Here is a 56,920-nt window from a genome sequence, read left to right on the forward strand (position 1 = left end):
CGAGCGAAGTCGAGACACGCTAGCGCTGCGTTGGCGTGTCTCGACTTCGCTCGACACGAACGGAGGTTTGATCACGGGTCTTTCCCCCTCACTCGCTCTGCTCTAAGGCTCCCCGATGGCTCTCCCTCCCCCCAAGAACAAGCAAGAACGTCCGCCCTGGGCCAAGCCCGCACCGATGCTCAAGGGCCGCGCCGAAAGCACGCCCGATGGCGATCGCATCGCCAAGTTGCTGGCGCGCGCGGGGGTTGCCTCGCGCCGCGAGGTCGAGCGGATGATTGCCGATGGCCGGATCAAGCTCAACGACGTGGTGGTGACCACGCCTGCCACGATCCTGAAAACACTGGCCGGGGTGTCGGTCGACGGCAAGCTGGTCGCGGCGCCCGCACCTGCGATGCTGTTCCGCTTCCACAAGCCTGAGGGCCTGCTGACGGCCGAGCGTGATCCGGCCGGGCGACCGACGATCTACGATGCGCTCAAGAATGCGCTGCCCAAGGGCACGCCGCGATTGATGCCGGTGGGGCGGCTCGATCTCAACACCGAAGGGCTGCTGCTTCTCACCAACGATGGTGCGTTGAAGCGCGCGATGGAACTGCCCGCCATGGGCGTGCCGCGCACCTATCGCGCGCGGACGTTCGGCGATATTTCGCAAGCCACGCTCGAAGGTCTGGCCGAAGGCGTGACCATCGAAGGCATGCGCTATGGCTCGATCGACGCCAATATGGAGCGCAAGACCGGGCGCAACCAGTGGATCGAACTGACGCTGAGCGAGGGCAAGAACCGCGAAGTGCGGCGCGTGCTCGAATTCCTGGGGCTCCAGGTCAGCCGGTTGATCCGCACTGCTTACGGTCCGTTCCTGCTGGGCGATCTGCCGCGCGGTGCCGCCGATCCGATCCGCCAGGTTGATGTGGAACGCTTTGCCAAGACCTTGAAACCAGCCCCGGAAAAGACCGCGCCGGGCAAGCCGATATCGGGCGAGTCCGAATGAGAATTGTTGCAGGCGAATGGCGCGGACGGCCGCTGCGCGCACCCGATGGCGAGAACACGCGGCCAACTGCCGATCGCACGCGCGAAACGCTGTTTTCGATGTTGCACAGCCGGCTCGGCAGTTTCGAGGACTTGAAAGTGGCCGATCTGTTCGCAGGTTCGGGCGCATTGGGGCTTGAAGCGCTGTCGCGCGGGGCCGCGTCGTGCCTGTTTGTCGAGCAGGACGCCAGTGCGGTGCGGGCGATCAAGGACAACGTGGCATCGTTGAAGGCCACCACGCGCGCCGATATTCGCGCGGCTTCGGTGATGACGCTGGGCGCGGTGAAGGAACCGGTGGACCTGCTGCTGCTCGATCCGCCCTATGGCTCGGGCGCGGGTGCGGTCGCGCTCGATCGGCTCGCGCGGCTGGGGTGGATCGATGGCGCGACCTGGATCAGCCTCGAAACCCACGTCGACGAGGAACCCGAATTGCGCAGCTACCAGATCGACGCCACGCGCAAGGTCGGCAAGGCGCGGCTGACACTGCTGCGGCTCAAGACCGAGGGCTAATCAGCACGGCCCAGCCGTGCGCCAAGGAAGGTGCACAGCCCCGCCACGCTCATCAGCAGGCCCACCGTCTGCACGCCATAATGCGTCGTCATGATCTGCGCGGCGTAAGGTGTCAGCGCGCCCCCGATAATCCCGCCCAGCGCGAACGCCACCGATGATCCGGTGTAGCGCACCTCGACCGGGAACTGCGCCGATAGCCAGGCCGAAAGCGGCCCGTAAACGAACCCCATCGTGAACAATGCCAGCGCAATCGTCGCGGTGATCGTGGTGACCGTGCCGAAGTGCAACCCGGTTCCGAAGCCGAGCCCCACCACCACCGTCGCCAACCCGCCCATGCGGATCACCGCCGCCGGGCTGGTCGCGTCGGCGCGGACCGCGGCGGTCACGATGCCGATGGCAAAGGCCAGATAAGCGAACATCTGCGCACCGAGCACAGCTTCCCGTCGCAAGCCCAAGCTGCCGGTGGCGTAAGACAGCGCAAACGCGGTGCAGAGGTAGAAGATCGCAAAGGCACTGACCGAACCCATCACGCCGATCAGCAGCGGGCGTTTGTGGTGGCTCAGCAGCGAACCGATCGGCACCATCGGCGGCGGACCATGATTGCGCGCGGCGCTGAACGCCGCGGTTTCGCTTATCCGCAACCTTATCCACAGACCTATCCCGACCAAGGCCGCGCTGGAAACGAAGGGGATCCGCCAACCCCAGCTCAGGAATTGGGTGTCGGTCAGCGCCAGGCCCAGCAGCACGAACAGCCCGTTGGCCGCGACCAGCCCGATCGGCGATCCCAATTGCGGCGCCGCGCCGAACCGCGCGGTCCACCCACGCGGTGCGTTCTCCACCGCGAGCAGCGCCGCGCCGCCCCACTCACCCCCCAGCCCGAAGCCCTGCCCGAAGCGCAGGATGCACAGCAGCAGCGGCGCGACCCAGCCGATCATCTGGTAGGTCGGCAGGAAGGCGATCGCCATGGTCGAGCCACCCATCAGCAGCAACGACGCGACCAGCGTGGCCTTGCGCCCGACGCGATCGCCGAAATGGCCGAATGCGATCGCCCCCAGCGGCCGCGCGACGAAGGCGAGGCCGAAGCTGAGATAGGCCGAAAGCAGTTGCGCCTCGCGGCTGGCGGCGGGGAAGAACAGCGGCCCGAAAACCAAAGCGGCAGCGGTGACGTAGAGGTAGAAATCATAGAATTCGACCGATGTACCGACCAGCGCGGCCGTCAGCACGCGGGCATTGGCGCGCAACGGGTTTCGGCTGCGTTCCGATGTATCTGCCAGTACGCTTGATTCGCTCGTCATCGACCCCGCTCTCCCTCCGGCGATCTAGCAGCCCCTGCACCGGGCGAACAGCACGGTCACAGCATGGTCTCCGGCCTTGCGGAAATCCGACCAGGGCAACGCAGTCTAAACCCGTCGCGTGCCATTCCCATCGGGCAAGCGGGGATGGCTGGCAGGGATGGCTGGCGGGAATGGGGGAATTCCAATCATGAAAGCTTTCAAGACGGTTCTGATGGTCCTGGGCGGACTCTATCTGTTCGGACTGGCCTCATGCGTGATGCTGGGAGCAGGAACCGTTGCCGTTCTGCAGTCGGCGGGAACGTCCAACACGATCCACAAGTACGCCAGCGAAAGCCGCGAACAGGAATCGGTCGCCGAACACAACGAACGACTCAACCGCGAAGCAGCCTATCGCGATCCGCCATCGCACATCGATCCGGACAACTGAGGCTGGTTCCGAACACTCGGGCAAAACCCTCGGAAATGCCGCCAGCATGGTGAAGGATCGCCGATTGGGGCTTGTCGGAGGCCGGTCAAACCGGCACCCTTGGCGACGCGACGGGCACAATGCCCCGCGCAATCGAGAAGGGTCGAGGTCATGAAAGCCAGGATTGTCATCGCTGCTGTCGCCGTCATGTGCTTCGGCGCGTCGGCCCTTGCGGCCGAACCGGCGCCCGCGACCAAGGCCGCATCGGCACCTGCACCCGCAGCGCCCAAACCGATTGCCGCACCCGCCGTCAAACCGGCTTCGGCCAAAGTCCTGCCCAGGCGCGCTGTCGGCGACAATGCGGCTACCAAATCAGGCCAGAAGCCGCGCACTGCAATCTCGCTTGATTGCTCGAAGCAGGCCGATGCCAAAGGGCTTCACGGCAAGCCGCGCGAAAAATTCCGCAACGAATGCAAGAAGGCCGGCAAGTAAATCCAGCTATCGGCGTGCGTGAAACGGCAGGCGGAGCGATCCGCCGGCCTTGTCACGTCAAGCGAGGGACCAGCGGGAGTCTGTGTCGGGATTTTGGCGGCAAACAGGTAAAAAATGAAACCACTTTCCCGCGTTCTGCTGTATAGGCGCGGCACGCTATTGTTCGCCAAGACTCTGTATCAAGGACACCACCATGCGCGTCGGCACCGTCAAGGAAATCAAGAACCACGAATATCGCGTGGGCCTGACCCCCGAAAGCGCGGGCGAACTGGTTGCACACGGCCACGAAGTCTGGGTCGAAGCGGGCGCGGGGCTGGGCATCGGCGCGATGGACTCTGACTATGCAGCGGCGGGCGCCAGGCTCCAGCCCGATGCGAAAACGGTGTTCGATGGCTGCGAAATGGTGGTCAAGGTCAAGGAACCGCAGGCTGTCGAGCGCGCGATGCTGCGTGAAGGGCAAGTGCTGTTCACGTACCTTCATCTTGCGCCCGATCCCGAACAGACCCGCGAACTGGTCGCTTCGGGCGTTACCGCGATTGCTTATGAAACCGTGACCGGCGCGGGCGGGCAATTGCCGCTTCTCAAGCCGATGAGCCAGGTTGCCGGCCGCATGAGCATCCAGGCGGGCGCCACCGCGCTCGAAAAGGCCAATGGCGGGCGCGGCGTGTTGCTGGGCGGCGTGCCGGGCGTACTGCCGGCGCGCGTGCTGGTGATCGGCGGCGGCGTGGTCGGTTTCAACGCGGCGCAGATGGCGGTCGGCCTCGGCGCCGACGTGACCATCCTCGATCGCGATCCCGAACAGCTCGAACGGCTGGGCATGCACTTCGAAAGCCGCGCCAAGACGCGCTTTTCCAACCGCGCGAACATCCAGCAGATGATCTGCGAGGCCGAACTGGTGATCGGCGCCGTGCTGGTGCCCGGTGCGGCGGCTCCCAAGCTGGTGACGCGCGACATGCTCAAGTGCATGAAGCCGGGTGCGGTGCTGGTCGACGTGGCGATCGACCAGGGCGGGTGCTTTGAAACCAGCCACGCCACCACGCACGCCGATCCGACGTACCTGGTCGACGGGATCGTGCACTATTGCGTAGCCAACATGCCCGGTGCAGTCGCACGGACGAGCACGTACGCGCTCAACAACGTGACGCTGCCGCATGCGCTGCGCATCGCGGATCTGGGCTGGAAGGGTGCGCTCAAGGCCGATGCCCATCTGGGCGCGGGCCTGAATGTGCATGCCGGCAAAGTGACTTACGAAGCCGTGGCGCGCGAATTGGGGTACGATTACACGCCGGTGGCCGACTTGCTCGGTTGACGCTTCGGCGTCAGTCGGGCGTCATCCGCGCGGCCAGGTCCATGAAATTGCGCGCGGCCTCGCGCTCGACCGGGTCCTTGAACGCCACGTCGAGATCGGGGCCGTGGCCCAGCATGTACATCAGCGTCCACAACGCAAACCGCCGGCCGGGATCGCGCTCGAGCCCGAAATCGACGCGCGCTCGATCCATCCCGCCTTCGATCGCTGCCGGAGACAGCGTCTCGATATCGGTCTGGCCGAAGTAGCGGTGCAGCAGGTCGTGGAAATCCATGGCCGAAGTGTAAGCCTGCTTACTTGGTCGCGTATTGGCCGGGCATCGCGCGGAAGTTGTCGCGCGCGAAAACCTTGGCTGCAGCGGCGGTCTTGAACCGTTCGTCCTGCAGGCTCGATGTGACAATCGGGAACCCTTGCGAATTGTAGCGGGTATCGCGAACGGTCAACCGGAAATCGCCGGCTTCATCCTTCTTGATCAGGAAAGGGGCGTTCGAAGTGCGGGTTGTCATGGGTTATGCTCCTTGGGAAATCGATTGAATTACAAACGCCTAAGCGGGGGATTTGGCAAACCATATGACATGCATCGGGCCCTTGCCGTTGCTGCGGGCGCGCACGCCCACTTCATCCACTTCGAAGCCGGCGCGCAACAGCCGCCCGGTGAAAGGCGGGTCCTTGGTGGCCGACCACACCGCCAGGATTCCACCCGGCTTGAGCGCAGCCCGCGCCGCGCGCAGGCCCTGCTTGGTGTAAAGCTGGGCGTTGTCTTCGCAAGTCAGGCCGTCCGGCCCGTTGTCGACGTCTAGCAGGATAGCGTCGTAAGTGCCTGTGCACGAAGCAATCAGCGCACCGACATCGCCCATCACAAGATCGACCCGCGGGTCTTCGAGGCACCCGGCGGCCACATCGACCATCGGCCCGCGCGCCCATGCGATGACTTCGGGCACTAGTTCCGCGACGGTGATCCGCGCGTCCTTGTCCAGCTTTTCAAGCGCAGCCCGCAACGTGAAGCCCATGCCATAGCCACCGATCAACAGGTACGGCTTCTTGCGTCCGGCGATCCGGTCACAGGTCATCGTGGCGAGCGCCATTTCCGACCCACTCATCCGGCTGCTCATCAGTTCGTTGCGATCGAGCGCGATGATGAAATCGCGATCGTGCCGGTAAAGACGCAGTTCTTCAGCCCCGCCCGGCACTTGTGCAGTGCCCAGGAGTTCGCGTGGAATCAACGCTTGCGGTTCTTGCGAGCGGCGTAGCGGGCGTCGCGCGCCGCCTTCTTTTCTTCTTCGGTCAATTCCTTGGGCTTGGCGGCGGCGGCAGCTTCGGCAGCCAGGCGCGTGGCCTCGATCTTGGCGAGTTTCGCTTCCTCGCGTTCGCGGAGCAGTCGCTCACGCTTTTCGGCAGCAGCGGCCTCCTTGGCCTGCTGAGCGGCAACCTTGCGGGCCACTTCGGCTTCGTCGAGCGGCTTCTTGCTCCGCAGCTTATCCAGCGCCGATTCGCGTGCGCGCTGTGCTGTGGCGACCCGATCCTGAAATCCGGGTTCCTTGTATCCTGCCATTGATCCTGCTCTGTCCTGCTATGGTGTTGATGAAGTGGCCGGGCCCGCCGCAAAGGCGGGCCCGGCCGATCATTCAGGCAGCCTGAAGGTTCACTGCCGAAGTCTTGCCACGCTTGTCGGTTTCGAGTTCATACGAAACGCGCTGGTCCTTTTCGAGCGTCGACATGCCGGCGCGTTCCACGGCCGAGATGTGAACGAACGCGTCATCGCCGCCGGTTTCGGGAGCGATAAAACCAAAGCCCTTGGTTTCGTTGAAAAACTTGACCGTTCCGGTAATCATAAGCTTGTCCTTGATCATGTAGTATCGTCGGGCAACCGCGTCATTTGCGGAACCCGGCATTGTGGAGCTGATTGATTGAAGCGAATTGGGGACAACTGGTGATGCCGTAGCGGCCGAATTATCCGTCGAAATGCGACGTCAGCGAGGGTCCCCTAGCACAGCTTGTGCGAAAACCGAAACACCGCTGTTGCCGAACGCTTTTTGCTGCTGCGCAGATGATCGGAATGCGGCTTGAGTGCTGACATTCGCGTTGACGGCGGCGTGGCTGCGTGGTGATCGCGAAGGCATGGACCATGGTCGTTTTCGTATCGTTTTGCTCGCTGGTTGCATGCTTCCGGGAGCCGCAATGGCGCAATCGGCCGACTCGGCGCCAGACCATCCCCAAGAGCCGATCGTCGTCACAGGGCGCGGGCTCGATCAGACACCCGCCGTGGTTGCCTACGATATCCGCACGCTCGACCGCACGGCGCTGCTGTCGGCCGTGTCGGGGCGGATCGAGGATGCCTTGTCGGGCGTGGCCGGTTTCCAGCAGTTTCGCCGCTCGGACAGTCGCTCGGCCAACCCTTCGGCGCAAGGCGTGACGCTGCGCGCGCTGGGCGGCAATGCCACCAGCCGCACGGCGGTTTTGCTCGACGGCGTGCCGATGGCCGATCCGTTCTTCGGGTTCGTGCCGCTATCGGCAATCGCGCCCGAACGGCTGGCATCGGCGCGGGTGACGCGCGGCGGTGGCGCGGGCGCGTTTGCGGCGGGCGCGGTAGCCGGCACGATCGACCTTACGAGCGCCAGCGCCGCCGATCTCGGCCTGCTCAGCGGCGAGGCTTCGGTGAACGATCGCGGCGAGACCACGCTGTCGGGAACGATCGCGTCGAAACTCGGCGAGGGTTTCGCCGAGGCGAGTGGCCGCTGGGATCGCGGGCGCGGCTTTCAGACGAACCCGCTGGCGCAGCGTATACCGGCGAGCGTGCCGGCGGCTTACCAAAGCTGGTCTGCCGGATTGCGCGGGGTGGCACCGATCGCGCCCGGTATCGAACTCCAGGCGCGCGGACTGGCCTTCCAGGATGACCGCACCTTGCGCTTCGCCGGCGCCGACGCGCATTCGCAAGGCGAGGACGCGAGTTTGCGCGTGGTCGGCCGGGGACCGTGGCAATTCGACGCGCTCGGCTATGTTCAGGCACGCGACTTCGCAGCCGTGACGATCAGCTCAACCACCTTTCGCAAAACCCTCGACGAATATCGCACGCCTTCGACCGGGGTCGGCGGCAAACTCGAACTGCGACCGCCGGTGGGTGGCGGGCACGTGCTGCGAGTGGGTGCCGATGTCCGCGTCGGGATCGGACAAACCGCCGAGACCGGGTTCAGCGCCACCACTGGCGCGGCCACGTTCCTGCGCAAATCGGGTGGCCGCAACAGCGATGCCGGGGTGTTCGTCGATGACGACTGGACATTGGGCGCGCTGACGCTGACCGCAGGCGTCCGCGCCGATCGCTGGTCGATCGCGGACGGGTTTTTCGAGCAGGCCACGCCTGCTGGCACCATCACCACGTCGAACCGCTTCGCGAGCCGCAACGGTTGGGAAACGACCTTGCGCGGCGGCGCGGCCTGGCAGCCGCTGCCCGTGCTGACAGTCCGCGCCGCTGGCTATTCGGGTTTCCGTCTGCCCACGCTTAACGAACTTTACCGGCCGTTCACCGTGCCTCCGGTGACCACCCAGGCCAATGCCGCACTGATCAACGAAAGGCTCGAAGGCTTCGAGGTCGGGCTCGATTTCGCACCCGACTCAAATGTGCGGCTGAGCGCGACCGCGTTTGCAGACCGCATCGCACATGCCATCGCCAACGTCACGATTGCCACCAATTTGCGCCAGCGGTTCAACGTCGATGCAATCCGCGCGCGCGGGCTCGAATTCGATGCGCACGTCCAGCGCGGGCCGTTTCGGTTCGAAGGCTCGCTGGCGCTGACCGACGCACGGGTTCGGGCCAGCGGCAGTGCAACGCCGCTGAACGGGCTCCGACCGGCACAAACGCCGAAGATTTCCGCCAGCGGCACATTGGGCTGGAGCCCCTCGCCCGGCTTCGATCTCGCGGTCACGCTGCGGCACACCGGGGCGCAGTTCGAGGACGACTTGCAAACCGACATGCTGGCGCCCGCAACCACGCTGGGTGCCTTCGTCAGCGTCCCGATCGGCCGGGTGTTTTCGCTGGTCCTGCGCGGCGAAAACCTGACCGATACCGCCATCGTTACGCGCAACGTGGCTGGGTCGATCGACCTGGGCACGCCCCGCACCTTATGGGTGGGGGTGCGGGTAAAGATCCGCTGAAACCAGGCAGGCGCACCATCGAAGCTGCAGAGCCTCTTAACCAAGCCATAGGTATTTCCCGGTAGTTCCGACGCTGGTTCAAACGACATAAGGCGTTAACGCGGGCATGAAGCTCGGTTTTTTCAACAAACTGGCACAGCGCCTGGCTCAGCGAATTGGACGGCGATGCGCACAGCGCCTGGCGCGATGCGTTCTGGCGATCATGGGCACAGCGCTGTCCGCGGCGCCCGCGCTTGCAGCCAATTGCAACGTGGCGACGTCGCAAGGCTCGACCGGGCCGAGCGACTGGCAATCGTATTGCTGGATCGATTTTTCGACTTACAACGACGCCACTGCGCGTTCTGTGGGCGGGCAGTCGATCAGTTTGACGTTGCAGGATGGGACGATCATCCGCTTCACGCTGAACGTCAGCGGCGCCGCGCAGACCGCGGTCGCCTCACCATCGTGGACCGGAGCGGCGGTCGGCAACACCGCCTTTCTCGGCATCACTGGCAAGCCGGTATTCTACCAGACCGCCGCGGGCACGACCACCGTAACCTTTTCGAACATCGTGCTGACCCCACCGACCGGGGGCACGACCACCGCCTACATGTTCGTGGCAGCCGACGCCGAATCGAGCAACCAGGGCGAAACGCTCAGCTTCCAGACCAACGGGCAGCCGTGGTTGCTGCTCGACCAGGTCGGCCCGATCAGCGGCTCGATCTATCCCACCACCTCGGGCACCGGCACCACGACCTTTACCGAGACGGGCGTTGCGGGCACCGTCGGTGCCTATATCGTCGGTTCGAGCACGCCGACCACGCTGACCACCACGCTGGTCGGCGGTGGCCTCCAGGGCGCAATGTTCGCGGTGCGCTTCGCCACGATCCGGCTGACGTCGCAGATCACCGGCGCGCGCGCGCAAGCGGCCGACCAGTTCACTTTCAACATCAACGCGACCGCAACCGGAACGAACCTCGCCACCGGTACGTCGAGCGGCACCGGGCTCGGCCCGTTCACCGCCGCCTCGCTGTCGAGCGCGGCGGCCTTGCCGCTGACGCTCACCCAGCAGATGGCCAGCGGCAGCACGGACACGATCGCGCATTACCGATCCTCGCTGAGTTGCACCAACAGCAGCTCGGGATCGAGCACGCCTTTGCCCACCAACGTGCTCACCACGTCGTACAGCTTCGGTAGCCTGGCGTTCGGCGATTCGGTCAACTGCACCTTTACCGAAACCCCCTTCCCGCACCTGACGCTGCAAAAGGCGCTTGCCGGCACTGGCCGGCAATTCGCCACCGACCAATTCGTGATGAATATCGACCAGGGCGCGACCAATGTTGCCACCACCACCACCACCGGAACGGGCGCAATCGTATCGACCGGCGTGACCCCGCAATACCAGGCCACCGCCGCGACCGCTTACAAGCTGTACGAAGCCGGCGCGGGCACCACGATCCTGGCGCAATACAGCGCGGCAATGGCCTGCACCAACGCCTACACAGGGTCCAGTACCACGCTGCCGACCACGCCGGGGGGCACGATCACCCCGCAACTGGGTGATGTGGTCACTTGCACGATCACCAATACCAGGCTCGCTGCAAACGCATTGCTGAGCGTGAGCAAGCTGGCCACCCCGCTGTCCGATCCGGTCAACGGTTCGAGCAATCCCAAGCTGATCCCCGGTGCGCTCATCAACTACAGCTTCGTGGTGGCCAACACCGGCGCCACCCCGGTCGACAGCAACACCGTCTGGCTGATCGACGCGCTGCCGGCGCAGTTGCGCGTCGGCACTGCCGCCACGCCGGTGTTCACGCAAGGTTCGCCGAGCAGCGGGCTGACCTTCACCGCCGGCACCGACATCAAGTACTCCAACTCCGCCACCGCACCGACCAGCTTCGCCGCCTGCACGTATTCGCCGGTCGCGGCCTACGACGCTGCGGTCAAGTTCGTGTGCCTCAACCCCAAGGGCGCGATGGCCGGATCGACCGGCGCCCCGCCCTCGTTCACGCTCAGTATCCAGGCCCAGTTGAACTGAGGTTCCGATCGCCGGTCAGTTTGCGCGGACATCGTACCAAAGTCATGCGGCGGACAGCCACGCGTTGATGGACTGAAATTCCTATCCGTCACTCCCCGTCGCCCCGCACTTGATGCGAGGCTTGGCTTTACTTCGGAGTGCTGGCCAATAAGGATTCGATGAGAAGCGGGCCGGGCCTGTCGCATGACAATCCGCAACGGCGCGGCTTGTGCGTCGGGAGGTGTCGCAGAAGCTTAGCCAAGCCCCGTGTCGAGCTCAGCGCGACGAGGGGGCCGGGTAGCTGATGTGCAGATTACGCCCCAGCCCCTCCGCCGATCCGTTCCAGCGTGGCAATCGCCTCCTCGGGCAATTCCAGCGACGCCGCCGCCAGGTTCTCGGCCAGATGGCCCCGCGAAGACGTGCCCGGGATCAGCAATATGTTGGGCGAGCGCCGCAGCAGCCAGGCCAGCGCCACTTGCATCGGCGTGGCGCCAAGATCACGCGCGACCGCCGACAATGCGTCCGACTGCAAAGGCGAGAAGCCACCCAGCGGGAAGAACGGCGTATAGGCGATGCCCTGCGCCGCCAGGTCATCGATCATGGCATCGTCAACGCGGTGGACCAGGTTGTAGTGGTTCTGCACGCAGGCGATCGGCGCGATCTTCTGCCCGTCGGCGAGTTGCGTGGCCGTTACGTTGCTCAGCCCGATATGGCCGATCAGCCCGCGTTGCTGTAAACTTGCGAGCGCCTCCAACTGCTGGTCGAGCGATCCTTCGGCCGGGCCGTGCGCGCTGAACATCGAGCGCAAGTTGACCACCTCGATGCGATCCAGCCCGAGCCGGCGCAAATTGTCCTCGACCCCCGCCACCAGATCGGCCGGCGCGTGCCACGGCAGCCAGCCACCCTTGTCATCGCGGCGCGCACCCAGTTTGGTCACGATCACCAACCCGTCGGGATAGGGGTGCAGCGCCTCGCGGATCAGCTCGTTGGTGACGTGGGGGCCGTAGTAATCGCTGGTGTCGATATGGTCGACGCCTTGCGCAACCGCCTCGCGCAGCACTGCGATAGCCTCGGCACGATCGCGCGGCGGTCCGAACACGCCCGGTCCGGCCAGTTGCATGGCGCCATAGCCCATGCGGTGGACGTTGCGTTCACCCAGCCGGTAGCGGCCGGCAGCAGCGACTGTGGGGGCGATGGTGGGGACGGTTTCGGCCATTGCGACAACTCCATGCGCGGTCAGCGCACGGGCTTACTTCGCGAGGCCGAGGAAGCCCAGCGTCGAGGTGTCGAACTTGATCTTCAGCGTGGCGAACACACCCTTCAGCGTGTTGCGCGCCGCGGCGAAATCGCGGTCGCGGAAGCCGCTGAAATTGTAGCCCAGCGTCAGGATCACGTCGCGCGCGGGCACCACGCCGATCGTGGGGCCGAATGCGAACTGCGTGACATGATCCGAAAGCGTGGTGCGGACGGTGGCGGTGCCGCCGATTTCCATGCGCTCACCAATGCCGATATGCGCGTCGATCCCGCCGAGCAGCGCAGTCGCGGCCAGGTCATAGCCCTGATAACGATCGAGATTGTAGCGCACCGCGCCGAACAGTCCGATCTCGCTGCGCTGGACGAATTCGTCGCCATTGTCGCCGTGAATGCTGCCGCGCGGTGACCAGTTGGTCGAAACGCTGCCGATCACCCGGCTGGCGCGCGCGGTGCCGTCGACATTGAGCGCGGTCACGCCCGATGCGCCCGCATCACCGTTCACGGCGTTCTGCACCCAGTCGCTGCGGAATTCGACTTTGGCCAGCGTGGCCACCGAGCCATCGGCCGGGCGGTGCGCGAAGGCCAGCGCGGCGTTGAAGATCTCGCTGGCGGTGCCATCGATGCCGCGCGCCTTGGTCCAGGTGAAGCCCGTGCCGGCAATCGTGCCCTCGCCCAGTTGGCGGATCGCGCCGAAGGTGACGCCCTTGCGCTTGGCCAGTTCGCCGTCACGGTATTCGCCGCGCAAGGACGTGGTCCAGCGGTTGGCGCGCCAGGTTGCGCCAAGCGTGAGCGCGGTGAAATCTTCGGCGATCTGGCCGCTATCGCCCAGATGCCCGCCGCTCGCCACCGGGTGTTGCAGGTTGATGACGCTGGCGGCGCTGATGCCAGAGATCACGTGGTTGCTGTCCACCGTAGCGTCGATCGACAGCTTTTTGGAAACGTTGAACGATTGCGCCAGCCCGAACGCGGCGAAGCTGCGCTTGCCGTATTCGGCGATATCCTGCGTACCCAGCGACGAGGCAATCCGCGCGCCCGACCAAGGCGTCACTTCGAAGCCGAACCGCCCGGTGCGCGCATTGACCGCGCTGCCCTTGGCAATTTCATAGCTGCCGATCAGCTTGATCCGCGACGACAGCGTATAGCGCGCCGCAAGCTGATGGCGCGACGGCAGGTCGATCGAGTCGGTCTTGCCCAGGCCGATGCTGGTCGAGGCATCGAGTTCGAGCTTGCCATCGAGCAAGCGCTGCGTGACGCCGCCATCGATCACCGCCGAATTGGCGGTGCTGCCATCGATCAGGTGATCACGCAAAGTCGCAAGACCCAGCCGCAAGCTGTTGCGACCCGTACGATATTCGCCGTGGATCTGCAGCGCTTCGCGGCGCGTGGCGTCGGTCAGGCTCTGGTCGAGCCAGCCGCTGGCGGTGAGTGAGAGCGATTCGGTCAGGTTGTAGCGGGTATCCACGCCATACCTGCGGCGCCCGGCTTCGGCGCCAGTGGTCTGCCCGACGCCATAGCCCTGGTCCATCGACCGCGCGTAAGCCAGCACGTCGAGCTTGCCGTCATGGTGCTCGGCTTCGACCAGCCAGGCCGATTGCGTGCTGCCGTTGCTGCGGCTGGCGGCCACTTCGGCGCGCACTTCGGTGCCGCGCGCGATCCGTGCCTTGAGGTCCAGCCCGCCCAGCCCGGTGCGCGGGCCATTGCCGGTATCGGTGAGCAAGGTGCCGCCGACGCGGATCTTGCCATTGGCTGAAGTCCAATCGACGCGGCCGCCGGCATTCATCTGCCCGCCGGCGACGCCCTGGTCGATTTCATAGTCGGCGACGATGAACTGCGGGTTTAGCGAGGAATCGCGGCTGAGGATCGGCTGCTTGAAGGTGATCGTGCCGGCCAGCAGATCGATGTCGTAATCGATGAAGCGGCTGAGCGTGCGGCTGTCGACGATGACCTCGGAGCGCAGGCGGTCGCGAACTTCGATCACCACGGTGTCGCTGTTGGCGATGATTGCGCGGCTCGACAGGCGGTAAGGGCCGGAGATGCCCCCGCCCTGGATCTCGTCGCGGTGGTGCGCCGATGCAACGCGGGTGGCGTAAGCGGCGGCATGGACCCCGCCCAACCGGCCTTCGGCTTTCACGCCGGTCGCGGTGCGCTGGTAGCGCGCGAGTTGGGTCTGGTTGAAGCCGGTCTCGAAATCGCCGAACAGCGCGGTGAACTTGGCGCTTTCGATCCGCACGTAAAGCTTGTTGCGGCTGGCGGCATCGAGCCGGCGGTCAGACCCATCAGCGAACACGGTATAATAGGCGCGCGGATCGATCGCGCCGAGCAGGCGTTGCTGGTCACGCTGCTTGGCGCTGTCATAAGCGACCGTAAGCAAGGTCGAACCGAGCACGCGGCCCTTGGCATAGAATGCCACGCGGCCATGGTCGCCCAGGTCGCTGTCGAACCGACCGGTGCGTTCCATCACGTCGGCGATCGTGCGTTTGCCCGCGGCGCCCTCGGCCAGGCCCACGAGAGTCCACTTCTGGTCGCCCGGCACCACCCAGGCTTCAAGCGACTGCAGGCGCTGCTGCTGGCTGGCTTGGGTTCCGTTTTGCTTGTTGTCGGTAAACTTGAAATCGAGCTGCAACGGCCCGCTGACCAGAGTCGGCGCCAGTTCGATCAGCGCAACGCCATCATCGCCCTTGACCGTCCAGCGCGGCGCGAACCGGCCGAGGCCCGACAATGCCCGCGACTGCATGGCGTCGAGCGCCTCGGCGCTTTCGTAAGGCGCGCTCATCGTGAAATCGCCCGAGACGCCGGCGTGGACCGGGCGGCCGTTGCGATCGGTGAGGCGAATTGCAAGGACCGGGCGGGTGCGTCCATCGGCGATCAGATGCGATTGTTCGGCAACAATTCTGGCTTCGGCGGCGGAAGTGGCGAAATGCACATCGCGCGTCAGCCGTTCGGCCTCGCTGCCATCGGCGTTGCGGATCACGGCAGTCAGGTGGACAACGTCGCCCTCGATGGGGATGCCGCGCCACATGCTGACCGCCCAGCCACCGGTGGCGGAACGCTTGACCGCATCGAACGCCACTTTGGGAACGGCCTTGCCGTCGGCCAGCAATTCGACCTTCTGCGCGGGCCGGTGCCGGATCACGACCCGAACGGCGGGCGCGCGCGGGTTGTGATCGATGGTCGGGAACAGGAAACCGTTGGAGCCATCGCCCATTGCCAGCCAGTCGGTTTCCGAGCCCGCTGCCGAACGATCCGAACGCGCTGCATCATCGAGATTTGCGGGCAACCGGTCACCATTTGCCGCCGATTCCGCAGGTTTGGCGACCTGTGTTGAAGCCGGTGACGCTAACGCTATATTTTTATGTTCAAAATCAAAGTTATATTCGAGCTTCTTCGCAAACGCTCTCGTTACCTTATCCATCGCAACAGCGGGAACGTCGGCATAGAAATCGGCTACCGCCAGGCTGCCGCCCTGCCCGCTTATAAACCGCGAAGTCGCGCTTCCGGCATTGCGGGTCGAGCGAGCGCAATTGGTGAATTTGCCGCCCTCTGGCAAAGTCGCCTCCAGCGCAGCCGCCACGTGGTCGCCAGGAACCAGGCCGTCGAAGTGATAGCGCCCTTCGGCATCGGTCACGGCAAAGCTGCCGTCCTCGAGCATGACCCGCACACCGGGGATGCCACGGTGCTCGCCCCGGTAGCTGCAATCGCCGTCGGTGATCCGCCCGATCAGCGTTATCCGACCGGCTAGCCCGTCGTCTTCGATATTGACTACCGCGCTGGCAACGCTCGTCAGCCCGCGCGCGTCGGTTGCAATGGCCTTGTTAAGCGCTTGCCCCGCCGTTGCGTCGGGACGAACCGACATTGCATATGTCACCGTTTTGGAGCCACCGGCCGCAATCGTGCCGAGTGCGATCGCCAGCGACCGGCCATCGGGGGCAATCGTTACCGCAGCCGGATTGGCCACGCCGTCGATGCGGATCGAATCCTTGCGCAGCCGCAACAGCGCCGAAGGCTGGTCGGTCAGCACCACGCCGCGCTTGGCGTGGCCCGCTTCGAGGTTCTTCGCGGTCAGGGTGTAAAACACCACATCGCCAGGCTGGGCCCGGTCACGCGAGGCAGTCTTGACCAGCCCGACCGCAACCGGCGGGCGATCGGCGGGCACGTCGATCCGCACCGGTCCGAACGCGGTCAACGTGAGGGGTTTGCCGAACGAAGCATCGATAATGGTGACCGGAAGACCGTCGGGCCGCGTGACTGTCGCAAGCTGCGCAGCGCTGGCGGTCGACGGCACAGTGTACGGCGTCACGGGCTGGACCACCACGCGGTACTGGCCGGGCGCGACCAGCGGAAAGCGGTATTCGCCGGACAGCATCGGATACGTCGCGCCGGCGGCGTCGGTGACGGTCTGTCCGGTAGTGACGATCGAGGGCCACACCGTGACACCATCGGGCGCGAACACCCGCACCGGAGCGCCCGTGACGGCATCGACCAGCGACACCCTGGCGCCATTTACCGCAGCGCCATCTTCGCTGTCGAACACCATTCCGAACGGATCGACCAGCACGTTGAGCGTGGCGCTGGCGATCGGGCTGACGGTGTCGCTGCCCTGAACCGCGATCGCGATCGTGTCGTTGACGGCCACGCTGAGGCGGCAATCGCCCTGCGAGGGGCTGGGAGGGATCGCGCTGGTGGGCACGGCACCGACGAACACGCCGGTATTGGGTCCGGTTTCGAAGATCGTCACGGTCTCGCGATCGCCCGAACTGGTGACCAGCGTGGCCTCGATCGAATCGACGGAATTGACGTTCTTGTTGCCGGCGGTGTCGACCACGCGGAAGAAGAAGCTGTCTCCGATGTGCAGCGAATTGGCCTTCACCGCCGAAGCGCTGGCAATCGTGGCATTGGCCGCATTGCCGATCGGCAGCATTGCCCCGCCGCACATCGATGGCACGAAGCTTAGTGGCTGGCCGCCAGCGGGTGTGTTGACGAACGTGTCTATCGTCACCGGCTTCTGCACCACATCGAACGCAACCTGGTTCGAGACGGTGGCATAAGCCTTGCCCGCCTGAGTCCAGTAAGCCTGAGCGATGTTGGTGATCGCCCGAACGTTTGCGGATTGGGCGCTTGCCCCTTGCCCCAGGATCAGGAGCGCTACGCTCAGCAGGGTCAGAAGGACCGCTCGGAAGGGGTTGAAGCGGTTCATGAATTTTTGTGGTGCTGACCGAATGATTGGGGTGGCGGTAACCATACCTGCCACCCCCTAACGATCAGTTGATGGTCGTCCGGAAACGCAACGTTTCGGTCGAACCGGCGGTCAAGTTGTTGAGCGTTCCTGCAACCGTGGTAGTACCCGCGGTGTACGTACCGCCGGCAGTGCCATCGGTGTTGCAGGTCGCGCCCGTCACGGTGCCATTCAGGAAAATCCCGTAGCCCGAACTGTACGTCACCGTTGTCGGCAGCGGATCGGACAGTGTCAGGCTGGTTGCGGTTGCCGCACCGGCGGCGTTGGCGACCGCGATGCAGTATTCCATGACCGCACCCGGGATTGCCTTGGGGTTGGTGGTGCCATTGACCGGATCGCTGATGAGCACGCTGGTCTTGGTGACGGTGAGCACCGGCGCCGAGACGGTATAGTCGCCCTTGGCCGAATACTTGCCGTCGTTGGCGGCATCGCTCGAACCCGCGCCATCGGCGAAGACCGTATCGACGCCAGCCGTGTTGGCGCCGCTGGTGGCCGTCAGCACCGTGCCTTGCGAGCCGGTGCCACCGCCCGCGGCAGCCGTGCCGGTGAGGATGTCGCCCGCAATCTGGCCATTGGTGACCGAGATCGCCACGTCGGCCGAAACGTAGACCGTCCGCGTGGTATCGGGCGCCATTTCGTCGAGATACGTGATCAGCGTGGTTAGCGCGGCGTCCGAATAGATCTTGTAGTTGCTGACGTCGATCGTATCGGTGCCGCCATGCTGGGCGGTGCCGCCCGACTGGTTGACCACGCCCAGAACGATATCGATTGTATCGTTCGACGAGTTGGTAACCGTGAAGGCGGTCGATGCCGAGGTCTGGCCCGGCGAAACCGTGGTTGTCGATGCGGCCGACGCGATCGTCAGGTTGACCTTGCGGTCGACCGTGATCGAATTGGACGCGGACTGGGCCGTCTGCGAAATGCCGCCGACCTGGTAATTGACCGAAACGGTGTTGGTGATCGTGCTGCCGGCTTGCGTGCCTGCAGCTTGTGCCGGCGTTGCCACCAGCGCGACGCCCGCGCTGGCCATGGCAACACCAAACGCTTTGGTAAAGTTCCTCATTTAATGTTCCCCTTGCGAACCCGTGTTGTTTTAATCAGCGGACCACGGCGTGGTACGAAACAGCGCCGGTGGCCCCCGGCGCGATTACGGCGACGGTCCAGCGTACGTGCGTGACATCGTTGGCTTGTGCGGCGCGCTGGCCGCCCTTGTCGTCGGCAACGGTCAGCTTTGCGAGCTGGCCCCAGCTCTTGCCGCCATCGACCGAAACTTCGGAAGCCTCAGTACCATCGGCAGCATATGCGACGCCCTTGGGCAGCGGGTTGGTGACCACGAAGTGATCGACCGCGCTGGCGCCGTTGTTGTGGTAGGCGGTCGAAAACACCAGGCGATCGCCCGGCACAACCTTCTGCGGCGTAACCAGCACGTGGGTTGACGCGCCATTGGTGACGACGGTCTTTTCGACCTTGACGTCGCCCTTCAGCGATATCTGCCCAGCCGCGGGTGCGGCAAAGGCTGGTGCAGAGATCAACGCAAGCCCGCTGGCAGCGATGGCGATGCGGATGGTTTTGAATGCGAACATGGTTGCGACCCTTTGTCGAATTTGCGCGATCAGTTGATCTTGACCTTGAAGGTAACGGTCTTGTCCGAGGCGCCGCCGGTCACGTTGCCGAGAGCGACATCGATTCCCGAAGCACCGGCCGTGCCCGAGTCACCATCTGTTGCGTCGGTCAGCGCTGTGCCGTTGAGCGTGAGCGTGCCGGCCTGGTAAGTCGTGCTGGCGGGGATGATGTCGGCCACGTGCACGCCTTCGGCAGTGCCCGACCCGGTTACATGCGCGACAATCGTGTAAGTGACGGTGGCGCCCGGAACCGGCGACGTGCCAGCGAACTGGTCGACGATGGCAGCCGACTTGGTGAGAGACACAGTGGCGAGGCTGGCGATCAGGCTGTCGAGTGCGCTTTGCGTGGCGTGTGAACTGCCGACAACCGCATCGCTGCCGCCTTGGCCCTTGCCGGCAAAGACCGTGCCCGGGGTGCCTGAACCGATCGCGGAAGTCGCGGTCAGCTTGACCTGGCTGGCCTGCGCGTCGGTTGCACCTGCAGGCAGCGACACGATCACGAAAACCTTGATCGATCCGTCTTCGGCGATCGGCGAACTGGCCGCGCCGGATGCCACCAGCGTATCGGTGCCGGGGGTGTAAACGCCGTTGCCGTCGGTATCGAGGTAGACGCCCTGGATCACGCCGTTGAAGCTGTTGCCCGAAACGGCGGGATCGGCGGTCAGGTTGAAGCTGTCGGTGCCGTTGCCGGTGTTGGTGATCGAGTAAGTCAGGACCGCGGCGGTCGACGTCGCGGTGACAGGAGAGCTGTTCAAACCGGCAACGGCGACATCGAGCAACTGATCGACTTTGACGCTGACGGTGTTCGATGAGACATTCCCGGTAGACGTACCGGTGTTGTAAGTCGCGGTCGCGGTGTTCTGGATCAGCGTGCCGGCGGCGACGCCGGCGGCATGCGCAGAACCGGCCATGCCGGTGATTGACAGGGCCAGCGAGCTGGCGGCGAGCAGGGTTTTGGCGTTCCTCATGACGCCCTTTGTATGACAAGGCCGGTTACTAAACCGTTCACGCACCCGTAGTTTCCCTTATTGGGCGCAGGGAATCAGCCAATCCGTTGCCGAAAAAAGGTGAATCACCCATTGGAGTCGCAAACCATTGCAGATCAAAGATTATGCAGTGATATTTTAGCACTGCGCGTGCAATCAAGAGATTCAGAAGCCTGAATCTCTCGCTGTGGGGGCAAAATTCACCCTGCTACAATGCAAGCAGTCGATGCTGGGATGGCGGGCAAATTGCTCGCGCGCGCAAGCGTGGGTGACCAGATCACGGCAAAATGGCCTGGTGATTTTGCGAGGGCGGCAGGCCGTACGGGGAGTCTTTTGAAAGCCCCGTCCAAAGCGACTGCGCAATGGCAGGCGCTTCACCACCTTGTGTCGGCATTTTCGGCGCCTGGCAAAACGCAGGCGGCTGCACGACACATTCGCGCGCAGGTTTATCTGCTGAACAATATCAATTACGACGTTTAATATCTTGAATTATAACGCTAATTGCCAATCTTGCATGTCGAGTCCGGTGTTGCCGAATGCCCGATTGTCATACTTCGCTTCAAACGAAAACGCCGGGGCTTTGGGCCCCGGCGTCCGTAGTTTTCAAACATCACCCGCCACGTGCGGGCGCCGGCATCAGAACCTGAAGCCGGCCGCAATGCCGTAGCGGCGCGGTTCGAGGGTGAAGACGTTGGTGTAGTTGCCCGACGATTGGTCGGTCACGTATTGACCGGTGATGCCGGCATCGTTTGTAATGTTCTGGATATAACCGCGCACGAAGAAGCGCTTGTCGGGCGCGTCGAACTGGATCTGCGCGTTGAGCTGCGTGTAGCTCGGGATGCGGTTCACGTTGCCGTTGAAAATGCTGCCATATGACGATCCTGTCAGGATTACGTCGAAGCGCGGCGTGACCGAGTAACCGCCGCCGAGCGCAAATTCATACTGTGCGCCAGCCGAAGCCTTGTAGTTTGGTGCACCTGGCAACTGATTGCCCTTGATGTTGACCGGGATACCCGACGAAAACACCGTCACGCCACCGAAGCCTGCACCAACCGTCGGCGCAAGTGCAGTCAACACGCTGCAAACGCTGAATGCGCCCGTCGAGTTGATGCCGCCGTCTGCCGGGAACGCTGTGGTGCCCTGAAGCCCTGCACCAGGCTTGAGACCAGGGATCGACCCAGCGTTGATCAAGGCATTTGCGGTGTTCACGAAGCCATTGACACCCGCGACATTGCCCGCGGTGTTCGCTGCGACCGCGCAGTTCGCACCGTTGGTGATGTCCTTGATGATCACCGCGTCCGACTTGCCAGCGCCGAAGTCGCGCGGGTTGGCCAGGAACTTGTCCTGCGACACCGAGGTGTGCAGATAGCTTGCCCCGATGTTGACGGTCATTTCGCGGACGGGATGCATGACCACTTCGAGTTCAGCGCCGTAGATATTGGCGCCAACGTTATCGTTGACCGACGTCCGTGCAACGATCCGCGAGAGCTGCAGATTGCTGTATTTGTAGTAGAATGCCGTCAGGTTCAGTTGCAACTGCCCATGACCGAAGCTGTTTTTCGATCCGATTTCAACCGCGTCGACCGCTTCTGGGGCAAACGAATCCGATACTGCGAAGATCGGCGACAGCGGCGGATTGATGCCGCCCGACTTGTAGCCGCGCGAGTACGAGATGTAGACCAGGTGATCACGCGACAACTGGAAATCGAGCACTGCCCGACCGGTTACGCGACCCGTGCTGACCGTCCTGATCTGGAAGGCGTCGCAGCCCGGAACCGATCCGACTGCACCGACCGGAGAGCCGGGAGCGCAAGCCGTTGCCGCATCCGCATCGAACTGCGCGCCAAACGGCGATGCGAACGTGTTTGCCGCACCGTTGGGGACCAGGAAGCTGGCCAGGGTTGTTCGTGCAGTGACCGCTTTCTTGTCGTGATTGTACCGCACGCCAAGGGTCAGCTTCAACTTGTCGCTGAACTTGTAGTTGCCTTCGGCGAAAATACCGTACGAATTCAAGGAGAAATCAGTGGTATTGTTGCGATAGGTCGGCGTGCCCAGGTAGGATGGCGGAAGGCCCGCGCCCAGTGCGCTGAGCGCACCAACCACGCTGGTGAAATAATCGATGCCGAAGCCATCGACGTAGTAGCTGTTTTCGCTGTTTTTCAGGTGGGCGTAGATGCCGCCCAGCAAGAAGTTGAACGGGCCGTCCCACTTCGAAGACAGGATGCCTTCTGCCGAATAGCTGGTGTCGTAATTGACCGAGCGGTCAAATCCGAGAATGTTCTGCGAGCAGACCGAATTCCCGCCGTGGATGCCGGTCCCGGTCGGTTCAGCAGCGGACGTGCAAAGCACGCCGGCCGGGCCATTGGGAATGAGTGCGGCTGCAGCCGGTGCAAGATAGCTCCCGAGCGCCGCACCGCCGCCGCCTCCAGCGAGGAATGCGAGCGTATTGAGCGCTGGCTGAATCAACGCACGGTTCTGAAGCGAGCCATTATAATCCTGCGAAGAATCAACGGCTACGTTCTGATAGTTGCCTTGAACTTTGAGGGACAGGCCACCTCCGAAGCGCTGCTCGATCGAACCCTGGATGATCGTTTCACGTGTGAAATAACGGGGATCGTAAGGTGTGTTGACCGAACGCGGGTCGCTCGAATTGAGGGCGCCGGCGAAGGTATTCGTTCCGTAGACGCTGCCCAATGCCAGCGATGTTGGCAGGCCTTGCGTTGCGAAGAATTCCTTCGACGTGAGCACTCCCACGAATGTCGAGTTGAAGTTGGTTACGCCGTTCGGGGTTGTCGCGGCCAGGCAACCAAGGATACCCGTCGGATCGGGTTGGCACGCCTGCTTCTGGCTGCGGAGGCGGCTGTCGCGTTCATGAAAATACTGGCCCATCAGATCGATGGTGGTATCCGACGTCGGTTCCCACCGCAGCGAACCACGGAAGCCGTATTCATTGCGATTGTCGATCTTGGTATTCAGCAAGGTGTTGGTCGTGTAGCCATCACGCTTCAGGTAGAAACCTGCGACACGCACCGCCAGGGTGTTGGTCAACGGGATGTTGATGACACCCTTGACCTTCTTCGAGTTGTAATTGCCGTACTCACCTTCAGCCGAGACGCTGATCTTGCTCATGTCCGGCTTGGCGGTGATGAAATCGACCACGCCCGAAGTTGCGTTGCGGCCAAACAGCGTTCCCTGCGGTCCGCGCAAAACTTCGATCTGGCTGATATCGTAGAATTCGGTTTCAAACAGGCGCGTTGCAAAAAGCGGCGCATCGTTGAGGTGGATGGCGGTTGCGCTGTCGCATGTCACGCCGACGCAAAGATCGCCGATCCCGCGGATGGTGAAGCTGGAGCCGGTGAAGTTGCCCTTGGTGAAAGTCACGTTGGGCAGCGTCAGCTGGAGATCGCTGGTGTTCTTGATCTGCTGCTTTTCGATCGCTTCACTGCTGAAGGCGCTGATCGCGATCGGCACATCCTGCAGCCGTTCGTTCGAACGCTGCGCAGTCACGATGATCGGAGCTTCTTCGCTCGTCGCCGGCACCGCATCGGCGGGCGCATTCTGTGCGAACGCAGGAAACGAAATGGCGCCAGCGAAAACGCTAGCGAGCAAAATGAGCTTGCCCCTCATATCAAAAAACCTCTCTCTCAGCGGGGCCAATCATTCGCGGGCCTCCGAGACGACAAGACATATCTCTGGCAAGGCCTTGTCAATGCCCAATTCGCGAACTTCGTGTTCCGTAGCGGAAAGAGATGCCAGGGCGTTGCATGCAGACAACAGGCAAAGCCGAATCGCCGCTTGCTGAAAATACTTTCCGTTTGATTCTCGGAACATGTTCACATTTTAATGTGAATTGCCGGTGGTGCGCGGCAGAATTTTGCGAATCCGGTAGTCGCGCGATTGGCTTGGCATCTGCCGGCCGATGCAGATTCGGCGCTTGCCAAAGGACGCGTTCAGGGATTGCGGGCCTTGTGCTTCAGCAACCCCAGGCTGTCGTGATCAAGAGCCAGTTCGCACGCACCCCGCGCCATCGACAGGAAGTTCTCATCGCCACGATCGGTTCGGACCACATTGGCCGAACTGAATACGGCGGTCGATACCCCGTGCAGTGCGCCAATGCGGTATTGGTCCATGAGGTCACGCGGAGCCAGCCGAACGTTGCGCAGCGCCATTGCTTCGGCGTACAACGCCAGCAATTCTTCCTCGTGTGGACGGCGAAGCGCGCTGCCAACGCCGCACCCGAGGAAATAGCCTATATCGGTAGGACCATCGCCGATCGCCACGGTTTGCCAATCGAGCACGGCGATCGGTTCGGCGCCGCCCTTGATGTCGAAAAGCATATTATCGAGCCGAAAGTCACCGTGAACAAGGCACGGCGCCTCGGGTTGACGCGCGAACCAAAGCTCTGCGTGATTCGCCAGACCTTCGCAGATTTCCATCAACTCCGGCGCGAGCAGATCGCTGTATCGTTCGCGGAACACGGCTTGTGCCTGGGGGTAAAGCGCCATCAGTTGCGCGCCGAGATCCGCGCGCGGTTGCAGCCACTGAGCGGAGAGAAGGTCAGAATTGCCGCGGCTTGGAGCGTGAAACGCTGCTGCCTCGACAATCGCAGCGCGTGCATCTTCGAGTGTACAACCTGCCAATTGATTGCCGCCGCGCGCCGGCCCCAGATCTTCGAACAAAATCAGGAATTCATCACCTTGCGCGGAGATCGCGGTGCCGATTGGAGTTGGAACACGCACCTCAAGATGACGAGCAAGTTCTTGATAAAATCCGACTTCCTTCCGGTAAAGCTGAAAGCTGGCCGCAGTCGCGCGGCTGGTCGGGTCGGGCGATGGCAACTTGATGACCAGCGTTGCCGGACCGGCATGACCCGCCCGATAGGACAGCGTCAGCCGAACGCTGTCACCCACCTGCCCTGTACCGAACCGCTGCCATCCAAAGCTTTCGACGGCGTCTGCAGCAGCAATGCCCTGGCCGCAAAGCTGCGCGTTCAACCACCCGATCGAGATCGCTTCGGGCGTAGTCGGAAATTCAGCCATCGTGTCTCTCACCATTCGCCCCGCTTTTATTGTGGCTGCGGAGTTGGGGGAACCTTATCCACCTGCACGCGGTTGTCATGTCATTAGGACAACGGTTGCCCACCCTGGAAAGCCACCGTCGGAAAGAATTCGATGAACGGACCGATCGAGTGGTTTGCACCGTTTGGTGCGATCATTGCGGCCGGCCTCCTGGCAGCAGACCTGGGGCGCCGCTGGACCGGCATCGGATTTCGGGTGTTCGTGGTGGTGTCGGTAGCCTGGATTTTATCGGGAACGATCAACCACACCATGCCGATTGTCGTTCAAAACGGCATTCTTCTGCTGATCAACGCCTGGGGGGTCTGGCAATTCCTGATCAATCCAAAGAAGAAAAAAGAGATCGAGCAGGCGGAGCAGATCGAGCAGCAAGCCCGGCAAGAGGTTTCATGATGGCTCCGGATTCGCTCCGAACCCGACCCGAAACCCGGCGAATGACGCTGAAATAGGTAGTGATCCGAGTGTGCACCGAACGAGAGCCATCAGATGATCACATTAAGCTCCACGCATACGAAACATATGCCCGCGCGAGGATGACCCTCATGATCAATGCCCAAAACCCGATCAACGGCCTGATAGCAGATCTTGAAGAGTGCCTGAGTCGCATCGACGGAACGGGCCAGGCGCTTGCCGGCGCGCATCTTTCATCGGCGATCGACAGCCTCAAGGCGGCGATGATCAATGGCCCACCTGTGGCAACTGCCTCCAGCGATCGCTGCAAGGCGAAACCGCTCACCTTTCACTAGGCCGCGCTTGATCGACGGTGATTCGGACCCGGCTGCCCTCCCGTCAGCGCATCCGGCTGTACACGCTGCTGCCCGGGTATACCGCTGCACCGCCCAGTTCTTCCTCGATACGGATCAACTGGTTGTACTTAGCCAACCGGTCCGACCGTGCCAGGCTGCCGGTCTTGATCTGGCCGCAGTTGGTTGCAACCGCCAGATCGGCGATGGTAGAATCCTCGGTTTCGCCCGAACGGTGGCTCATTACAGCAGTGTAACCCGCACGTTGCGCGATAGAAACTGCATCAAGAGTCTCACTCAACGTACCGATTTGATTGACTTTTACCAGCAACGAATTGGCAAGTCCCTTGCCGATGCCCATCGTCAATCGCTTGGGGTTGGTGACGAACAGATCGTCGCCGACGAGTTGGACCTTTTGTCCGATCTGGTCGGTCAGCGCTTTCCAGCCTTCAAAATCGTCCTCGCCCATGCCGTCTTCGACCGAGACGATCGGGTAGCTGTCGCACAACGCGGCCAGGTAATCGGCCATCGCCACCGGCGACAGGCTCAACCCCTCGCCGCTGATTTCGTATTTGCCGTTCCTGAAAAATTCGGTTGCCGCACAATCGAGTGCGATCGCCACTTCACTGCCCGGCTTGAACCCGGCCTTTTCGATCGAGGCCATGACGAAATCGAGCGCAGCGCGCGTGCTGGCAAGGTTGGGTGCGAACCCGCCTTCGTCGCCAACCGCCGTCGCCAGGCCCTGTTCGTGAAGCCCCTTCTTGAGCGTATGGAACACTTCAGCGCCCCACCGCACGGCTTCGGCCAGCGACGAAGCGCCGACGGGCACGATCATGAATTCCTGAAAATCGATCGGATTATCAGCATGTTCACCGCCATTGATGATATTCATCATCGGGACCGGCAGGACATGGGCGGAAACACCGCCGATGTAGCTGTAGAGCGGCAATCCGCGCGCCGCAGCAGCCGCTTTTGATACGGCAAGGCTGACACCCAGAATGGCATTGGCACCAAGCCGTGCCTTGTTTTCGGTACCATCCAGTTCGATCATCAGGTGATCGACATCGCGCTGGTCTTCAGCATCGACTCCGAGCAAGGCTTGCGCGATTTCGCCGTTCACGCCATCGATGGCCTTGAGCACGCCCTTGCCCAGGTACCGCGATTTGTCACCATCGCGCAATTCGACCGCTTCGTGCGCGCCCGTCGACGCGCCCGACGGAACCGCCGCGCGGCCCATGCTTCCGTCATCCAGCAGCACATCGACTTCAACCGTCGGGTTGCCGCGGCTGTCGAGTATCTGGCGGGCGTGGATATCGATGATCGCGGTCATATCTGTTCCCCCGGCAGCGCACGAGCATCGGCCCGCGCGCATGAGTTTCGGCGCGGCTCCTAAAGACTGGAACCGCGCCAGACAAGCAGCGTTCCTTGTTCTGCAACGGACAATGCCTATTTTGGTCTGGAGGCGCTATGGTTGGCGCCGCGCATCACAAATGGGGCCATCTCGACGGGACCGATTTTTGCCTTCTGCCGCGTGCCTGATCTTTGGACGCGCGGTGCTGCAACGTTCCAGTCGTTTATTGAAGGAAGGAATTCTAGCATGTCGGATTCAGAAGGCACCAAGGACGAGACTGTATCGACCAACACCGGCGATTCGGGGGCCGCAGAGGCCAAGAGCCGCTTCAATAAGGCGATCGAGGAAGCCAAGGCCGGCGTGGCCGCGCTCAAGGACGAAGCGCTCGAGCGTGGTGATGCCTACAAGACGCAGGCAACGGCCAAGGCCCAGGATTGGCAGGGCGAAGCCAAGACTTACGTCGACCAAGCGAAGGTCAAGGCAACTGCACTCGCCGTCGACGGCAAGGCGCGCGCGAGCGGTGCGCTCGGGACGGTAGGCAAGACGATCAACGAAACCGCCGGAACTATCGATGAAAAGCTCGGCGTCCAATACGGCGACTATGCCCGTACAGCCGCCAAATCGTTGCAGGACGTGGCAACGAAGCTGGACGAAAAAGACCTCGGTGAACTGGGCGAAGACGTGCGGACGTTCGTTCGCAAGAGCCCTGGCACCGCGATCGGCATCGCGGCCGTGGCCGGTTTTTTCATCGCGCGGCTGTTGCGTAGCGCCGATTGAGCAGATCGTGTGTGTGGTTCCCGGCGCGAGCAAGCCTTGCGCCGGGAACCTTGCGATCCAAACGTGCGCCTAGCGTGATCAAGTCAAACCCAGGCGTGATCAAGTCAAACATTGACAGCCTGCCGTTCCAGCAACCACGACCAGACCATGCGAAAGCCTGATCCCCTGCCCCAATCACAATCCCCGGCCGAAGATTCGGACCAGACGCTGTTTGGTTCGATCGGCAATCTGATCGAAGACGGGCATACGCTGCTCGAAACCGAATTGGATTATCAGCGCAAGCGCCTGAATTACGGGCTTGCGCGAAGCAAGGGTATCATCGGGCTGGTCCTGCTGGGGCTGGCCTTGCTGTTTTTCGCACTGATGGCGCTGATTGTCGGGCTGCTGCTTGCTCTGGCGCCGTTGCTGACGGCCTGGGGGGCGCTTGCGGCAGTGTTCGGCGGCATCGTGGTTGCGGCCGGTTCGAGCTTCGCTGTCGCTGCGATCAAGTTCCGCAAGACCAAGGCCGTGATATTAGGGACGGATAAGTCATGAGCGTCAAGCCTGGCGATATCGCGGCTGCGCGCGACTTGCGAGACGAAGCTCGTGCCATCGTCACCAAAAATTTCAGCGAAGCTCGATCTGATCTCTCTCCACAGACAATCACCAAGACAATCAAGAACAAGGCATCGAACGAAGCGATGCATCTGCTCGATGAAACCCGTGCCGTCGTCGCCGAGAACAAGTTTGTGATCGGCGGAACCATCGTGGCGCTTACGGCCTGGTTCGCGAAAAAACCGCTGATCGTGGCATTGCGCCGCGTTCCCCTGCCAAGGAAACTGGTGCCAAAGAAGCTGGAACGGCTTTGGCCTTAGCTCGTTAGGTAATCCTATGACCCAATCCACCAAAACAGAACTCGCCACTGACCGTTTGACCGAGCGCGTTGCACTCGCAAAATCCCGCGCGACGGCTCGTGCCGAACGCGCTGCGGAATCGGCAGCAAACGCCGGCAACGGTGCGATCGGCCTGATCAAAAAGCACCCGATCGTCACGGTTGGCGGCGCGCTCGTCGTCGGTGTCGTTGCGGCGCAATTGCTGCCCGGCAAGATCGGCACTGGCTCGCGCAAGAACTCGCGTCGCGCGTTCGAACTCGCGGCGGCGGCGGCTGAAATTGCCCTGGCTTACGGCAAGCGCGCGAGCGACTCTGCGGCTGAAACCGGCCGCGACAGCGCAATCAGGCTTGGCCATGCCGGACACGAATTCAGCGCCAAGACCACCGATCGTTTGAACGATCTCGCCAGCGAACTCGGCAACCGTTTGAGTGACACCGGCGATGTTGCGCGCAAGCGAGGCACCGAGCTGGCGGGCTCGGCCGCAGGCATGGCACGCGACGCCAGCGTAGTGGTTGCCCGCAAATTGCGTGATCTGGCGTCTAAACTCGATTCCTGAACGGTTGTCGGGCGCAGATCGCTTGCGCACTTGACCCAGTTTTGCCACTGGCCCGGGCACTTTCCTCTCCCGAAAGAAGGCCAGGCCATGCAGAAACTTCACCTCGTGATGGGTGGTCGCGTCAGCGATCCTCGCACGCTCGAATTCACGGACTTGCAGAAGATCGATTTCGTCGGGATTTTTCCCGATTACGCCAGCGCCGAAGACGCCTGGCGGGGCAAAGCTCAAAAGACCGTCGATGACGCAGAAATGCGCTACGTGATCGTCCATCTCCACCGGCTGCTCGAACCCGAAATGCCGGTAAAATAACAAAAAAGGGGAGCCGCAAGGCTCCCCTTTCCGATTCCGGCCGGATGGCGCCCGCTTAGATGAATTCGATCTTCTGGACCGAGTAAAAACGGTCACCAGACGGGACAGTCACTTCGATATCCTCATCAACCCGGCGCCCGATCAGCGCTCTGCCCAGCGGTGAATTGTAGCTGATCCGTCCAAGTTTGGCGTCGGCCTCGGCTTGCCCCACGATCTGGTAACGCACCGGCTTCTCGTCGTCATCAAGCAGCGTCACCGTGGCGCCAAACACGATCCGGTCGCCCGAAAGTGTGGTCGGGTCGATGATCTGCGCGCGGCTGATGCGGTCTTCGAGGTCGGAGATCGTGGCTTCGACCTGGCCCTGCCGTTCTTTCGCGGCATGATATTCGGCATTTTCCGACAGATCGCCGTGAGCACGTGCTTCTTCGATCGATTCTACGATTCTAGGCCGCTCTTCGCGGAGCGCCTTGAGCTCGCCGGTCAGCTTTTCGTAGCCTTCCGCCAGCATCGGCAGCTTTTCAGCAGTCGCCATTGCAATCCTTTCGCATTCCGTAAATCAGAACGACACCGCAAGGCACGGACATCGATGGTAGCAAACGAACCATCGCACCGCCGCCGCCGTCACGCGTCGGATCGGCTCCCGCCCCACAGCCATGTCGTGAACATGTTTGAGATCAGCTATAATAGGCCTGCAAAGACTTCACTTCAAGTTCAGCCGTCCGCATGGCCTCGATTGCTTCCGATGCGGCGACGCTGGCCGCAGCGGTCGTGAAGTACGGCACTTTGCCATGCAACGCCGAACCGCGGATCGATTGCGAATCCTTGTGGCTTTGCCAGCCTTCGGTCGTGTTGAAGATCAGCGCGATGTTGCCGTCGATAATGCGGTCGACAATGTGCGGCCGCCCTTCGGCCACCTTGTTCACCCGCTCGACCACAACCCCGGCATCAGCCAGGAAGCGTTGCGTGCCGCTGGTCGCCACAATGGTGAATCCCAGCGCGGACAAACGCTGCACCGCAGGCAGGATCTGCTGCTTGTCTCCATCCTTGACCGATACGAACACTGCCCCGGCCTGCGGCAGGATCATACCTGCGCCAAGCTGAGCCTTGGCAAAGGCCACCGCGAAATTCGCATCGATTCCCATAACTTCGCCGGTGGACTTCATCTCGGGTGATAACACCGGATCGACGCCCGCAAAGCGCGCAAACGGGAAGACCGCTTCCTTCACCGCCATATAATCGATGTCGCGCTTGATCGGTGGCAGGTCCTTGAGCTTCTCGCCCGCCATCAGCCGCGCTGCATACTTGGCGATCGGCTGGCCGATCGCCTTGGCGACAAACGGCACCGTGCGGCTGGCACGCGGGTTGACCTCGATCAGGTACACGAGCGACTTACCGTCTTCCTCCTTGACCGCGAACTGAACGTTCATCAGTCCGCGCACGTTGAGCGCCTTGGCCAGCACGATCGCCTGCCGCTCGATCTCGGCCACGACTTCGTCGGACAGGCTGTAGGGCGGCAAGCTGCAAGCTGAATCGCCCGAATGGATGCCGGCTTCCTCGATGTGCTGAAGAATGCCCGCCACCACCACGTCGTCGCCATCGGCAAGCGCATCGACGTCACATTCGATCGCATCGCGCAGATACTGGTCGATCAGCACCGGGCTGTCGCCCGACACGCGGACGGCGGTGGCGATGTAGTCATCGAGTTGCGCCTGGCTGTCGACGATTTCCATCGCGCGTCCGCCCAGCACGTAGGACGGGCGCATCAGCACCGGGTAACCGATCCGTTCGGCCACCGCGATCGCCTCGTCGCGGCTGCGGGCGATGCCGTTTTCGGGCTGGAGCAGCCCCAGCTTCTCGACCAGCTTGGCGAAGCGTTCACGGTCTTCGGCCAGATCAATCATGTCGGGCGAAGTGCCGAGGATCGGGATGCCCGCGTCCTCGAGCGCCTGCGCCAGCTTGAGCGGGGTCTGCCCGCCGAACTGCACGATCACGCCGACCAGTTCGCCGCGCGATTGTTCGACCGCCAGGATTTCCAGAACGTCCTCAGCGGTCAGTGGTTCGAAGTAGAGCCGATCGGACGTGTCGTAATCGGTGCTGACCGTTTCCGGGTTGCAGTTGATCATGATCGTTTCGTAGCCGGCATCGTCCAAGGCGAAGCAGGCGTGGCAGCAGCAGTAATCGAACTCGATCCCCTGCCCGATGCGGTTCGGTCCGCCGCCCAGGATCACGATCTTGCGGCGATCCGATGGCATGGCCTCGTTCTCGGGCTCGCCGAACAATGGGCCTTCGTAAGTCGAGTACATGTAGGGCGTAACCGCCTCGAACTCGGCCGCACAGCTATCGATGCGCTTGAACACCGGGCGGACGCCCAAACGGTGGCGCAGTTCGCAGACTTCGGCCTCGCTGGTTGCGCCGGCCATGGCCTTGAGCGCATCGTGGAGCAGGCCCGAGCGCTTGGCCTGGGTTTCGCCCAAACCGCCCGCAACGCCCACCGAACGCACCGCCAAAGTGGCGAGGCGCTTGTCGGAGAAGCCCATCGCCTTCAGGCGGCGCAGTCCGGGCGCGTCGATCGGCAGCCCGTTGCCAAGGATCACGGCTTCTTCGGCGATGATTTCCTCGATGTGCCGCAGGAACCACGGATCATATTTGGTGACCGCGTGGATGTCCTCGACGCTCATTCCCTCGCGGAACGCCTGGCCGGCCACCAGCAGCCGTTCGGGCGTGGCGCGCGACAGCGCGGCGTTGATCTCGTCGCGGTTGGCGCCTTCCAGTTCGGGGATGCGGTTGAAGCCGTCTAGCCCGGTTTCAAGGCCTCGCAGCGCTTTCTGCAGACTTTCCTTGAAGTTCCGGCCGATGGCCATGACTTCGCCGACAGACTTCATCGCGGTGCCGAGCAGCGGTTCGGCGCCCTTGAACTTTTCGAACGCGAAGCGCGGGATCTTGGTGACGACGTAGTCGATCGTCGGCTCGAAGCTGGCAGGGGTGGCGCCGGTGATGTCGTTGGTGATCTCGTCGAGCGTGTAGCCCACCGCGAGCTTGGCCGCGACGCGCGCGATCGGGAAGCCGGTGGCCTTCGATGCCAGCGCCGATGACCGCGAAACGCGCGGGTTCATCTCGATCACGATCAGCCGCCCGTCCTTCGGGTTGACTGCGAACTGTACGTTCGAACCACCTGTTTCTACACCGATTTCCCGCAGGACCGCGATCGATGCATTGCGCATGATCTGGTATTCCTTGTCGGTCAGCGTCAGTGCCGGGGCGACGGTGATCGAATCGCCGGTGTGGACGCCCATCGGGTCGACGTTCTCGATCGAGCAGACGATGATGCAGTTGTCCTTGCGATCGCGGACCACCTCCATCTCGTACTCTTTCCAGCCGAGCAGCGATTCGTCGATCAGCACCTCGTTGGTCGGCGAAGCGTCGATACCGCTGCGCACGATCGCCAGGAATTCCTCGCGGTTGTAGGCGATGCCGCCGCCGGTGCCGCCCATCGTGAAGCTGGGGCGGATGACCGCGGGCAAGCCGGTGCGCGCCAGAACTTCGAGCGCTTCCTCGGTGCTGTGCGCGATGCCCGAACGGGCGGATTCGAGCCCGATCTTGTCCATCGCGTCGCGGAACTTCATCCGGTCTTCGGCCTTGTCGATGGCTTGCGCATCGGCGCCGATCATCTGGCAGCCGTACTTTTCGAGCGTGCCGTCGCGCGCCAGCGCCAGCGCGGTGTTGAGCGCGGTCTGCCCGCCCATCGTCGGCAGGACGGCGTCAGGCCGTTCCTTGGCGATGATCTTGGCGACGATTTCGGGCGTGATCGGCTCGACATAAGTCGCGTCGGCCATGTCGGGATCGGTCATGATCGTGGCGGGGTTCGAATTGACGAGGACCACGCGGTAGCCCTCCTCCTTCAGTGCCTTGACCGCCTGCGTGCCCGAATAATCGAACTCGCAAGCCTGGCCGATGATGATCGGCCCGGCGCCGATGATCAGGATCGAGGAGATGTCAGTGCGTTTGGGCATTATTTTCCAACGATATGTTCGACTAAGAGTTCAAGCAATTTTTTCGCTACGACACCCAACGCGGTGTCTTTGTACTTTTCGCTTATTTGGACGAGCATTTTTATTAATGTCTCGTAAATCAAGTAAATGCGAACAGAATGTGATCTAATCAGTTCTCGTCCTGCCGCAAGTTGAGCCAAAAACCGCTCATGTAAAGCTGCATCGCCATCAAATGCGTTAACTTTGCATAATTCTTGCCTTACACCCTCGGCAGCTTCATCAATTTCGTCACGCTGATTATCATCTATGGAGACAATACGATCAGATGCAGGAATATCTAACTGGCGTTCTTCATACACGGTTTCCGACAATGCGCCGTCAGGTCCACCATCATGTGCTGCAGCTTCGTATTCGGCTATGACCCTCGACAGTGCAGCTTTCGTGGCACTCTCGCCGAGCCTAGAAAGACGAAGCGCAACTTCATTTGTGTTCAAGAAGTTGATAGCGTTTCTATTTTTTTCTTCTTCATTGATTCGAAACCATTTTCCGGTGTAGCGATCGCCTTCAAATTCAAGCACGTGTTCGGATTTATATTCGACCAACAATTGCATTAGATCGTTTTTGAAGATTGAATGGTCAACTTCGAACCCGAAATGGCTAAATGATCTAGACAAAAATATATTGAACGTATCCAGAAGATCTTCTTCGCTGATCCAAGCACCATTGTGGATCAGTGAAAAATTGCCCGTCCGCGAAAAAGCATGGAGCGCAAATCTGAGATAATCGCCCCTCACCCCAACATCCCCACAAACCGCTCGAACAAGTAGAAACTGTCCATCGGCCCTGGGCTGGCCTCGGGGTGGTACTGCACCCCGAAGGCGCGCTTGCCGGTGATCGCGATGCCACAATTCGAGCCGTCGAACAGCGAGACGTGGGTTTCGGTCACGCCTTCGGGCAGCGTGGTGTTGTCGACCGCGAAGCCGTGGTTCATCGAGGTGATCTCGACCACGCCGTCTTCCAGCCGCTTGACCGGGTGGTTCGCGCCGCGGTGGCCCTGATGCATCTTGGCGGTCTTCGCGCCGGCGGCAAGGCCGAGCATCTGGTGGCCCAGGCAGATCCCGAAGATCGGCACGTCGCGTTCGAGCAGGCCCGCGATCACCGGCACGGCATAAGTGCCGGTCGCGGCGGGATCGCCCGGGCCGTTGGAGAGGAACACGCCCGCGGGTTCCATCGCGAGGATCGCGTCGAGCGGGGTTTCGGCAGGAACCACCGTCACTTGCGCGCCGGCTTTCACCAGGTTCCTGAAGATGTTGTCCTTCGCGCCGTAGTCGATCGCGACGACGTGCGGCCGTCCAGAGCCAACCCCGTTGGTGTCGAGCGAAGTCGAGACACCATCGCCCGGCATCTCGACTTCGCTCGATGCGAACGGAGCTTGGGTGTTGTGGCCTTTATCTTCGGCCTCATAGCCTTGACCCAGCGTCCACACCCCGCCTTCCCAGCCCTCGTCACCCTTGCGCGTGACCAGCTTGGCGAGGTCCATGCCTTCCAGCCCCGGCCAACCTTGCGCGCGGGCGATCAGCGCGGGAATGTTGAACAGTCCTGCCGGATCGTGCGCGATCACCGAGTTGGGGGCGCCCGACAAGCGAATGCGGCGGGTCAGCGCGCGGGTATCGAGCCCGGCCAGCCCGATTTTGCCGTGCTTTTCGAGCCATTCACCGAACGTGGCCTCGCTGCGGAAGTTCGAAGGTGCGGTCACGTCCTCGCGCACGATGCAGCCGACGGCGCCCGGCACGTCGTGGCTTTCCATGTCTTCGGCATTGGTGCCGACGTTGCCGATGTGCGGGAACGTGAAGGTGACGATCTGCCCGGCGTAGGAGGGATCGGTCATCACCTCCTGGTAGCCGGTCATCGCGGTGTTGAAGCACACCTCGCCCACCGCGCTGCCCACCGCGCCGAAGCCCTTGCCCCACGCCACCGAACCATCGGCCAGCACTAGGACGCCCGTTGCGCCCTTCGGCTGAGGGATTTGGGGCGCGTGCGTGGTGGCGGGGTCGGCCATGCTTGGGGGCGCTCCGTTTTCAGATTCTGGCGATGTTGCTAAGGGGCGGCGGCTAGACCCCTCGCCCCGCAGCGTCAACCTAGCGGGGGAGGATTTTTCGGCCTACATCCACCGATCGCATCAGAAAGCAGACACAACCATGATCCGTGATTCCATCAAGGCCGCGCAAGTGACCGCCATGAAAGCCGGCGACAAGCCGCGCCTGGCCGCCGTGCGGCTGATTCTCGCCAAGCTGAAAGACAAGGATATCGAACTGCGCACGGCATCGGTGGTGCCGGAGGACGATATTATCGTGGTCGATGTGTTGCAGAAGATGGCCAAGCAGCGCCGCGAATCGATCGCGCTTTATGTTCAGGGCAATCGGCAGGAACTTGCGGAAGTGGAAGCTGCGGAAGTCGCGGTGATCGAGGAGTTTCTGCCCGCGCGGATGTCGGTGGAGGATACCAAGGTCGCGATCGAGGCGATCAAGAGTGAATTGGGCGCATCGGGCATGAAGGATATGGGCAAAGTCATCGCCGAACTGAAGGCGCGGCATGGCACCATGCTTGACATGGGCGCGGCGAGCGGGCTGGTGAAGGCGGCGCTGGCGTGATGACTTGCCGTCTCGGCCACGCTCCCCTCTCCGTTCGTGTCGAGCGAAGTCGAGACACGTCGAGCGCAGACTGACCGATGGCGTTCTGGGTTTACATCCTGCGCTGCGCTGACGGCAAATATTATACCGGACATACCGACGATCTGGAGCGCCGGATCGCGCAGCACGAGGTAGGTGGTTTCTGCGACTTCACGTCACGCCGCCGGCCCGTTCATTTGATCTGGTCAGAGGCGGTTGGCACGCGGGATGAGGCCCTGGCAGCGGAGTTGCGGGTCAAGAAGTGGTCGCGTGCCAAGAAGGAGGCGCTGGCGGTGGGCGATTGGGACAAGGTTTCGTTTTTTTCCCTGCCGCCGCGTGAGCGTGTCTCGACTTCGCTCGACACGAACGGATATGTTGGTGCTGTTGCCAGCGCGGAGGGGCCCCCATGGCGCTGACCCCACAATGGCTGGATGAATTGCGCACGCGCGTCACGCTTTCGGGCGTGATCGGGCGGACGACGCGCATCCAGAAGGCGGGGCGCGAGTGGAAGGCGTGTTGCCCGTTCCACAATGAGAAGACGCCCAGTTTCACGATCAACGACGAGAAGGGCTTCTACCACTGCTTCGGCTGCGGCGCGCACGGTGACGTCATCCGCTGGATGACCGACCAGCGCGGGTTGCCGTTCATGGATGCGGTGAAGGAACTGGCGGTCGAGGCGGGGATGGAAGTGCCCGCACCCGATCCGCGCGCGGCCGAGCGCGCGGTTCAGCAGCAGTCGTTGCACGACGTCATGGCGGCGGCGCAGGCGTTTTTCGTCGAGCGGCTGGCGAGCGATGCTGGGGCCGAGGCGCGGGCTTATCTGGCGCGGCGCGGTTTTCCGGCGGCGATCGTGCGCGAGTTCGGGTTCGGCTTTGCTCCTGACAGCCGCACGGCGTTGAAGGCCGCACTGCCGCAGTTTCCGGTTCCGATGCTGATCGAGGCCGGGCTGCTGATCTCGGTTGAAGATCGCGATCCCTACGATCGGTTCCGCAACCGGTTGATGCTGCCGATCACCGATGCGCGCGGGCGGGTGATCGCGTTCGGCGGACGCATTCTCGACGCAGCCAAGACTGACGCGCCGAAGTACCTGAACTCGCCCGAAACTCCGTTGTTCGACAAGGGCCGCACGCTCTACAACCTGCAACGCGCCGCACCCGCATCGCGCACATCGGGGCGGATCGTGGTGGTCGAAGGCTATATGGACGTGGTCGCGCTGGCGGCGGCGGGGATCGGCGAGGCGGTCGCGCCGCTCGGCACCGCGCTGACCGAGGAGCAGATCGAGCGGCTGTGGCGGGTGCACGAATGCCCGGTGCTGTGCTTCGATGGCGACGCCGCGGGCAAGCGTGCGGCGATGCGCGCTGCAACTCGCGCGCTGCCGTTGCTGCGGCCGGGGCATTCCATGCGCGTGGTCACGCTGCCCGAGGGGCTCGACCCCGACGACTTGATCAAGCGCGACGGACCGTCCGCGATGCAGGCGGCGCTGGCGGGCGGGCGCAGCCTGGTCGAACTGGTGTGGGAGGCCGAGCGCGAGGCGCTGGCGCTGGTCACACCTGAAGACAAGGCTGGGCTGAAGGCGCGGCTGCTGGATCATGTGAGCACGATCGCGCATCCCGATATCCGCTCGCTTTACCGGCGCGACCTGCTCGAACGGTTCGACGCATTTGCCTTCGCGCCGCGCGAACGCAAGCCGTGGAACCCGGCGGATCGCCAGCCGTGGACCGGCAAGGGTGGTCGCACACCGCCCGAGCAGGTGCTGTCGCCCACCAACCGCGCGCAGATGCGCCGCGTGGGATCAAGCGACACGTTACTGTCGGCGGTGATCGCCGGGCTGATCCTACATCCGGCCGCGCTTCCCTCGCTGGCGGAGACACTCGCGCGGGTGGCAACCGATGATGAACGGCTGGGCGCGCTGGTGGGGTTGCTGATTTCGCTCTCCGATCGTCGCGATATGCTTGAAACTGCTGGGATCGAAACCATATTGGCAGAGCGACGGTTGAAACCTCCGGCGCCTTCCGATTACGCCGGCGTGCGGCTTGGCTTCCTCGATCCGGCTTGTCCGGACCCGCTGGCGGACCTGACCGAAGCGCTCGGACTGCTGGTCGATCGGCCTGCGCTGGACGAGGCCATCGAAAGAGCGACAGAGCGGTTGGTTATGGAGAATACGGACGAGGCTTTCGAGGAGCAGCAGCGGTTGCTGAAACGAAAGCTGGCATTCGAGCAACGCTTGTTGCAAATGGCCCGCTCGGCGGCCGAACAAAACTAGCGGCCCGTTCGGGGACCCGGACAAATTCGAGGTAATATCTGCGGATGGCGACGACTTCAAACGACGGTGGCGATGCACCGCTGATCGATCTCAACGATGCTTCGGTCAAGAAGCTGCTGGCGCGCGCCAAGCGTCGCGGCACGATCACCTATGACGAACTGAACGAGGCGCTGCCGCAAGACCAGATGACGTCCGAGCAGATCGAGGACATCATGGCCGCGATCAGCGAGATGGGCGTCAACATCGTCGAAAGCGACGAGGACTCGGTCGACCCAGAGGACAAGAACGCCGAAGACGAGGCCGATGAGGCCGATACCGTCGACGAGCGCCCGGATCTCGTCAAGAAAAAGGAAATCATCGAGCGCACCGATGATCCGGTGCGGATGTACTTGCGCGAAATGGGCGCGGTCGAACTGCTCAGCCGCGAGGGCGAAATCGCCATCGCCAAGCGGATCGAAGCCGGGCGCGACACGATGATCATGGGGCTGTGCGAAAGCCCGATCACCTTCCACGCGATCATCCAGTGGTCCGAAGCGCTCAACGCCGGCGAAATGCAGTTGCGCGAGATCCTCGATCTCGACGCGATGCTGTCGAAGGAACCCGCGCCCGAAAACCTGACCGAAGACGGCGAGGAAGCCGACGGTGAAATCACCGCCGCCACCGCTGGCCCTTCGTTCAAGGAAGAGGAAGAGGTCGAGGAAGAACCCGCGGCCGCCAGCGACGATGACGACGACCAGGTCGAACGCCGCGCGCGCCAGCCGGTCGAGGAAGAGGAAGAGGACAACACCCTCAGCCTCGCGCAGATGGAAGCGCAGCTCAAGCCAGAGGCGCTCGAGAAGTTCGCCCACATCACCGGGCTGTTCCGCAAGTTCGAGAAGATCCAGGGCGACCGGCTCAATGCCATGGGCGCGGGCAACGATTTCCCCGCGTCACGCGAACGCACTTATCACCAGTTGCGCGAAGACCTGACCGCGCAAGTCGAATCTGTGCAGTTCCACGCCTCGAAGATCGAATACCTGGTCGACAACCTCTATGCGTTCAACCGGCGCCTGACCGCGCTGGGCGGCCAGATGTTGCGGCTGGCCGAACGCCACAAGGTGCCGCGCAAGGACTTTCTCGACAACTACGTCGGGCACGAACTGGATGACGGCTGGTTGTCGTCGCTCGCCACGCGCGACAAGAAGTGGGCCGCGTTCGCGGCCAACGAGCTTGAGCCGGTCGAGCGCATCCGCGCTGAAATCGCCGATATTGCGGCCGCCACTGGCATGTCGCTCGGCGAATTCCGCCGCATCGTCAACATGGTCCAGAAAGGTGAGCGCGAAGCGCGCATCGCCAAGAAGGAAATGGTCGAGGCGAACCTGCGGCTCGTGATTTCGATCGCCAAGAAATACACCAACCGTGGCCTGCAGTTCCTCGATCTCATCCAGGAAGGCAACATCGGCCTGATGAAGGCGGTCGACAAGTTCGAGTACCGCCGCGGCTACAAGTTCAGCACGTATGCCACGTGGTGGATCAGGCAGGCGATCACGCGCTCGATTGCCGACCAGGCGCGCACCATCCGCATCCCGGTCCACATGATCGAGACGATCAACAAGCTGGTGCGCACCAGCCGGCAGTTCCTCCACGAACAGGGCCGCGAGCCTACGCCCGAGGAAATGGCCGAGCGCCTGTCGATGCCGCTCGAAAAAGTGCGCAAGGTGATGAAGATCGCCAAGGAGCCGATCAGCCTCGAAACGCCGATCGGCGACGAGGAGGATTCGCACCTGGGCGATTTCATCGAGGACAAGAACGCGATCATTCCGGTCGACGCGGCGATCCAGGCCAACCTCAAGGAAACGGTCACCCGCGTCCTCGCCAGCCTGACCCCGCGCGAAGAACGCGTGCTGCGCATGCGCTTCGGCATCGGCATGAACACCGATCACACGCTGGAGGAAGTCGGCCAGCAGTTCTCGGTGACGCGCGAACGCATCCGCCAGATCGAAGCCAAGGCGCTGCGCAAGCTCAAGCACCCGAGCCGCAGCCGCAAGATGCGCAGCTTCCTCGACCAGTAATTCGGCCCCAATCAGTGATCCTGCAAAGGCCCCGCTCCGGCGGGGCCTTTCGTATCAGTGCTTGGTATCGGCGTAGGCTGCCACCGTATCTGCCAGCGGTGCAAAGCGGACAGAGAGCGCCAGCCCGGCCGCTGCCAGCAACAGCACGCCACCTGTCAGTCGCGCGGTTCGCCGTGGCAACTGCGGCCACAACGGCAGCAGCGCAAGCATGGCAATCGCCAGCGGCAAGGCGGTCAGCATCGGCAATGTTGCTCCGACGCCTTGCATGATCTGGTGCGCCAGCGCGAGCATGTAGCCCGATACCAGCGCACCGATCATCGCGAGCAGGCCGAACCCGATTGCCACTCGTAAACGGTCAGCGATCACCAGCGAAAGGCCGACAAGCGCCAGCGGAACCACCACGAAATATGCGGCAGTCGGCGCCAGCGCCTGAGCGACGATGCCCAGCACCACCAGAGGCAGTGCTGCGCCCACCGCTCCCGCCTTGCCAGGCTTCCAGCTTGCCAGAACCAGCGCAACGGCTGCGCCCGTCACAAGCAGGGAGAGTGCTTCTAGCCGGGGAATGGCCGCCAGCCTGTCGTAATAGTTCGGTGGACCCGCCTTTAGCGAAAGCCAATTGAAGGCATAAAGCAGCGCCGCAGCGAGCGCGATCAGTCCAGTCATCCGTGCCGCACCGGTCCCCAGCCCTGCAACGCCGTTGCTGCGCAGCGCCATCACCAAGCCAGCCCCTGCAAGGCCGAGCATGATCCAGCCAGTCCAGACGGAATAGATCGCCAGACCGAACCCGAAGAGATCGAAGAAGACTGCGTCCGGCGCACGACCAGGCAGGGCATCGGCGGCAAGCAGCCCGTTCGTCAGCCCCAGCACCTGATCGCCCATGTCCTGCAACGCGCCCCGGTCAAGCCGGTCGGGCGTTGCGCGCGGCGAGTGATACAATGCAGATCGGCCGATAAAGGCGAAATTGTAGCTGGTGTATGGACCTTTGAGCGTCGGTGTCAGGTCGGTATCGTTGGGCAGGATACGGTAGAGAAACACCGCGAGCGACCCCGCGCTCGGCCGCGCCACGTGCTGTGCGAACAGCGCCATCGCCGCGCCGTTGGCTGGAGAGGTCTGGAACATCGCGGTTCGGCCGCCCCCTCCGCGCGCCTCCATGTTGACGATCGCACCGACCTTTAGCCGAAGCGGATTGCCCGCGAAGAAGGCGCGCGCACCCTGCAAGCCCAGTTCCTCGCCATCGGTGAACAGCACCACCAGATCGCGGCGCGGCTGTCCTGCAGCGCGGATTGCGCGTACCACCTCCAGCGTGGCGGAGACGCCGGCGGTATCATCCGCCGCGCCGGGTGAGCCCCAGACGGTATCATGGTGCGCCATGAGCATGACCGCGGGCAACGACCGATCTTGTCCGGGTAGCACTCCGATCAGATTTATCAGCGGCTTGGGCGGCTCGGCATGGCCGGTCCAGCGCGCATACTTGGCAGTACCGCGCGCATCGACCAGACCGGCGCTGCTGGATGAAACGTCCAGGCCCAGCGCCTGCATGCGCGCGATCAGAAACCCGCGCACTTTTTCGTTTTCCGCCGAGCCCGTGGGGTGCGGCGCGCTGGCGACCCGCCGCACATCGCTCATCGCACGTTCGGCAGAAAACGCTGTCATCGCGGTTGCTGCGCTCTTGGGCGAAGGCGGTGTCGTAGCAATAATGGCGAGCGCAATGCCGCCCAATACCGCCGCCAGCCAGCCTGCGAACTTGCCCATTGCGTCCCTCCCGTTTCGCGCGGTGCTGAACCGCCGGCAGGCCAGAGTCAAATCGGCGTCACCCCGACCCGGTGGCACTTCGCCCCTTCGGGCAGGTGCTGGGGAAAGCTGCGCCCTCTGCGCTGGCAATGCGACAATAGCGCTACTATGGGGACGCAACGATTCCCCGCGCAACCAAAGGCCCGCCGCAATGCGCATCGCGATTGCTTCCGATCATGCCGCGTTCGAGCTCAAGGCCGAACTCGCCGCAGCGCTGCGTGAGTGGGGCCATGATGTGCTCGATCTCGGGCCGGAGACGGCCGATCGCGTCGACTATCCCGATTATGGCTACAAGCTCGCCGCCGCCATTGCGGATGGACGCGCCGAACGCGGCGTGGCGCTGTGCGGCAGTGGCATCGGCATCTCGATCGCGGTCAACCGCAACCCCGCCTGCCGCTGTGCGCTGGTCAACGATCCCTATTCGGCCGCACTCGCGCGCGAACACAACGATGCGAACGTCGTCGCGATGGGCGCACGCCTGATCGGGATCGACATGGCCAAGGCCTGCCTGCAAAGCTTCCTCGCCGGAACTTTTGCCGGCGGGCGCCATGGCCCGCGCGTCGAAAAACTGTCCCATCCTCCCTTTGCAGGAGCCTTCGCATGACCGAGACCGCCCTTGCCCGGCCAGCAATCCGTTCGACCGGCTTCTTCACCGGCCATCTCGCCGAAACCGATCCCGCAGTGTTCGCGGCGATCCGTGGTGAATTGCACCGCCAGCAGACCAAGATCGAACTGATCGCCAGCGAGAACATCACCAGCCTCGCCTGCCTCGAAGCCGCGGGCTCGGTGCTGACCAACAAGTACGCCGAAGGTTATCCGGGCAAGCGCTATTACGGCGGCTGCGAATTTGCCGACGTGGTCGAAACGCTGGCGATCGAGCGCGCCAAGGAACTGTTCGGCAGCCAGTTCGCCAACGTCCAGCCCAATTCGGGCAGCCAGATGAACCAGGCGGTGTTCCTGGCGCTGCTGCAGCCTGGCGACACCTTCATGGGGCTCGATCTCAACTCGGGCGGGCACCTGACGCACGGCTCGCCCGTCAACATGAGCGGAAAGTGGTTCAAGCCGGTTGCTTACGGCGTGCGCCGCGAAGATCACCAGATCGACATGGACGAGGTTCGCCGGCTTGCGCACGAGCACAAGCCCAAGCTGATCATCGCCGGCGGCACCGCTTATTCGCGCGTATGGGACTGGCAGGCCTTCCGCACCATCGCTGACGAGATCGGCGCCTGGTTGCTGGTCGACATGTCGCACATTTCGGGCCTCGTCGCGGGCGGGGCGCATCCCTCGCCGATCCCGCACGCGCATGTCACGACCACCACCACGCACAAATCATTGCGGGGCCCGCGTTCGGGCGTGATCCTCACCAACGACGAGGCGCTGGCCAAGAAGATCAACATGGCGGTGTTCCCGGGCATGCAGGGCGGCCCGCTGATGCACATCGTCGCCGCCAAGGCGGTCGCCTTCGCCGAAGCGCTCAAGCCCGAATTCAAGGCTTATGCGCACCAGATCGTCGCCAATGCCCGTGCGCTGGCCGCCAGCCTGCAGGAAGCCGGACTCGGCATCGTGTCGGGCGGCACCGACAACCACTCGATGCTCGTCGATCTCACCCCCAAGGATGTGACCGGCAAGGCCGCCGAAAAGGGCCTCGATCGCGCTTGGCTGACGTGCAACAAGAACGGCATCCCGTTCGACACCCGCTCGCCCTTCGTCACGTCGGGCATCCGCCTGGGTACGCCGGCGGGCACCACGCGTGGGTTCGGCGAGGCCGAGTTCGCGATCATCGGCAAACTGATCGCCGAAGTTGTGGACGGCCTGTCGCGCAACGGCGATGAAGGCGATGGCCAGGTAGAACAGCGCGTCCGCGACCGCGTGGCCGAACTGTGCGGCGCTTTCCCCATTTACCCGGAGCTTTGACGCCATGGACAACGACGATCTCGCCAGCCGCGCCAAGACCGAGATTTCGGGCATGGCCAAGGACGGCATGCGCCACCCGTCGACCAAGCCGGTGCTGATCGGCGGCGGCATCGGCGCCGTGGCCGCCGCGCTGCTGCCGCATATCTCGATCCCGGTCGGCCTGATCGCCGGCGCGGGCTTTGCGCTGTGGCAGCGGATCAAACGCTAAGTGCGGTGCCCGTTCTGTGCGCATGACGACAGCCAGGTAAAGGACAGCCGGCCGAGCGAGGACAACACCTCGATCCGCCGGCGCCGCCAGTGCGAAAGCTGCGGCGCGCGCTTCACCACGTTCGAGCGCGTGCAATTGCGCGAAGTGACCGTGGTCAAGAAGGACGAAAAGCGCGAGGCGTTCAACCGCGCCAAGATCGAGGCCAGCGTCGCCATCGCATGCCGCAAGCGCGGGCTTGCGCAGGAACGGCTGGACCAGTTGGTTTCGGGCATCCAGCGCCAGATCGAGACGATGGGCGAAAGTGAAGTCCACGCGCAGGCGATCGGTGAAATGGTCATGGAAGGCCTGCGCCAGCTCGACAGCGTGGCCTATATCCGCTTCGCCAGCGTCTATCGCGACTTCACCGAAGCGAAGGACTTCGAGCAATTCGCCAGCACCGTGCGCGAAGTCGGGTTGGACTGAGCGTGGCTGTCGCTCCGCCGCCGGTGTTCGTGCTGGTCCGCCCGCAACTGGGCGAGAACATCGGCAAGGCCGCGCGTGCGATGCTGAACTTCGGGCTAAGCGAAATGCGGCTGGTCGCGCCGCGCGATGGCTGGCCCAACCCCTCGGCCGGGCCGGCGGCTGCGGGTGCCGACGCCGTGCTCGAACATGCCAAAGTGTTCGATACGGTGGCAGAAGCAGTGGCCGATTGCGCGCACGTCTATGCCACCACGGTGCGCAAGCGCGGGGTGACCAAGCCGGTCTACACGCCCGACGCCGCCGCGCGCGAAATCACCACCGACGGCGCCCGCAGCGCGATCTTGTTCGGGCCCGAACGCTCGGGTCTTGAGACTGACGATGTGGCCTTGGCGCGCACGATTATCACGGTGCCGGTCAATCCCGAATTCGCCTCGCTCAATCTGGCGCAGGCGGTGGTCTTGTGCGCTTACGAATGGTCGAAGCTGGCGGGCGAAGCACTGGCGCAGCCAACTGTGGAAGACCTGCTGCCACCCGCGCCGCAGGAACAATTCGAAGGCATGTTCGCGCAACTGTGCGCGATGCTGGAACCGCGCGACTATTTCTACCCGCATTCGCGCGCAGTGGCCACGCGGCGCACTTTGCGCACGATGCTGACGAAGCCGGGCTGGACTCACCTGGAACTGCGCACCTTCCGCGGCGTGCTGACCACGCTGGCGCGCGATCTGGAACGCCGCAAGTAAGCGCTAATCGCCGATCACCCGCAGCCGGGCATGCGCCTGGCGCTGCAATGCGATCGAGGCATCGGTCAGCCGGTCCCACATATCGGCAACCAGCCCCACCGGCACGTTCTGTTCGAAAGCCAGCTTGCGCGCGGCGAGGATCAATTGGCGATGCCAGGCTTCGTCGGACAAATCGTCGGCGCAAGGGAAGTGCGCGGGGTTGCGCATCAGCGCAAAGCGACGCGACAGCAGCTCGATCAGCGCGCGGTCGATCGTATCGAGTTCTGCGTGCACGTCTTCGAGCGACCCCGGCGTAGCGGTCGTCTGCGAATCACTGTGCGGTTGCGCGTGCCCCATGAGGGTGTTCCTACTCCAAACTCACCAAGCCTTATGTGCGCCCTGCCCTTGACAATTGGTTTATTCTCTGGTCGGGACGCCACTCGCAATGGGCCCCGCACCCCGGTGAAGCGGTGGCCGCGTTCGACTTCCCTGGATATCCCCACAGGATCGCCACAGAAGCTCGTTTCGGAGCAATGCCGGGTTCAACGCGCGGGCGGATTGTCGCGCCGCGTCAGTTTATTGGAGACACGCGCCATGTCGAAGCGTCATGAATCAAAGCACAAGATCGACCGCCGCCTCGGTGAAAACATCTGGGGCCGGCCCAAGAGCTCGGTCAACCGCCGCAGCTATGGCCCTGGCCAGCACGGCCAGCGCCGCAAGAGCAAGGTTTCGGACTTCGGCATCCAGCTCCGCGCCAAGCAGAAGCTTCGCGGCTACTACGGCGACGTTACCGAAAAGCAGTTCAAGCGCACTTACCAGGAAGCCGCGTCCATGAAGGGCGATACCGGGCAGAACCTGATCGGCCTGCTCGAACAGCGGCTCGACATGGTGTGTTACCGCGCCAAGTTCGCACCCACCATCTTCGCTGCGCGCCAGATCGTCAGCCACGGCCACATCCGCGTCAACGGCGTGAAGTGCAACATCGCCTCGCGCCGCGTGCGTCCGGGCGACGTCGTCAGCCTGGGTGACAAGGCCAAGGAAATGGCGCTGGTTGCCGAAGCACAGTCGCTGGCCGAACGCGAAATCCCCGATTACGTTGCGGTCGACGGCAACGACAAGATCACCTTCAGCCGCGTACCGACCCTTGAGGACGTGCCCTATCCGGTGAAAATGGAACCGAACCTCGTGGTCGAGTTCTACTCGCGCTGATCGGCTTTCGCTGACCCACGCCCGCCCCGTTCGGGCAGGGCGGCTGAATATATCCGAACACATGATAAGGCGGGGCCATTGGCTCCGCCTTATCTTTTGAAATTGAACGGTTTTCGGGAACTACCAAGCCACCACCAGCGTATGCGGATTGTCACTGCACAATCGCGCTATCAACGGTAGAACCAAGGCATGTTCCGCTTCATCACGCCGCATCGTACGGGCAAGTGGTATCCCGATCTCACCACCGCGCAGCGCCAGGCGATGGCGATCGGCGCCGGGTTCTATGAACCGCGCAGCGGGCAGTTCATTCAGTATCCGGGTACCACGCTGGAACAGTGCGATGGCAATACGCCGCCAGGCCACGCTGCCTGACAGGACTTATCCGCCGAACGCCTTCTTCAGGAACGCATTGCTTTCGCTGAGCAGCCGCGTCCGTGCCTGGCCGTCAGCCAGTTGATGATCAAGTCCGGGAAATTGCACCAGCGTAACCGACTTGCCCGCGTCCTTGAGCCGATCCGCCATGAAGCGCGATTCCTCGGCGTTGACGTTCTGGTCCTTGTCGCCGTGGAACAGCAAAACCGGCACCGTGATCCTTGCTGCGTTCTGCGCGGGCGATCCTTCACGCACGTGCGGTCCCTGCCCGATGAAGTCGCTGACCAGCTTGAAACTGGTAAAGCCTTCTGATTCCTGCCGCAGGTGCTCCAGATCGGTTACCGGCGCCACTGCCACGATTGCCTTGTAAAGCCCCGGATCCAGCACACCGCTCTGCAGCGCGGCATATCCCCCGTAAGACCAGCCGACGATTGCCAGCTTCTTGGGGTCAGCGATGCCCTGCTTGATCAGCCAGCGCCCGGCATCGTCGACATCGCCGATCGCAGTGCGCCATGATTGAAAGCCGTTCTTCTGGTAAAAGTCGGCGCCATAACCCGATGACCCGCGATAATTGGGCTGAAGCACGGCGTAGCCATGGTTCGCGTAATACTGCACCAGCCAGTCGAAGCCCCACTCATCGCGCGAGGAAGGTCCGCCGTGCGGCATGACGATGGCGGGAAGGTTTCGACCACTGCTGCCCGGCGGAAGCGTCAGGTAACCGGGTATTTGCGTGCCATCGCCGGCAGCGAAGGTAATCGGCTTCATTGTCCCCATCGCCACGCCGGCAAGTGGCGGGCGAACAGGCAGGACTTCGGCGAGTTGCCGGGTGGCCTTGTTGAACAGGTAGAACTTGCCGGGATCGACATCGCTCGACGCCAACAGCAACAGCTTGCTCTCGTCTGCGCTGGAATCGACGAAGTCGACCGCCGGGTTACCCGGCAGTGCCTTTTGCAGCGCCGCCGAAAGCGCTTTCAACTGCGGATCGAAGAACGCGATAGTGCGCTTTTCGGTTGCATAGCTTGCACCAACGACGCGCCGATCGCGACCGATCTGGACAAGGCTATCGACGTCCACATCCGGACGCGACAGCACAAGCGTGCGCGTACCGCTGCCGTTGAGCGCCATGCTGTAAAGCGCCAGCCGCCCATCTATTTGATCGAAGCCATAAGCCAGGTCCTTGGCCGGATCGACCGCATAAGGATTGAACCCTGTGGACCTGCCTTGCGCCACTACCCGCACTTCGGACAGCGGCAGCCAATCCCTCGATCCGGCCTTCCGGTAGGAATAGGAAATCAGGTTCGTCAACCGGTCGGATCCATTGAACCCCTGGCGCCCCATGATCCGCACATCACCCCGGCCATTGGCAATGTATTCGCGAGCATCGCGTTTGGGTCGCTCTACAAGGTTGCGCTTGAGCGAGACGACGTCGACATCTTCGACCCCGAGCCCTTCGTCGGACTTGTTGATCAATGTCCCGATATCGGTCTTTGGCTCGAAATCACGGTTCATCAGCACATGGCCCGGCGTCCCGCCGGGGACGTTCCAATCGATCACCGATCCGGCGTACTGCAACACATTGAGCGCGCGATCGGTGGCATTGCGGGTCACCATTACACGGTTGCTGCCATCGGCGTTGAGCGCAAACATCCGGCTGAACCCGACAAGCCGCCCCGTCCCGTCATCGACCGCGCCACGGATCAGGCACAACAGCCGGTTGTCGGTAGCCCAGCGGCAAAACGACAGTGTTTCAGTTCCACCAGGCTCGACCAGCGCGGCTTTCGCTTCACCGCCGGACGCAATGTTTGCCACGAGCAAGACTTGCCCACCGCCCGGCCGCGGGCTTATCCACGCCACCTTGCTTCCATCCGGCGACAGCGAAATCTGGCTGACCGCCTCCAGCGCTCCGAATTTTGCGGCCGAGCCATCGACAGTTTGCGCCGAAGAAGCGGTTGTACAGATCCCAGCCAGCAAAACGGCAGCCAAAGTCATCGAATGCTTCATCAAACCCTCCCCGAACACTCGCATCCTGACGAAATCGACGGCGAGTTCAAGCACTTCCAAACAATCTCGCCATATCGGATGGATTGATTCGACTTTTGGTCACAAGCCCTGCGTCTTGCGTGACTGGTCGACACTCACGTTCTGGTCGGTGCTTCCCTGGCACAGCAGCACTGGAACCGTGATCCTTGACGCGTTGCGTGCAGACGAGCCTTCGCTGACATGCGGCGCGTTGCCGATCTGGCGATCGACCAAGGGAAAGCTCGAATAATCGCGGTATTCGGCCACTTAGCTGGCGCCAACCACGCGCTGCTTGCGTCCGATCCGCACCAGGTCATCGACGTCGACATCGGGCCACGGCAGCGCGATGATCGCAACGTGCTTGCCATCGCGTGAAAGGCTCATATCGAGCACCGCTTCGCACGCCCCGAACCTCTCAGCCTGCGAGCGCGTGCCTTACGCCGACGCCGACCCGGCCGAACACCCGACTGCCGCCATCAAGCTCGTATCATGACCAGCCCCCCCCATCGGATCGGTGCAAGTCTAACGAGCGCCTTTGTATTCGCGAACAAAATCCACCGCGAACCCGGCCATCCGGTCTTCCGCAATCGCCGCCCGCATCGCCGCCATCAGCGTCTGATAAAACGACAGGTTGTGCTCGGTCAGCAGCATCGCCCCCAGCATCTCGCCCGCCTTCGTCAGGTGGTGCAGATAGGCCCGGCTATACGTCCCGCACACCGCACACCCGCACTTCGCATCGAGCGGCGCCTGATCCTCCGCATGCCGCGCGTTGCGCATGTTGACCGCGCCGCCCCAGGTGAACGCCTGCCCGTTCCGCCCCGACCGCGTGGGCAGCACGCAATCGAACATATCGACCCCGCGCAGCACCGCGCCGACGAGGTCATCGGGCTTGCCCACCCCCATCAGGTAGCGGGGCCGATCATCGGGCAACTGCCCCGGCGCATAGTCGAGGACGCCGAACATCGCCTCTTGCCCCTCGCCCACCGCCAGGCCGCCGATCGCATAGCCATCGAAGCCGATCTCGCGCAGCGCCCCCGCACTCTCGCCCCGCAATCCTTCATCGAGCGCGCCCTGCTGAATGCCGAACAGCGCGGCGTCTTCCGCATGTTGCCCGCCCGCATCGAACGCGTCCCTGCTCCGGCGCGCCCACCGCATGCTCATCGCCATCGACCTGGCGATCTCGTCCCTCGGCCGATCGGCGCGCGGGCATTCGTCGAACGCCATCACGATGTCTGAGCCCAGCAACCGCTGGATCTCCATCGACCGCTCGGGGCTGAGCATGTGCCGCGAGCCATCGAGGTGGCTGGCGAACGTCACCCCCTCCTCGGTAATCTTGCGAAGGCTCGACAGGCTCATCACCTGGTAGCCGCCGCTATCGGTCAGGATCGGGCGCGACCAGTTCATGAACCGGTGCAAACCCCCCAACCGCGCCACCCGCTCCGCGCCGGGGCGGAGCATCAGGTGGTAGGTATTGCCGAGCAGGATATCCGCCCCCGTCTCGCGCACGGTTTCCGGCTTCATCGCCTTGACCGTCGCCGCGGTGCCGACCGGCATGAACGCAGGCGTCCGGATGCTCCCGCGCTTCATCGCGATCACCCCGGTGCGAGCCTTGCCCGAACGCGCGTGGACCGTAAAAGCGAAGCGGGGCGGCATTGTCGTCATCCCGCCGCCCCTAGCCTTTGCCCGCCCTTCCGCCAAGCGAGAGGTTCATTTCGCCCGAATCACGCCTTTTCAACACCTTGCGCCGCCAAACATCGCGAACATCACACTTATTGCTATATATGATCTTCGAAGCGTCCCAACCCGAGTTGCAGCAGACCGACGCGCAGCATGACAGCGCATCACCTTGTAGGAAAATGCTTTTTGCTTGGAGGCGGTAGTTTGATGCGTGCCAGCCGAACTCAGGAAATGAGAACCTATTCAGCCTCCAGACCAAACATTGGTGAGTTCAAAATTGGCTTGCGATCAGAGGGTGTGCCGATGGAATTCCAAAGGGTCATTGAATCTCGATTTGCTTTGATCCAACGCCTTACTGAGTCAGTGATCTTCTGTAGGTCCGCCTTGGTCGGCTGCCGAATGTGAAGACCTAAAATGTGATCGTGATTTAGTTTGCCATAGCTGGTGCCTCCGGACTCGGTCCAAAGCTGTATACGACAATCTTCTGAACGGAGTGCAGCAAGTAGAAACTCCTGCGTTATCCCTCGCTCGTTGCCCTTTTTTACACGAACGATGGCCACACCGTCCGGCGTGCCAACGATATCTTTCGCCGCATCGATCACGATACCCACATTCCGACGCTCGGGCCGGACCAAGCCGACAACAATATCCCCATCATGTATTTTGAAAACGCGACGCTGCTTCGCGTCGATGATTTCCCACGCTTGCATCGCCTCTTGCGGCACCACAGTGCCCTCCAACGCGCGAATGCTCGTGCCTTCGACAAGTCGCCATTCCTTGCCCAAATTCGGCAATGATTGCAGGTCAATGTAGGTTGACACGACGTCCGCAACATCAGCCAACCGGAAGTGATCAACTGACAAAATTGCCGCACGACGGGCGACCGCCTTTTTGGTCAAACGGCGCGGCTTCATATCCAAGTTTGGATGATTGCGAATATCACTTATGCGCGATCCGCTCCAACCCGGGATTGCCTTTTTTGACGAGCTTCCAGATTTCGATTTAAGATTTAAATTCAACAGATCACGAAACTGACTGTGGCGCTCTCTGAGCCCTAGGAAGTCAGAATCGATAATCGGTTCGTTTTCCGCATCCCTTATCACGTCACCAGTCTTGGGATCACGCTTCGGCTCAATCGAAAACCCTTTCCCCATTTTGAACCCGACTTTGCGAATCAATTCTGCATGGATAGGATAATCGAATTCAATTGCATGCGTGATATCTTTCACCGAAAGCTTTTGCGCTATGAGAATATTTGCCCTCAAGTCTGCATCAGCGCGATTAAATATACGGCGGGGAAGTTCAACAAGGGCTAATATTTTCAAATTTGATATTATCCACTCTCTAACATAGCCGTAAAGAGACGTGCAGAGATAACCTTCGGGCAAAATAATTGCCATCCTACCATTGTCGTCGAGAAGCTTGAAGCATTTTTCAATAAAGAGTATTCCAAGTTCCTGGCTCGATGCAATATTCTTTGTTTTTTTCCACATACCGGCGCTATTGACCTCCCAAATGTGACCTAAGTCATACTTGGAGAGCACGCTAGACCGCTTCTCAAGGCTCTTTTCACCAAAAGGCGGGTTAAACAAAGCTACCCCAATCTGCCTCTCCCAGCGATCGAATTGCTCAATCGAATCTTCGTTAACAAAATTACTCTGGCCGTCTTTATGAAGTATCATATTGACTATTGCTAAATCGAAAGCCATTTTGTCCGCATCGGCACCATAGAGGCGATTAGCAATATCATCGTCGCCTGCCGCTTGCCTTACCGCCATCGCGGCTGATAAAAAATCTGCTGTCCCCATTGCTGGATCGGCGACGGTATCATTTGGCCCGATGGCGACCATATCAACAATCGCGTCGATGAGAGGCAGAGAAGTAAAGTATTGATCTAAGCTCTTTTTGAACACGGCCGGAACAAATGACATAAATACTTGTTGCATCACATCGCTGCTTGCAGCGGTAAATTCAATACCCTGTATTAATTCAACAGCTTCACGCATTGCGGTTTCTGGCAGTGCGGGCGCACCGCCATTAATTTCAAAAAGCGTCTTTGCTTTTTGGTAACGCTTCGCAGCAACGAGATAGCAGTCAGTCACTCGCTTCATAAAATCTGGATCACATCCGGGCAGTACCTGCAGCGCCAATTCGTGAGGACTTAATTTAGCAGCGCGCTCATCGCAATATCTTGCTAATATTAATTTTACAGTTTCCTTATAGCGCGTTGCTTCGTCATTTATTTTATGAGACCTAAAGATATTTGCGAGGTTGTATAGGACGCCCATCAAATTTTTAGTTGGTCGCAAATCCGTCAGCGTTATTGGTTTCGATGCGTAAGCAATTCCAAAACGTGGAAGATTGGCTATATTGTCTTGATCAATCTGAATCTGTGATTTTTTCCGGTCTCTACAAGCGATTTAATGAGAAGTATCTGATTTATATCGTCCCAGTATATTCCAAGCGCATCCGTTGCTGGAAGAAGCCTTAAAGCAGGTTCAAGTTGATGGTCAATAGCAGATTTTTTCGACTTAGAATCACGCTTTACCTCAGCAACGGCGATGGCATGCTTCAGTCTATCAGACATGCTCAGCGATTTTAAATCATGCGCGTTCTGGCTATAAACAACCACGTCTGCTCGGACGCTATTTCGTCCGTTCGCTCCGATGTTTTTCAGCACGATCGTTTCAACTGCGATGTTAGCTGGTGGGTAGTGACGATCTATCAACAGATGGATCAAATCGATGCGACGAGCTTCTTCGCTCGCATTGAGCCCATCGGCCGCCAGAGCAAATGCCGTTAAGGGGCCCCTGACAGGACAGGTCAGAAGCTTGGGTGTGACGGATATTGGGAGCGCGGTAGATGGCGTGAAAACTTTGGTTTTGTTCACGTTTTTAAGGCCCTTCGGGATCAATTCCCGGATGTGTTGCATTTCCCAGACCGACCATCAAGTACCGTCAAGGATCTCATCGACAGATTGGAGCCCCTTAACTCCGCAACCGATACCCCGTCCTGAAAATCACCGCGATCACCCCCGCGCAGACCGCCACGAACCCCAGCGTCAGCGCGGCGGAGATGCGGATGTCGACGTCGGAGTGGCCGTAGAAGGTCCAGCGCAAGCCGTTGACGAGGTAGACCACCGGGTTGGCCATCGCCACGCTGCGCCACGGCTGCGCCAGCATCGACAGGCTGTAGAATGTGCCGCCCAGGAAGGTCAGCGGGGTCAGCACCAGCATCGGCACGACTTGCAGCTTCTCGAACCCGTCGGCCCAGCAGCCGAGGATGAAGCCGAGCATCGAGAACGCCACCGCGATCAGCACCACGTAGCCCACCGCGAGAAACGGGTGGACCACGTGGAACGGCACGAAGATCCGCGCGGTGATGAATATGATCGTGGCGAGGATGATCGACTTGGTCGCCGCCGCGCCGATGTAGCCGATCATCGTTTCGGCCACCCCCGCCGGCGCCGAGAGCAGTTCGTAGATCGCGCCGGTGAAGCGCGGCATGTAGATGCCGAAGCTGGCGTTGCCGGTGCTTTCGTTCAGCACCGTCATCAGCAGCAGGCCGGGCACGATGAACGCGCCGTATGGCACATCGCCCTGCATCCGGATCTGCCCGCCGATCGCCGATCCGAACACCACGAAATAGAGCGAGGTGGTCAGCACCGGCGAAAGGATTGACTCGAACAGCGTGCGCCAGGTCCGCGCCAGTTCCCACTGGTAGATCGTCCATGTGCCGCGCCAGTTGAAGCCGCTCATGCCGCCGCTCCGTCGATCAGGCGGACGAAGATGTCCTCGAGGCTCGATTGCTTCACGTCGATGGTGGTGAAGCCCACGTTCTGGTGCGTCAGCAGTTGCACCAGCCTTGCAAGTCCGGTGTGGCGGTCTTCCAGGCTCTCTGCGTGGTAGCACAGCGTACTTCCGCCGTTCAGCAGATCGAGGTGGAAGCCCGCCAGCGCGGGCGGCACTTCGGCCATCGGCTGCGCCAGGCCGATATGCGCCTCCATCCGGCCGAGCCGGTCGATCAGCGCGGTCTTGTTCTCGACCAGCTTGAGCCGGCCCTTGTCGATGATGCCGATGCGGTCGGCCATTTCCTCGGCCTCTTCGATGTAATGCGTGGTCAGAATCACGGTGACGCCGGAGTCGCGCAGGCGCCCGATCTGGTCCCACATGTCGCGGCGCAGTTCGACGTCGACCCCGGCGGTGGGTTCATCGAGGAACAACAGATCGGGATCGTGCGCCAGCGCCTTGGCGATCAGCACGCGGCGCTTCATGCCCCCCGACAGCGCGTTGATGCGACTGTCGCGCTTGTCCCACAGGCTGAGCGAGCGGAGCACTTCCTCGATCCGCGCGGGATCGGGCGCGCGGCCGAACAGCCCGCGCGAATATTCCACCGCCTTGCCGACATAGGCGAACATGTCGGTGGCCAGTTCCTGCGGCACCAAGCCGATGCGGGCGCGGGCCGCGCGCCAGTCGGTTGCCAAGTCACACCCGAACGCGCGGATCGTGCCGCTGGTGGGCTTCACCAGCCCGCACACCGCGCCGATCAGCGTGGTTTTGCCCGCGCCGTTGGGTCCGAGCAGCGCGAAGATCTCGCCCTTCTGGATGGTGAGGTCCACGTCGGCGAGTGCCACTTGGCCGCTGGCATATGTCTTGCCAAGGCCGGTAATTTCCAGGATCGGTTGCATCGGGCAACCTTGCACGATCAGCACGGTCCTGCCCACCCCTTGCAGATCCAAAAGCGCGTTGGCACCGCTTTGGCGTGTGGGGCGTTGACCTGCCGACGCCATCGGTCCAGCCTGCGAGCAGCCCGGCCCCAACAGGATGACAAGCGTGACGGATATGCCCGGCTTCAACGACCCGGCCGACGATTTCGGCCAGCTCGACGCCAGCGACGCGTTGCAAGCGGCGCAAAGCTCGGCGCGCGACATGCGCAAACTGCTCAACATCGCGGCGGCTATGGCCACGGTGACCGCGCTCTATTTTGGCAAGGAAGTGCTGCTGCCGATCACGCTGGCGGTGATCCTGTCGTTCGTGCTGTCGCCGATCGTCAACGGGTTGCAGCGGTTGCGGCTGCCGCGCGCGCCGGCGGCGGTGCTGGCGGTGATCGCGACGCTGGCCACGTTCGGGCTGGTGGGCACGCTGATCGGCAGCCAGGCCGCGGCACTTTCGAGCGATGCGCCGCAATATGTGCGCACGATCGAAGGCAAGATCCAGAACATCCAGGGCTATGCCGTGCTCAAGCTGGCGGCGCTGACCAAGGCGTTCGGCACCGGCGTGCGATCGGGCAACCCGCCGCGCATCGGTGAAGGCGCTGGGCAATTGACAGGACGCCAGCCGGCCAAGGCAGATGCGCAAGGCGCGCGGCGCCCGGTTCAAGTAGAAATCCAGGCCGCTCCGCCCACCCCCACCGAGATTGCCGGGCGCGTGCTGTCTCCGGTGGTCGGCCCGCTCGAAACCGCGTTCATCGTGCTGGTGGTGGCGATCTTCATCCTGATCCAGCGCGAGGACTTGCGCGATCGGGTGATCCGGCTGTTCGGTTCGGCCGACCTGCACCGCACAACCATCGCGCTGGACGACGCCGGCCAGCGGCTGAGCAAGTATTTTCTGTCGCAATTCGCGGTCA

At 62.3% G+C, this 56,920-nt stretch carries 54 protein-coding genes (1 of these 54 cut by a window edge); 28 read left to right on the forward strand and 26 right to left on the reverse strand.

Features of this window, described 5'->3' with window-relative positions; translation table 11 throughout:
* The first annotated feature begins 175 nt into the window (after positions 1-175).
* A complete protein-coding gene (locus tag Q0R16_RS18080; protein WP_295639774.1) occupies positions 176-985 on the forward strand; it encodes a pseudouridine synthase in 810 nt (269 codons plus the stop codon).
* Positions 982-1,533 carry a 16S rRNA (guanine(966)-N(2))-methyltransferase RsmD gene (gene rsmD / locus Q0R16_RS18085; RefSeq protein ID WP_295639508.1) on the forward strand — a complete coding sequence of 184 codons (552 nt, stop codon included), beginning with the start codon at positions 982-984 and terminating at the stop codon, positions 1,531-1,533. Before Q0R16_RS18080 ends, rsmD begins: the two co-directional genes overlap by 4 nt.
* Here the strand turns inward: rsmD and Q0R16_RS18090 are convergent.
* Entirely contained in the window at positions 1,530-2,828 is a 1,299-nt protein-coding gene (locus tag Q0R16_RS18090) for an MFS transporter (RefSeq protein ID WP_295639511.1), read from the reverse strand. The genes rsmD and Q0R16_RS18090 overlap by 4 nt on opposite strands.
* A 187-nt stretch (positions 2,829-3,015) precedes the next feature.
* Between Q0R16_RS18090 and Q0R16_RS18095 the strand changes: the two genes are divergently transcribed.
* From Q0R16_RS18095 to ald, 3 genes are all read left to right on the forward strand, one after another.
* Positions 3,016-3,255 carry a hypothetical protein gene (locus Q0R16_RS18095; RefSeq protein ID WP_295639514.1) on the forward strand — a complete coding sequence of 80 codons (240 nt, stop codon included), beginning with the start codon at positions 3,016-3,018 and terminating at the stop codon, positions 3,253-3,255.
* 150 nt (positions 3,256-3,405) lie between these two features.
* Positions 3,406-3,726, forward strand: a complete 321-nt coding sequence (locus Q0R16_RS18100; protein WP_295639516.1) for a hypothetical protein — start codon at positions 3,406-3,408, stop codon at positions 3,724-3,726.
* Between the two features lie 193 nt (positions 3,727-3,919).
* A complete protein-coding gene (gene ald, locus Q0R16_RS18105; RefSeq protein ID WP_295639519.1) occupies positions 3,920-5,035 on the forward strand; it encodes an alanine dehydrogenase in 1,116 nt (371 codons plus the stop codon).
* A gap of 10 nt (positions 5,036-5,045) precedes the next feature.
* Here ald and Q0R16_RS18110 read toward each other — a convergent pair whose 3' ends face one another.
* The 5 genes from Q0R16_RS18110 to Q0R16_RS18130 all read right to left on the reverse strand — a co-directional run bounded on the left by Q0R16_RS18110 (position 5,046) and on the right by Q0R16_RS18130 (position 6,864).
* A complete protein-coding gene (locus tag Q0R16_RS18110) occupies positions 5,046-5,306 on the reverse strand; it encodes a hypothetical protein (protein ID WP_295639522.1) in 261 nt (86 codons plus the stop codon).
* Positions 5,307-5,325: 19 nt separating this feature from the next.
* Positions 5,326-5,538, reverse strand: coding sequence for a hypothetical protein (locus Q0R16_RS18115; protein WP_295639525.1), 213 nt, complete (start codon positions 5,536-5,538; stop codon positions 5,326-5,328).
* Between the two features lie 39 nt (positions 5,539-5,577).
* On the reverse strand, positions 5,578-6,255 hold the full coding sequence (locus Q0R16_RS18120) for an MnmC family methyltransferase (RefSeq protein WP_295639528.1): 678 nt from the start codon (positions 6,253-6,255) through the stop codon (positions 5,578-5,580).
* Positions 6,252-6,584, reverse strand: a complete 333-nt coding sequence (locus Q0R16_RS18125; protein ID WP_295639531.1) for a DUF6481 family protein — start codon at positions 6,582-6,584, stop codon at positions 6,252-6,254. The genes Q0R16_RS18120 and Q0R16_RS18125 overlap by 4 nt, the downstream gene beginning before the upstream one ends.
* Before the next feature lie 73 nt (positions 6,585-6,657).
* A complete protein-coding gene (locus Q0R16_RS18130; RefSeq protein ID WP_295639777.1) occupies positions 6,658-6,864 on the reverse strand; it encodes a cold-shock protein in 207 nt (68 codons plus the stop codon).
* 346 nt (positions 6,865-7,210) lie between these two features.
* Here Q0R16_RS18130 and Q0R16_RS18135 point away from each other — a divergent pair, with 346 nt between their 5' ends.
* Together Q0R16_RS18135 and Q0R16_RS18140 are read left to right on the forward strand one after the other, a co-directional pair.
* Positions 7,211-9,181 carry a TonB-dependent receptor gene (locus Q0R16_RS18135; RefSeq protein ID WP_295639534.1) on the forward strand — a complete coding sequence of 657 codons (1,971 nt, stop codon included), beginning with the start codon at positions 7,211-7,213 and terminating at the stop codon, positions 9,179-9,181.
* Positions 9,182-9,431: 250 nt separating this feature from the next.
* Entirely contained in the window at positions 9,432-11,198 is a 1,767-nt protein-coding gene (locus Q0R16_RS18140) for a CshA/CshB family fibrillar adhesin-related protein (protein WP_295639537.1), read from the forward strand.
* 292 nt (positions 11,199-11,490) lie between these two features.
* On the opposite strand, the gene Q0R16_RS18145 is transcribed toward Q0R16_RS18140, so the two are convergent.
* The 5 genes from Q0R16_RS18145 to Q0R16_RS18165 all read right to left on the reverse strand — a co-directional run bounded on the left by Q0R16_RS18145 (position 11,491) and on the right by Q0R16_RS18165 (position 20,197).
* Positions 11,491-12,393 (reverse strand): aldo/keto reductase family oxidoreductase, encoded by a 903-nt coding sequence (locus Q0R16_RS18145; RefSeq protein ID WP_295639541.1) that lies wholly within the window; start codon positions 12,391-12,393, stop codon positions 11,491-11,493.
* A 33-nt stretch (positions 12,394-12,426) separates the two neighbouring features.
* Complete coding sequence (locus tag Q0R16_RS18150) at positions 12,427-17,625, reverse strand: hypothetical protein (protein WP_295639544.1); 5,199 nt, start codon at positions 17,623-17,625, stop codon at positions 12,427-12,429.
* 64 nt (positions 17,626-17,689) lie between these two features.
* Positions 17,690-18,727 carry a hypothetical protein gene (locus tag Q0R16_RS18155; protein ID WP_295639547.1) on the reverse strand — a complete coding sequence of 346 codons (1,038 nt, stop codon included), beginning with the start codon at positions 18,725-18,727 and terminating at the stop codon, positions 17,690-17,692.
* Positions 18,728-18,761: 34 nt separating this feature from the next.
* Complete coding sequence (locus Q0R16_RS18160) at positions 18,762-19,247, reverse strand: hypothetical protein (RefSeq protein ID WP_295639550.1); 486 nt, start codon at positions 19,245-19,247, stop codon at positions 18,762-18,764.
* A 29-nt stretch (positions 19,248-19,276) separates the two neighbouring features.
* Complete coding sequence (locus Q0R16_RS18165) at positions 19,277-20,197, reverse strand: hypothetical protein (protein WP_295639552.1); 921 nt, start codon at positions 20,195-20,197, stop codon at positions 19,277-19,279.
* Positions 20,198-20,536: 339 nt separating this feature from the next.
* Here Q0R16_RS18165 and Q0R16_RS18170 point away from each other — a divergent pair, with 339 nt between their 5' ends.
* The gene (locus Q0R16_RS18170) at positions 20,537-20,752 is read left to right on the forward strand and encodes a hypothetical protein (protein ID WP_295639554.1); all 216 of its coding nucleotides are present in this window, start codon (positions 20,537-20,539) and stop codon (positions 20,750-20,752) included.
* Positions 20,753-20,908: 156 nt separating this feature from the next.
* On the opposite strand, the gene Q0R16_RS18175 is transcribed toward Q0R16_RS18170, so the two are convergent.
* Positions 20,909-23,899 carry a TonB-dependent receptor gene (locus Q0R16_RS18175; protein WP_295639556.1) on the reverse strand — a complete coding sequence of 997 codons (2,991 nt, stop codon included), beginning with the start codon at positions 23,897-23,899 and terminating at the stop codon, positions 20,909-20,911.
* A 323-nt stretch (positions 23,900-24,222) separates the two neighbouring features.
* Positions 24,223-25,266 carry a phosphotransferase gene (locus Q0R16_RS18180; RefSeq protein ID WP_295639559.1) on the reverse strand — a complete coding sequence of 348 codons (1,044 nt, stop codon included), beginning with the start codon at positions 25,264-25,266 and terminating at the stop codon, positions 24,223-24,225.
* A 177-nt stretch (positions 25,267-25,443) separates the two neighbouring features.
* On the opposite strand from Q0R16_RS18180, the gene Q0R16_RS18185 reads away from it, so the two are divergent.
* A complete protein-coding gene (locus Q0R16_RS18185; RefSeq protein WP_295639562.1) occupies positions 25,444-25,740 on the forward strand; it encodes a hypothetical protein in 297 nt (98 codons plus the stop codon).
* Positions 25,741-25,889: 149 nt separating this feature from the next.
* Complete coding sequence (locus Q0R16_RS18190; protein WP_295639565.1) at positions 25,890-26,093, forward strand: hypothetical protein; 204 nt, start codon at positions 25,890-25,892, stop codon at positions 26,091-26,093.
* Between the two features lie 43 nt (positions 26,094-26,136).
* Here the strand turns inward: Q0R16_RS18190 and eno are convergent, their stop codons facing one another.
* Positions 26,137-27,420: a phosphopyruvate hydratase gene (gene eno / locus Q0R16_RS18195; protein ID WP_295639568.1), complete on the reverse strand. Its 1,284-nt coding sequence runs from the start codon at positions 27,418-27,420 to the stop codon at positions 26,137-26,139.
* Between the two features lie 141 nt (positions 27,421-27,561).
* Between eno and Q0R16_RS18200 the strand changes: the two genes are divergently transcribed.
* The 5 genes from Q0R16_RS18200 (at position 27,562) to Q0R16_RS18220 (ending at position 29,955) form a co-directional block, all read left to right on the forward strand.
* Positions 27,562-28,218, forward strand: coding sequence for a hypothetical protein (locus Q0R16_RS18200; protein ID WP_295639571.1), 657 nt, complete (start codon positions 27,562-27,564; stop codon positions 28,216-28,218).
* A gap of 147 nt (positions 28,219-28,365) precedes the next feature.
* Positions 28,366-28,752: a phage holin family protein gene (locus tag Q0R16_RS18205; protein ID WP_295639574.1), complete on the forward strand. Its 387-nt coding sequence runs from the start codon at positions 28,366-28,368 to the stop codon at positions 28,750-28,752.
* Positions 28,749-29,072, forward strand: a complete 324-nt coding sequence (locus Q0R16_RS18210; RefSeq protein ID WP_295639576.1) for a hypothetical protein — start codon at positions 28,749-28,751, stop codon at positions 29,070-29,072. The genes Q0R16_RS18205 and Q0R16_RS18210 overlap by 4 nt, the downstream gene beginning before the upstream one ends.
* A 16-nt stretch (positions 29,073-29,088) precedes the next feature.
* Complete coding sequence (locus Q0R16_RS18215) at positions 29,089-29,646, forward strand: hypothetical protein (protein ID WP_295639579.1); 558 nt, start codon at positions 29,089-29,091, stop codon at positions 29,644-29,646.
* 87 nt (positions 29,647-29,733) lie between these two features.
* Complete coding sequence (locus Q0R16_RS18220) at positions 29,734-29,955, forward strand: DUF4170 domain-containing protein (RefSeq protein ID WP_295639582.1); 222 nt, start codon at positions 29,734-29,736, stop codon at positions 29,953-29,955.
* A gap of 55 nt (positions 29,956-30,010) precedes the next feature.
* Here the strand turns inward: Q0R16_RS18220 and greA are convergent, their stop codons facing one another.
* The 4 genes from greA to carA all read right to left on the reverse strand — a co-directional run bounded on the left by greA (position 30,011) and on the right by carA (position 36,003).
* Positions 30,011-30,487, reverse strand: a complete 477-nt coding sequence (greA, locus tag Q0R16_RS18225; RefSeq protein ID WP_295639585.1) for a transcription elongation factor GreA — start codon at positions 30,485-30,487, stop codon at positions 30,011-30,013.
* Positions 30,488-30,629: 142 nt separating this feature from the next.
* Positions 30,630-33,965: a carbamoyl-phosphate synthase large subunit gene (gene carB / locus Q0R16_RS18230; protein WP_295639588.1), complete on the reverse strand. Its 3,336-nt coding sequence runs from the start codon at positions 33,963-33,965 to the stop codon at positions 30,630-30,632.
* Positions 33,965-34,738, reverse strand: a complete 774-nt coding sequence (locus Q0R16_RS18235; RefSeq protein ID WP_295639590.1) for a hypothetical protein — start codon at positions 34,736-34,738, stop codon at positions 33,965-33,967. Before Q0R16_RS18235 ends, carB begins: the two co-directional genes overlap by 1 nt.
* On the reverse strand, positions 34,735-36,003 hold the full coding sequence (gene carA, locus Q0R16_RS18240) for a glutamine-hydrolyzing carbamoyl-phosphate synthase small subunit (protein WP_295639594.1): 1,269 nt from the start codon (positions 36,001-36,003) through the stop codon (positions 34,735-34,737). Before carA ends, Q0R16_RS18235 begins: the two co-directional genes overlap by 4 nt.
* Positions 36,004-36,142: 139 nt before the next feature.
* Between carA and Q0R16_RS18245 the strand changes: the two genes are divergently transcribed.
* The 4 genes from Q0R16_RS18245 (at position 36,143) to rpoD (ending at position 40,927) form a co-directional block, all read left to right on the forward strand.
* Positions 36,143-36,595: a GatB/YqeY domain-containing protein gene (locus Q0R16_RS18245; RefSeq protein ID WP_295639597.1), complete on the forward strand. Its 453-nt coding sequence runs from the start codon at positions 36,143-36,145 to the stop codon at positions 36,593-36,595.
* A gap of 77 nt (positions 36,596-36,672) precedes the next feature.
* Positions 36,673-37,029 carry a GIY-YIG nuclease family protein gene (locus Q0R16_RS18250; RefSeq protein ID WP_295639600.1) on the forward strand — a complete coding sequence of 119 codons (357 nt, stop codon included), beginning with the start codon at positions 36,673-36,675 and terminating at the stop codon, positions 37,027-37,029.
* A complete protein-coding gene (gene dnaG / locus Q0R16_RS18255; protein ID WP_295639603.1) occupies positions 37,020-38,876 on the forward strand; it encodes a DNA primase in 1,857 nt (618 codons plus the stop codon). The genes Q0R16_RS18250 and dnaG overlap by 10 nt, the downstream gene beginning before the upstream one ends.
* A gap of 44 nt (positions 38,877-38,920) precedes the next feature.
* Positions 38,921-40,927: an RNA polymerase sigma factor RpoD gene (gene rpoD / locus Q0R16_RS18260; protein WP_295639606.1), complete on the forward strand. Its 2,007-nt coding sequence runs from the start codon at positions 38,921-38,923 to the stop codon at positions 40,925-40,927.
* 54 nt (positions 40,928-40,981) lie between these two features.
* Here the strand turns inward: rpoD and Q0R16_RS18265 are convergent, their stop codons facing one another.
* Positions 40,982-42,679: a M20/M25/M40 family metallo-hydrolase gene (locus Q0R16_RS18265; RefSeq protein WP_295639609.1), complete on the reverse strand. Its 1,698-nt coding sequence runs from the start codon at positions 42,677-42,679 to the stop codon at positions 40,982-40,984.
* Between the two features lie 190 nt (positions 42,680-42,869).
* Between Q0R16_RS18265 and rpiB the strand changes: the two genes are divergently transcribed.
* From rpiB to Q0R16_RS18290, 5 genes are all read left to right on the forward strand, one after another.
* Positions 42,870-43,322: a ribose 5-phosphate isomerase B gene (rpiB, locus tag Q0R16_RS18270; RefSeq protein WP_295639612.1), complete on the forward strand. Its 453-nt coding sequence runs from the start codon at positions 42,870-42,872 to the stop codon at positions 43,320-43,322.
* On the forward strand, positions 43,319-44,632 hold the full coding sequence (glyA, locus tag Q0R16_RS18275; RefSeq protein WP_295639615.1) for a serine hydroxymethyltransferase: 1,314 nt from the start codon (positions 43,319-43,321) through the stop codon (positions 44,630-44,632). The genes rpiB and glyA overlap by 4 nt, the downstream gene beginning before the upstream one ends.
* A gap of 4 nt (positions 44,633-44,636) precedes the next feature.
* Positions 44,637-44,840 carry a hypothetical protein gene (locus Q0R16_RS18280; protein WP_295639618.1) on the forward strand — a complete coding sequence of 68 codons (204 nt, stop codon included), beginning with the start codon at positions 44,637-44,639 and terminating at the stop codon, positions 44,838-44,840.
* Positions 44,841-45,302 carry a transcriptional regulator NrdR gene (gene nrdR / locus Q0R16_RS18285; protein WP_295639621.1) on the forward strand — a complete coding sequence of 154 codons (462 nt, stop codon included), beginning with the start codon at positions 44,841-44,843 and terminating at the stop codon, positions 45,300-45,302. It abuts the gene before it with no gap.
* Positions 45,303-45,382: 80 nt separating this feature from the next.
* Positions 45,383-46,039 carry a TrmH family RNA methyltransferase gene (locus tag Q0R16_RS18290; protein ID WP_295639780.1) on the forward strand — a complete coding sequence of 219 codons (657 nt, stop codon included), beginning with the start codon at positions 45,383-45,385 and terminating at the stop codon, positions 46,037-46,039.
* A 3-nt stretch (positions 46,040-46,042) separates the two neighbouring features.
* Here the strand turns inward: Q0R16_RS18290 and Q0R16_RS18295 are convergent, their stop codons facing one another.
* Positions 46,043-46,375: a chorismate mutase gene (locus tag Q0R16_RS18295; RefSeq protein ID WP_295639624.1), complete on the reverse strand. Its 333-nt coding sequence runs from the start codon at positions 46,373-46,375 to the stop codon at positions 46,043-46,045.
* Positions 46,376-46,612: 237 nt separating this feature from the next.
* Between Q0R16_RS18295 and rpsD the strand changes: the two genes are divergently transcribed.
* Together rpsD and Q0R16_RS18305 are read left to right on the forward strand one after the other, a co-directional pair.
* Complete coding sequence (rpsD, locus tag Q0R16_RS18300) at positions 46,613-47,227, forward strand: 30S ribosomal protein S4 (protein WP_295639627.1); 615 nt, start codon at positions 46,613-46,615, stop codon at positions 47,225-47,227.
* 189 nt (positions 47,228-47,416) lie between these two features.
* Entirely contained in the window at positions 47,417-47,599 is a 183-nt protein-coding gene (locus tag Q0R16_RS18305; protein ID WP_295639629.1) for a hypothetical protein, read from the forward strand.
* Positions 47,600-47,605: 6 nt separating this feature from the next.
* Here Q0R16_RS18305 and Q0R16_RS18310 read toward each other — a convergent pair whose 3' ends face one another.
* Positions 47,606-49,408 (reverse strand): S9 family peptidase, encoded by a 1,803-nt coding sequence (locus tag Q0R16_RS18310; RefSeq protein ID WP_295639632.1) that lies wholly within the window; start codon positions 49,406-49,408, stop codon positions 47,606-47,608.
* Between Q0R16_RS18310 and Q0R16_RS18315 the strand changes: the two genes are divergently transcribed.
* Positions 49,398-49,868 carry a hypothetical protein gene (locus Q0R16_RS18315; protein ID WP_295639635.1) on the forward strand — a complete coding sequence of 157 codons (471 nt, stop codon included), beginning with the start codon at positions 49,398-49,400 and terminating at the stop codon, positions 49,866-49,868. The two genes, Q0R16_RS18310 and Q0R16_RS18315, sit on opposite strands and share 11 nt — an antisense overlap.
* A gap of 272 nt (positions 49,869-50,140) precedes the next feature.
* On the opposite strand, the gene tgt is transcribed toward Q0R16_RS18315, so the two are convergent.
* The 5 genes from tgt to Q0R16_RS18340 all read right to left on the reverse strand — a co-directional run bounded on the left by tgt (position 50,141) and on the right by Q0R16_RS18340 (position 55,982).
* A complete protein-coding gene (tgt, locus tag Q0R16_RS18320) occupies positions 50,141-51,271 on the reverse strand; it encodes a tRNA guanosine(34) transglycosylase Tgt (protein WP_295639783.1) in 1,131 nt (376 codons plus the stop codon).
* Positions 51,272-51,534: 263 nt separating this feature from the next.
* Positions 51,535-53,583, reverse strand: coding sequence for an N-6 DNA methylase (locus Q0R16_RS18325; RefSeq protein ID WP_295639638.1), 2,049 nt, complete (start codon positions 53,581-53,583; stop codon positions 51,535-51,537).
* A 77-nt stretch (positions 53,584-53,660) separates the two neighbouring features.
* A complete protein-coding gene (locus Q0R16_RS18330) occupies positions 53,661-54,185 on the reverse strand; it encodes a hypothetical protein (RefSeq protein WP_295639640.1) in 525 nt (174 codons plus the stop codon).
* Positions 54,186-54,282: 97 nt separating this feature from the next.
* A complete protein-coding gene (locus Q0R16_RS18335) occupies positions 54,283-55,053 on the reverse strand; it encodes an ABC transporter permease (protein WP_295639643.1) in 771 nt (256 codons plus the stop codon).
* Positions 55,050-55,982, reverse strand: a complete 933-nt coding sequence (locus tag Q0R16_RS18340) for an ABC transporter ATP-binding protein (protein WP_295639646.1) — start codon at positions 55,980-55,982, stop codon at positions 55,050-55,052. The genes Q0R16_RS18335 and Q0R16_RS18340 overlap by 4 nt, the downstream gene beginning before the upstream one ends.
* A 154-nt stretch (positions 55,983-56,136) precedes the next feature.
* On the opposite strand from Q0R16_RS18340, the gene Q0R16_RS18345 reads away from it, so the two are divergent.
* Positions 56,137-56,920, forward strand: the beginning of a protein-coding gene (locus tag Q0R16_RS18345) for an AI-2E family transporter (RefSeq protein ID WP_295639785.1). The gene runs 1,139 nt beyond the window's last position; the window shows 784 of its 1,923 coding nt (coding positions 1-784); the start codon lies at positions 56,137-56,139; the stop codon falls past the right edge of the window.

The organism is Novosphingobium sp., assembly GCF_025351285.1.
GTDB lineage: Bacteria > Pseudomonadota > Alphaproteobacteria > Sphingomonadales > Sphingomonadaceae > Novosphingobium.

Coding starts and splice junctions, on each gene's coding strand:
- Q0R16_RS18250 (WP_295639600.1), top strand. CDS start 36,673: ATGGCGTTCTGGGTTTACATCCTGCGCTGCGCTGACGGCAAATATTAT.
- Q0R16_RS18190 (WP_295639565.1), top strand. CDS start 25,890: ATGATCAATGCCCAAAACCCGATCAACGGCCTGATAGCAGATCTTGAA.
- eno (WP_295639568.1), bottom strand. CDS start 27,420: ATGACCGCGATCATCGATATCCACGCCCGCCAGATACTCGACAGCCGC.
- Q0R16_RS18145 (WP_295639541.1), bottom strand. CDS start 12,393: ATGGCCGAAACCGTCCCCACCATCGCCCCCACAGTCGCTGCTGCCGGC.
- rpiB (WP_295639612.1), top strand. CDS start 42,870: ATGCGCATCGCGATTGCTTCCGATCATGCCGCGTTCGAGCTCAAGGCC.
- Q0R16_RS18210 (WP_295639576.1), top strand. CDS start 28,749: ATGAGCGTCAAGCCTGGCGATATCGCGGCTGCGCGCGACTTGCGAGAC.
- Q0R16_RS18185 (WP_295639562.1), top strand. CDS start 25,444: ATGAACGGACCGATCGAGTGGTTTGCACCGTTTGGTGCGATCATTGCG.
- dnaG (WP_295639603.1), top strand. CDS start 37,020: ATGGCGCTGACCCCACAATGGCTGGATGAATTGCGCACGCGCGTCACG.
- Q0R16_RS18130 (WP_295639777.1), bottom strand. CDS start 6,864: ATGATTACCGGAACGGTCAAGTTTTTCAACGAAACCAAGGGCTTTGGT.
- Q0R16_RS18315 (WP_295639635.1), top strand. CDS start 49,398: ATGTTTGCCACGAGCAAGACTTGCCCACCGCCCGGCCGCGGGCTTATC.
- Q0R16_RS18340 (WP_295639646.1), bottom strand. CDS start 55,982: ATGCAACCGATCCTGGAAATTACCGGCCTTGGCAAGACATATGCCAGC.
- Q0R16_RS18160 (WP_295639550.1), bottom strand. CDS start 19,247: ATGTTCGCATTCAAAACCATCCGCATCGCCATCGCTGCCAGCGGGCTT.
- rpsD (WP_295639627.1), top strand. CDS start 46,613: ATGTCGAAGCGTCATGAATCAAAGCACAAGATCGACCGCCGCCTCGGT.
- greA (WP_295639585.1), bottom strand. CDS start 30,487: ATGGCGACTGCTGAAAAGCTGCCGATGCTGGCGGAAGGCTACGAAAAG.
- Q0R16_RS18280 (WP_295639618.1), top strand. CDS start 44,637: ATGGACAACGACGATCTCGCCAGCCGCGCCAAGACCGAGATTTCGGGC.
- Q0R16_RS18090 (WP_295639511.1), bottom strand. CDS start 2,828: ATGACGAGCGAATCAAGCGTACTGGCAGATACATCGGAACGCAGCCGA.
- Q0R16_RS18265 (WP_295639609.1), bottom strand. CDS start 42,679: ATGGGCAAGTTCGCAGGCTGGCTGGCGGCGGTATTGGGCGGCATTGCG.
- Q0R16_RS18215 (WP_295639579.1), top strand. CDS start 29,089: ATGACCCAATCCACCAAAACAGAACTCGCCACTGACCGTTTGACCGAG.
- rsmD (WP_295639508.1), top strand. CDS start 982: ATGAGAATTGTTGCAGGCGAATGGCGCGGACGGCCGCTGCGCGCACCC.
- Q0R16_RS18335 (WP_295639643.1), bottom strand. CDS start 55,053: ATGAGCGGCTTCAACTGGCGCGGCACATGGACGATCTACCAGTGGGAA.
- rpoD (WP_295639606.1), top strand. CDS start 38,921: ATGGCGACGACTTCAAACGACGGTGGCGATGCACCGCTGATCGATCTC.
- Q0R16_RS18100 (WP_295639516.1), top strand. CDS start 3,406: ATGAAAGCCAGGATTGTCATCGCTGCTGTCGCCGTCATGTGCTTCGGC.
- Q0R16_RS18205 (WP_295639574.1), top strand. CDS start 28,366: ATGCGAAAGCCTGATCCCCTGCCCCAATCACAATCCCCGGCCGAAGAT.
- tgt (WP_295639783.1), bottom strand. CDS start 51,271: ATGCCGCCCCGCTTCGCTTTTACGGTCCACGCGCGTTCGGGCAAGGCT.
- Q0R16_RS18290 (WP_295639780.1), top strand. CDS start 45,383: ATGCTGAACTTCGGGCTAAGCGAAATGCGGCTGGTCGCGCCGCGCGAT.
- ald (WP_295639519.1), top strand. CDS start 3,920: ATGCGCGTCGGCACCGTCAAGGAAATCAAGAACCACGAATATCGCGTG.
- Q0R16_RS18175 (WP_295639556.1), bottom strand. CDS start 23,899: ATGAGGGGCAAGCTCATTTTGCTCGCTAGCGTTTTCGCTGGCGCCATT.
- Q0R16_RS18220 (WP_295639582.1), top strand. CDS start 29,734: ATGCAGAAACTTCACCTCGTGATGGGTGGTCGCGTCAGCGATCCTCGC.
- Q0R16_RS18305 (WP_295639629.1), top strand. CDS start 47,417: ATGTTCCGCTTCATCACGCCGCATCGTACGGGCAAGTGGTATCCCGAT.
- Q0R16_RS18080 (WP_295639774.1), top strand. CDS start 176: ATGCTCAAGGGCCGCGCCGAAAGCACGCCCGATGGCGATCGCATCGCC.
- Q0R16_RS18115 (WP_295639525.1), bottom strand. CDS start 5,538: ATGACAACCCGCACTTCGAACGCCCCTTTCCTGATCAAGAAGGATGAA.
- Q0R16_RS18295 (WP_295639624.1), bottom strand. CDS start 46,375: ATGGGGCACGCGCAACCGCACAGTGATTCGCAGACGACCGCTACGCCG.
- Q0R16_RS18095 (WP_295639514.1), top strand. CDS start 3,016: ATGAAAGCTTTCAAGACGGTTCTGATGGTCCTGGGCGGACTCTATCTG.
- Q0R16_RS18150 (WP_295639544.1), bottom strand. CDS start 17,625: ATGAACCGCTTCAACCCCTTCCGAGCGGTCCTTCTGACCCTGCTGAGC.
- Q0R16_RS18165 (WP_295639552.1), bottom strand. CDS start 20,197: ATGGCCGGTTCTGCGCATGCCGCCGGCGTCGCCGCCGGCACGCTGATC.
- Q0R16_RS18155 (WP_295639547.1), bottom strand. CDS start 18,727: ATGAGGAACTTTACCAAAGCGTTTGGTGTTGCCATGGCCAGCGCGGGC.
- Q0R16_RS18125 (WP_295639531.1), bottom strand. CDS start 6,584: ATGGCAGGATACAAGGAACCCGGATTTCAGGATCGGGTCGCCACAGCA.
- Q0R16_RS18245 (WP_295639597.1), top strand. CDS start 36,143: ATGATCCGTGATTCCATCAAGGCCGCGCAAGTGACCGCCATGAAAGCC.
- Q0R16_RS18110 (WP_295639522.1), bottom strand. CDS start 5,306: ATGGATTTCCACGACCTGCTGCACCGCTACTTCGGCCAGACCGATATC.
- carB (WP_295639588.1), bottom strand. CDS start 33,965: ATGCCCAAACGCACTGACATCTCCTCGATCCTGATCATCGGCGCCGGG.
- carA (WP_295639594.1), bottom strand. CDS start 36,003: ATGGCCGACCCCGCCACCACGCACGCGCCCCAAATCCCTCAGCCGAAG.
- Q0R16_RS18135 (WP_295639534.1), top strand. CDS start 7,211: ATGGCGCAATCGGCCGACTCGGCGCCAGACCATCCCCAAGAGCCGATC.
- Q0R16_RS18325 (WP_295639638.1), bottom strand. CDS start 53,583: ATGGGCGTCCTATACAACCTCGCAAATATCTTTAGGTCTCATAAAATA.
- glyA (WP_295639615.1), top strand. CDS start 43,319: ATGACCGAGACCGCCCTTGCCCGGCCAGCAATCCGTTCGACCGGCTTC.